Here is a 57,671-nt window from a genome sequence, read left to right on the forward strand (position 1 = left end):
TTGAAGCTAGGTGTTGTCAAAGAGCGCAATGGGAAATCAGAGAAATGGCTACACTAATGCTTGTTGAAGCGAAAAAAGTGTGTCCACAAATTTTCAAAAAAGCAGGGCCAGGTTGTGTTAAAGGAAGTTGTCCAGAAGGAAAGATGACTTGTGGAAAAATAAAAGAAGTTAGAGAATATTTTAATAGCCTTGACTAGTTAGGAGATATTATGGGAAAGATAGCAATTTTAACAGATTCAGGTAGTGAAATTACACCAAAAATAGCAGAAGAATACGGCATTGAATTGATGCCGCTTCAAATAAACTACTCAGATGTATCCTACGATGATTATACTGTTGATCCTAAATATATATATGAAAATATAGATAGAGAAGTTCCAAAAACATCCATCCCATCTCTTGGAGATATCGTTAATAAATTAAATGAAATAAAAAACAAGGGGTTTGACAAGATAATATGCATTTCCATTTCTTCAAAACTAAGTGGAATGTACAATGCATTTATGCTTGCGAAAGATCAAGTGGAAGATGTGCAAGTAGAAGTATTTGACTCAAAAAATATTTCAATTGGTACGGGATTTTTTGCAATATTTGCGAGAAAATTAATCGACGAAGGGTTATCTTTTGAATCTGTAATTGAAAAAATGAAACAAAAAATCAAAGATTCAGTACCAGTTATAACTTTGGATACTTTAAAATATTTGTCTTTAGGTGGTAGAATAGGTAAAATTACTGGGATCGTTGGTAATTTATTAAATTTGAAGCTTATAATATCTTGTAATGAAGACGGAGAATATTATACAGTAGAAAAAAATCGTGGTACAGTGAAAAACATCAACCACGCTATTGAAATAGTGAAAAAAGAGTTATCAGGTATCAAAGACTATTATTTGGTTTTATTAAACGGTGATAATCAAAGCGCAATGGAAAAGGCCAAGGAAAGTATGAATGATTTAATTGAAGGAGCAAAGTTCTATTATGAAGGACAAATTGCACCTACATTGAGTATTCACACTGGACCAGGATTATTTGGAATAGGTTATTTTAAATTATAAATTAATAGGGGGGCGAGTAAATGGGAAACAAAAAAAGCAATATAGAATTTATTACTAATGGAAATATTACTGATGTGATTTTTAAATTAAGTATCCCATTGATGATTAGTAATCTAATAAAAACCCTTTATGGTATAACTGATGGAATATATGTAGCTCGAATTAGCTCGGAAGACTATGCTGCGACATCTTTTACTTGGCCTGTGCTGTATTTGTTTATAGCAGTTGGACTTGGAGTGAGTGTGGCAGCTACTTCTTTAATGAGTCAAAGACTTGGAGCTAGAAAATTAAAAGACTGCTCAATATACGCTGTGCATACATTAATACTTACCACAGTACTTGGAGTTATCTTTAGCATTCTAGGTGTAATTACCGCACCATTTATTGTAAGATGGATGGGAGCAACAGGAAGCTTTGAATACAAATCATACATATTTCTTGCGATAAACTCTGTAGGGCTATTGTTTGATATGATATTTTTTGGATATCAATCGATACTCAATTCTCAAGGAAGAACGAAATCTATGACGATTATATCGACAATTTCATCTGTGACAAACGTCGTTATAGATCCATTCTTTATTTTTGATAATGTTCTGGGAATTCCAGGACTCAACATGGGTCTTGCAGGTGCTGCATGGGCTACAGTTTTATCCAAAGTATTGCTTGTAGTTTTTGCGATAATAGTTGTCAAAAAAGAATCTGAAATAGAAGTTAGTTTCAAAAACTTCAAACTTGATATGGGAATTATCAAACACATTTTCTCCATCGCTATCCCAGCTTCACTTGGATCGAGTGGGGAAGCTATTGGCTTTACTGTTCTTAATGGATTTATCCAATCATATGGTACAACTACACTTGCTGCATTTTCTATGGGCAACAGATTGTCCGATATATTCAATCAAGGAGCTATAGGAATTGGAATGGCGTTGACATCAATTACAGGACAAAATATTGGAGCAGGTAAAAAAGAAAGAAGCAAGGATATTTTCAAACGTGCAAATATTATAATAACTTTCTTTTCTTTGGCTTCTGCGATAATTATTTTGCTTTTCAAAGATCAATTGCTATCCATATTCATCAAAGATCGTTCAGATATAGAACTATGGAGACAAGCAAGTGAGTACATGTACTTCTCAGCGATAATTACATTTTTCATGGGATATTTCTCAGCGATTAATGGTTTCTTCCAAGGTGTTGGTAAAACAAAGCTTACAATGTATTTGTCACTTGCAAGGTTATGGGTTTTAAGACTTCCACTTATTATGATACTTAAGAGCTTGACAAATCTTGGATCTACAGGAATTTGGATATCGATGTTAGTGTCAAATGCTCTGACAGTTATTGTGGGATTTATTATTTACAAACGAGGTAGATGGGAAAGATAAGGCTGATGTTTAACATCGGTCTTTTTTTATTGAGAAAATCTATATATTACAAAAATTAAATAATATTTGTAAATTTCAATTTGAAATTAACTAAATAAAAAGTGTTGATATATTAACGATAACCGATATAAATTGTAAAATAATTTTAAAATCTTTATCAAACCATCATTTATATAAATTTTGAAAAAACACAATAAACCTCAGAATTTACAGGTAAAATTGATATATAGAATAATACAATAAATAAGACATGGTGAAAACGATAGTATCAATTAAATATCATTGTCTATTATAAGACAATATGATAAGATTAGTGTGACAAAAATATATAAAGGAGATGTTGAAATGATTAAAAGCTTAATCGCTTTAGGTGTAGCTTTTGCGTTATGCGTAGTTATCGATCGTTTGAAGAAAAAAGGTACTTCATTCATGATTAGAATTTTATTAGCTACAGCAATGGGTGCGATAGTAGGACTTATTTTCAAAGGAAGCACAGATTATGTAGCGATATTTGGTCGTGTGTTTGCAAGTTTATTACAAGCATTTGTAATTCCATTATTATTATTTTCAATTATTACTACAGTTGCATCTTTGGAAAGCTCAGAAAAATTAAGATCAATGGGTGGCAAAACAATTCTTATTTTAGCTTTACACAATGTTTTAGCTGCTATATTGTCTATAATTTTAGGTAAATTAGTAAACATAGGAATGAATGCCAACATTAAAATGGATGTTGCAGATAAGGTTAAGGAAGTTCCACCTTTTGCAGATGTATTTGTAAGTTTCTTCCCTAAGAATATCATCGACAGTATGAGTCACAACAAAATCGTTCCAATTGTAATTTTTGCAATTATTATCGGTATTGTTGTACTTAGATATACTAACAAAGAAGAAATTAAACCATTCATGGATTTTGTAGAAGCTGGTAACAAAGTAATGAACAAAGTAATTGGAGAAATCATCGAATTTACTCCTTATGCTGTTCTTTCATTATTAGCAAACCAAGTTGCTACATTGGATTTATCATTCGTTAAATCATTATTATTCTTATTATTAATGGTTTATGTAGCATGTTTGTTCCACACATTCATCACTACATCAGCTATGATGAGTTTGATTGCACACATCAATCCATTCAAGTTCCAACGTAAATTCTTCCCAGCATGGTTGATAGCATTTACTACACAAAGTTCAATTGGATCTTTGCCAGCAAACATTAAAGAACAAGAAGACATGGGTGTACCTACAGAAACTGCATCATTTGCAGCATCAATTGGTACAACATTTGGTATGCCAGGTTGTGCAGCAGTATGGCCAATTTTATTAGCTATGTTTACAATTAACGCGCTTAATATTCCATTCTCTGCTACTCAATATTTAATCATGGTTGGTTCATGCTTGTTCGCATCAATGGGAACAGTAGGAGTACCAGGAACAGGAACTATTCAAGCAACAGCTATTTTTGCTACAATGGGATTACCAGTTGAAATGATTTTAGTACTAAGCCCAATCCAAGGTGTTGCAGATATGGCGCGTACTTCAACTAACGTTCACGCAGGTGGATCTACTGGTGTTATGGTAGCAGCTATGCAACACGATTTAGATCTTGAAAAATTTAATGCATAATTGATAAAAATGGAAGCATTTTGTTAATTACAAAATAGCTTCTATTTTTTTGAGGAATTTTGCATCTCATTACGCAAAAAATAAATGATAGGCATTAGCCTATCATTTAATAATTCTCTTAAATTCTAATTTGTTTTCAAAATAATATGAGTATATTTCATTTTGGTCTGGTATATCATCAAAATCTATCAAATAAGTTTGAGTATTGGAATGCGTTCTAACAGCCATAGAAGCGGTCTGTGTGTCGAATGCACTTATATACCTAGTGAATGTATAGTAATCGTGTGAATCGTTCTTAAAAAAGCCTTCAGTGATTTTTAGGGGCTCTAAGATACTAAATGCTGATGAGTATGCTTCATTTATATTATTAGATTTCTTGTGAGTTGACAGGATGTATTTTGCTTTGATGAATCTACTCACAGGATCGTAGGCTCCTGTCAAATCTTTTATCTGATTAAACTTGGACAAATCACCGACAGATTTTTCATATCTTTTAACGTGTGAAGAATATTTTGGTGAATTAGTCATTACTTTAGGATTATCTCCACATGGGACTAATTTGTGATTTTTGTATTCTAAAATCGTTGAATCACCAGTTCTGTCGACAAACATAAAGTGGAAATCAGGGCATATCACAGAATTTCCGTCAACATCTTTGTTCGCTAGGTGAATATTGTCCAAATCATTTAACAATTCTTCAACTGTTTTGTAATTTCCAAGTGCAAAATTCATAAAATCTAGTGAATTTGTGTTTATTTTTCCTTCAATTGGATGATTGCTGAACAAATTATTTGCGATAAACATATTAGTACAACCGCACAGCCCGTGTTCATTTACACCATCTTTGATAGGGTACAGATTTCTAAAACACATTCCCATCATTTTATATTTTGAACGCAGAGGTTTGTGATACAAATCATCAGCATAATGAAATCCTCTTGGAATATAAATCATGTTGTATTCCAAAGGCACTTCGAAATCAAGCGTACGTGCCATCACAGAGCCTTGTGGATAATCTACAATAATTGTTGTACACATATTATTTTACAATCATCTTCGCAAGTACATCAGGGTTTCCACAACCAGTAGTCAATACCATGTCATTCTCAGAAACTTTAGAACGAAGATAATCACGAGCTTCTTCAAAAGTCTTGTAGTATTTTGCATTCACGCCATTTTTAACAAGTTTTTCGACCAAATCTGTAGAATGAATGCTGCTGTCGAATTTTTCCCTTGCAGCGTATATTTCAGTTACTATAACCTCATCACAATCGTAGAATGCATTGGCAAAATCATCCAATAACATCTTTGTTCTTGAGTAAGTGTGAGGTTGGAATACGCAGTAGAATTTACCCTTTTTGTGCTCATCTAATGCTTTCAACGTATTTTTGATTTCAGTAGGGTGATGGCCGTAATCGGTCTTTATTTCACAACCATTGTAAAATCCTACAGTTTCCATTCTTCTATGAAGATTTTGGTATTCTTTCATATTTTTTCTTATAGTATCGATATCGATGTGAAATTCGTAACATGCGATAATCGCAGCCACTGCATCGTATATGTTGTGACGTCCAATTATAGAAAGTGAGAATTCTTCGTCTTTGTCAAACTTTTTAGATGAAATTACAAATGTAGGATTGCCATTTTCATTAAAAGTTATATCGTGAACGTTGTAATTAGCTTTTTCATTTTCTATACCAAATGTTATGATTTCACCTTTAATATGAGATAATAGAGGTTCACAGTTTGGATCGTCTATGTTTATAATAGCTTTAGAATTTTCGTCCAAGTTTTTCATGTAGCCAATGAATGTTGCAACAATGTGGTTCAAATCCTTATAGTAATCTAAGTGGTCTTCATCAATATTCAAAATAATAGCCATTGAAGGATAGTAATTGAGAATATTTGCTTTGTATTCACAAGCTTCTGTAAGCATGTATTCACTATTTCCACAGTGAACATTGCCTTGGATTTCGTCAAGTTTTCCACCTAAAAGTATAGACGGATCAACTTTTGCATCAATTAATATTTTCGCAATCATTGAAGTTGTAGTTGATTTGCCATGAGATCCACTAACTCCTATGGAGTATTTGTAATTTCTCATTAGTGCTCCAAGGAAGACACCCCTGCTTACAACATCTACTCCAAGTTCTCTTGAAGCAACTAATTCTTCGTTGTCGTCTAAGATTGCATCAGTGTATACAATTAAGTCAGGATTTTTGATATTTTCTCTTTTTTGTCCGATAAATATTTCAATCCCTAGACTTTTTAGTCTATTAGTTTCGTCGGATTCTTCTCTATCACTTCCAGAAACTTTGTATCCGTAATGGTTCAACAATTCAGCGATACCACTCATTGATATTCCACCGATTCCTATAAAATGTATATATTTAAATTTGTGCTCTTCTATATTAAAATTGAACATAAGCCCCTCCTTATTTCCAACTGATATTATATCACAAAAAATTGAGAAATAATGAGCTTTTAAGAGCTTAAAAATCTACAAAAACATTAAGATTTATTTGATATACAAATGTAGTTTTAGTGTTATAATTAGATGGAGGAGAAAACATGAAAGATATATTACTAATCAACGATATGCCAGGATATGGGAGAGTCGCTCTTAGTTGTATGATTCCTGTGCTAAGTAACAAGGGTAAAAGCGTTTTTAATTTGCCAACAGCTGTTGTAAGTAACACTTTGGATTATGGCAAATTTGCGATATTAGATACGACAGAATACATGAAACAAGCTACAAAAGTATGGGAAGAATTGGATTTTAGTTTTGATTTAATAGCTACAGGATTTTTATATAGCTTAAAACAAGTAGACATAATTAAAGACTTCATAAAAAAACAAAAAAACTCACCAGATGTTATTGTTGATCCAATTATGGCAGATAATGGCAAACTTTATAATGGATTGGACGATGATAATATTGAAAATTTCAGAAAACTTATAGATATAGCTACAGTAATTATTCCAAACGAAACAGAAGCTAGAATGATCACTTGTAAGATGAATGAACCGATTAACGATGTGGCAGAAAAACTTATCCAAATGGGTGCAAAATACGCCGTTATTACAAGTGTAGAAGAAAATAATGAACATTTTGTTTTCTGTATGGATGAGAATTTTGTATCAGATAAAATATATTATGAATACATCGACACATCTTATGCGGGAACAGGGGATTTGTTCTCGGCATTATTCATAAGTCAATATTCAGAAAATAAATCAATATTTGAGTCAGCAAAGTATGCTAGTTTAAAAACAACTGAACTACTGAAACTTTCCTTGGATATTAAGGACAAGGCTCGTGGACTACCAATAGAAAGATTTATAGATATCTTGTAATTTGAAATATTAAAATATTTATTAGAAAGCAATGAATATATCGTTGTAAATTGTATATTCAATTGTTATAATATTATTGCATAAAAATACTAGGGGGATAATATGATTGATTTAGACGCTTTAGAAAAGAGAAATAAAAGAAAAAGCGTAATTATGATGGCAGTAGGCGTAATCCTTATTGCATTGGGAATTCATTTCTTCTTGGCACCAAATAAATTGTCATTAGGTGGGGCAGCTGGTATGGCAATTGTAATAGGTAATTTCGTTCCTATTTCAACGGGTCCAATTCTGATTATCATAAACACGGTTTTATTTATAGTAGGATTTATAATGCTTGGAAAGGCTTTTGGACTTAAAACTATAATTTGTTCTTTGGGACTTAGTTTATTGGTTTGGATTTTAGATATTGTATTTCCTATGGAAAAACCATTATTTGAAGGAAAAATGATTCAATTAATAGCAGCAGTAATGATTTACGGGACAGGTGTGGGGATTGTACTTAATAATTACGCATCAACAGGTGGCTCTGACATATTCGCTAAGATATTGAATAAATACTTGGGAATTGAGTTGGGTAAAGGATGTTTGATGGTGGATTTCCTTATCACTTTATCAGCATGGTATGCCTACGGAACAGAAATAGCTATATACTCACTTGTAGGTACTGTACTTAACGGTTTAATAATAGATTTTACAATTAATGGTATGAACACATCAAAACTTTGCACCATTACTACTTCAAAGCCTGATGAAGTAAGCAAATTCTTAGTAGACAATCTTACAAGATCTGCTAATATTTACACTGCAAAGGGTGCTTATTCTGGAATGGAAAAAGAAATCGTTCAAACAGTTGTAAGCAATAGAGATTTTATTATGTTAAAAAAATACATCCAAGAAATAGATCCATTAGCATTCGTTATTGTATGTAATGCAAGTGAAACATACGGTTGGAGATGGAGAAATATAATAGAATAATTTAATTAAAGATAACTTTAGATTACTAGTTTGATTAAACTTTTAGTCTGAGGTTTTTTTATTGGAAAAAAAGTAGGGGAAAAATAATTTGGGAAAAATTTAAAATAGCTCAAAAAAAAGATGTGTGAAAAATCACACATCTTTTTAAAAGCCTATAGAATTATTCTATATAACCATTTTGTTTTAGTATTTGTGATGCTTTATCTAAGTTTGCATCAGACACTTGAACGATTGGACCAGTACAGCCCATACCGCTTTCAGCGTATATATTTTCTTTCCATAAAGCTTGAACAGCATCTTCAATTTCAAGAATGTCAATTCCTGAGATTGTTGCAGATACAACTTCTTTGTCTGGCATTTTAACTTCTTCAGAAGATTCCTTTGGAGCTTCTTTCTTAGTTAAAGAATCTAAGATGCCTTTGAAGTCAGCCTTTTCAGCTTGTTTATAGATAGATTTTTTATTGTTATCAATTCCACCAGCTACTGTTTGGTAAGCATATTTTAAAGCATTTGCAACTACAGGAGCACCTGAAGCACGAGATACTATAAATATATTTCTTTCGTAGCCTTCACCGATACCAGGACCATATCCAAAACCAGTAGTTTCGTAGTTACCACCTGATGTGAATGAACCGAACATCTTCATTAATAAGTTACCTGTTAATGAATCAGTTACCATTACATCACAGCTTCCCATAAGAAGGTCATTACCTCTCATTACGATACCACCATCAGCTCTTTGGCTTTCAGCAAATTCGATATCGAATCCGTTGTCTTTGAAGTGTTTCAAAGCTTTTTCTACTTGTCTTGCACCATCGATGTTCAAAATACCAACTGTTGGTTTTGCGATACCACAAGATTTAGCTGCGATAACACCTGCAACTGCATTTCTTACCATAGCTTTTGTTCTTTCTGTATCACTAGTTCCTGTAGTAGTAGCTAAGAACATTTCTTTGCCAGTACCAGGAGTGATTACTCTACCAACTGTTGAAACACCGATAGGGAAGTTGTAGTGAAGAGTTACACAGGCTTGAATTTCGCCACTGTCAAGTAATTCTTCCATCTTTTTGTACATATCTTCATCGTTATCAACTTCATAAGTTTCATGTTCGTCATCAACTTTTTCACCGATAACAACTACTTCAAAAAGATCAGAATCAGCTAATTCAATAGCTTTTTTCATGTTTTCAACACCGTGTTCACTACCTAAAGTAGTAAGACCGATTTTTACTTTCTTACCAAATTTTCCGCTTTCGATAGCTTCAGATATTTCAAGAAATACTTCGGAAATTTTTTTATTATCCATGTCTACACCTCTATTCTGCTAAAAGATTTTCAGCTAGTTTTCTCATGGATTCTGCGATTACTTTCTTAATTTGATCCTTTTCTGATTCAGATGAAACTGATGATTCATCTTCCATTTTACCATCATTTCTTTCCATAACGATAGATACACCATCAAATAAGTTAGTCATTCTACCTAGGAACAAACTACCTTTACCAACGAACATTACTCTGTTGTAATCTCCTTCAGTTAAGTCTTTAATAGCATGTCCTGCATAAGGAATACCTGATGGGATGTGTCCTTGTGTTGGAGCCCAACCTACTAAGCCTTTTTCTTTAATGAAATTAGCTAATTCTTTTCTGTCTAAGTCTCCTTGTTTAACAGCAAGGGCAGCGATCATCTTATAGTTAGCTTCAGGAACATTTCCAGCTCCGGCAGGTTTAGTGATATCTGGGTTTTGCATTTCTACAGAGTATTTATCTACATCAGTAATCTTTAATCCATTTTCTTCTAATGAATGAGATACTAAGCTTGAGATAACTGCTTGTGGTGAAGAACCAGTCTTAACTGTGTGACGTCCTACGATGTCAGTTCTTAATACTGGGTGAACACCATCATTTTCTGAGATTAAAATTGCAAATCCACCAACTACGTCTTCAAGAACTGGGAAGCCCTTCTTAACGTGGTCTTTAGCGTTCATACCTAATTTAGCAGTTGAACCACCTGCTACTACCATAACATTCTTATAAACACCAGATTTAACTAAAGCACTTGCTTCGATTAATGAGTGAATAGGAGCTGCACAGAATCCTCTTGTATCAGAGCCTGTTGCATTTTGTAATCCTACGATTTCAGCGATAGATTTAGCGAAGTTACCGCCACCTCTTTGGTTAACGTCTCCGCAGGCTTCTTCTGAACATTCGATTACATAATCTATATCATCTCTGTCAATGTCGTTCTTAGTAACTAATTCAACAGCTGCAAGAACACCTGAAGCTTTTACTACTAAGTTTTCGAACATTGTGTGAGCGCTTAAGTTTACGTCGATATCATGAGCGGCTTTAATATAACCACAAACTTTTCCGTCATGGTATAAAGCTTCTGCCATGTGAGTGTCGAATAATTCTTGAGCATTTGAAATATCAGATCCTTTTAGGTGACCGAAATATGGTTCTAAAATAGGATATTCTTCTTCGATAACTGGTTTAATTTCGTTTACGAATTCTTCAGAAAGTTTTACTAAGTCGAATGCATCACTCATTTGTAATAGGGCAATGAATACGTCTTGTTTTACGATTTTACCCATTTTACCATCAGCCTTACCTTCTTCGTAAGAGTGATCAGTAAATGGCATTTCGTAATTTTCAAGTTCTTGAGGAGAAACATTTCCTATATAAACTTGGTTAGGAAGATATTTTACTACCTCATCAAAACTTCTAATGTGTTTTCCAACTTCTTTTAAGAATTCAGAATCTGGGTTTACTACTCTTTCAGTTTGACATGTTGATCCGTTTTGGATAATCATATCAGGAGTGTTGACTAATACATAGCCAGCTCCCTTTAATACTGGAAAATTCATCTGTTAACTATTCTCCTTTATTATTTATTTATATTTGAATTAGTCTTCAAAAACTGTTTGATCTTCTACCTCTGTAGTTAAAGCGTTTAATGCTTTCATAACAATCTTTTTACGAAGACTATATTCTTCTTCTTTAGTTAATGCTGGGTTTCCTAATGGGTGAGGAATAGCAATAGCTGGGACAATTCTGTTAGCACCTACTGTTAATGAGATAGGAGTAACTGTACAAATATGAACAACAGGAAGTCCTGTACGTTCAATTGCTTTTACCATCGTTGCACCGCAACGTGTACAAGTACCTCAGGTACTAGTAAGAACAACTGCGTCTACGTTGTCAGCTAATAATTTTTCACCAATTTCAGTACCGAAAGCATCAGCATTAGCAACGGCAGTACCATTACCTACAGTTGAATACCAAGTTTCGTGTAATGAACCAATAACGCCTTCTCTTTCGAATTCTCTCATAACATCGATAGGAGTAACTCTGTCTCCATCTTCGTTAGCGTATACTGGGTCGTATCCACCGTGAGCTGTTTCAGAGTTTTCAGCTGTTAAATCATCGATTCCGTGGAAATCATAAGAACCGTATTTAGTTGCTGAAGATGATTCGATGTGATCTGGGTTTCCTTTTGGAACTGTACCACCAGAAGTTACAAGAGCGATTCTTGCTTTTGATAAATCTTTGATAGCTTTACCAGGTTCAACTCTGTCGAATGCAGGCATTGGATATTCTGTTTCGAATTCTTCGCCATTAATTTTCTTAATAAGCATTTCAACAGCTCTTTGAGAACCGATTTTGTCTGAGAAGAAGTTAACACGAACTCCTCTTTCAATATATCCTTCTTCTTTAGGAGCGCCAATTTCTTCTCCCTTAGCAACCTTAGGACCTAATTTACCGATTTTCTTCATAGCGTCTCTCATACCAGCGGCACTATTTTTAGTTTCTACGATATAAACGTCCTTTTTGTACATATCTGCACCTGGGTTTTCAGGATACATACCTGTTAATACAGGAATATTTAATTCATCTTTAACTGCTTTAGCCATTGTACCAGCAGCAACACCGTATCTACCAGCGTTGAATGCAGGACCAGTTACTACGAAGTCTGGGTTAGCTTCTTTGATCATTCCCAATACTTCTTTTTGAGCAGATTCCATATTTTCACCGAAATATGAGTCACCACATACTACAGTTCTAACTACTTCAAAATCTTCTCCCAATGCTTTTTGCAATTGAGCAGAGATAGGAGGTAATTGTTCTGCTATAAATGGTTTTGTATCAGCTTTTTCTTCTCCACCAATACCAGCGAAGAATTGGTTTATATAATGAACAACTTTAATTTTATCCATTAAGCTTACTTCCTTTCTTTATAAAAATTTACAATAATCGCTTCTGATATCGTTCATTTCTTCAGCGATTTCATCAACGTCAAGAACCATTTCCATCATACCAACTTGTTCATCATAAACGTCAGCATCGAATTGTTCTTTACATTCTTCTTCAACAACATGGTAAACTAACAATCCAAGTTCAACGCCTGCTAATGGGCCTGCGAATGTTGGGTCACCTGCTGTTACTGTTTCAGCTGCAAGACCTGCAGCTTCAGCTTCTGCGGCACCTAGAAGAACCACTACGTTTTCAGCTCCGTATTGTTCAGCGAAGTCTTTAACTCTCTTTTGGTTTTCTAAGTCCATAGCTCCTGCACTAGTTCAGACGAAACATTCTGTAGATGAGAAAATTACTTCTGTGTTAGGAACTGTGTTTACACATGTTTCAATTGCAAGACCTGGAATTCCATCACGGTCTCCAATTATGATAACTTTTTTATTTTCTAAAAATCCCATAATTATCCTTTCTTAAATTTATATTTTATTTAGTTTTGAATAAATCTTCTTTAATACTAATAAGTTTTTGCTGTTAATCTGTTGAATCCAGTTTCGTTAGTAGCACCAGTAATTGCTTGGATTTCTACTTCGATAGTACCGTCATCTTTTAATGCTCCATCAGATCCACCTGCGATAGTGTCAACGAATTGGATATGACCAATTACTTTGTCCATCTTTGGTAAAGTGATGAATTGGTTAGCATTACCACCAGTTACTACTGCGTTTGCAGCTGGGTCAGCATCTGCTAATGATTGAGAAGCACCGTCACGTCCTGCATATTCATCAGTGATGATAACAGTTTGGATTCCTTTGCCTTCAATCTTCTTACAGTTCATGATTAAGTCAGTATCTGGGTTACCGAAACCTTCTTGTGATACGATAGCAGCGTCAGCTCCTAAGAATTCACAAAGTTTTGCAGTCATGTCAGAGTGTCTGATCTTATCCATCAAGTATACATTTTCGTTAGTAATTACAACTCCTAAGAAGTTGATTGATTTACCGTGTTCTTTGTATAATTCTCTGATTACACCATTGTTTAAGTGAACGTAAGTTGGGTTTTTGTCACAAGCACTTACACAGTTACCTGAACAAATTGCTCCGTCCATGATTTCAGTTGGGTATAAGAAAGTTGGAATAATTTTCTTAGCGTCAACTCCATAAACATAAGTGTCGTGTAATAAACCTTGAGTTTGTAACATGTAAACATATACAACTTTTGGTAATTCTGGATATTGTTTAACTTGTTCTAAGATTGGAAGAGTTTCGAATGTTTCCCATTCATCTGCTTCTAAATCTTTTGCTAATCTACCGATGAAATCAGTGATTCTTAAACCTGCCATTCTAACGCCAGCTTCGTGATTGTGTTGTTTAACACCTTCAACTGGTTCGATAGTTACTACTAAGTTAACTGTCTTAGAGAATGGAGTATATTCAGCACCTAAACCTGACATATCGATGATACCTTCTTGGAATCCTACGATTTTACCTGTTGTAACAACAGCCATGTCTTTAAGAGCGATAGTTTTACCTGAACCAACAGGATCAACTTTGTTTAATATTCCTGGGAATATTTCTCCACCTTCAACTTTAACTCTTGGTTCGTTAACATCCTTAACTGGTGTTATACGAGTGCTTTCGCCTGGATGAGCGATGTCAAAATCAATTGATTCTAAGTGTTCATCATCAGCTACACCTGATACATCTGCTAATTCTTTCTTATTAAGATACAAAATGTGGTCTTCGATTCTTGACTCACCTTCATCAAAGATGATGTCTTTAATAAAAATCTTACCTAATTCAAGACGCATATCTTAACCTCCTATAATAATTTTTTATTTAAACTCAATAGGGGAGTGACCCCTAATGAGTTTTTAACTAATTTACTTCTACTTTAATCTAGCTTTAGATTAGTTGTAGTGTTTTTGGATCATTGCTTCTATGTTTTCCAAATTAGCGTCATCTTTATTGATTTCATCAATTTTTTGACCGTCTTTGTACATTAACATAGTTGGTAATCCTAATACTTGTTGTTTGATAGCAACTCTTCTAGCTGAAGTAATGTTTAGTGAACAGAATTTAATTTTGTCACCGTATTTTTCAGCTAATTCATGAACGCCTGGCATAAGTGCCTTACATGGTTCACATCCGTCACTCCAGAAGTCTACGAATACTAATCCTTCAGCTTCTAATACTTCTGGTTCAAAAGTTTTCTTGTCTAATTCTAACATTTCAAATGCCTCCTAAAATTTTTATATTAATATTCTATCCAAAGTCTGACTAATGATGTCGAAATCGACAACTCTGAAATCATCTAAGATTTCAGCTGGCCAACGCTTTGGTTTAGAAATATTCATAAACTTAGTTGCAGTGTTGATAGATTCTTCAATCATCATCAAAGAATCAGTATCAAATTTGTCACCCTTTTCCAAAATAACAGACCTAAAAACAGTTTCGTTTGGTTTTACTGATCCATAAAGTGGGTGAGTGACTAGGCGATAATTTTGATGAATTAAATCGCGAGATTTTTTCAAAATTCCGATGTAGTCGATATCAATGTATTCAACTGTTACATCATTCCTTTTGATAGCATCTTTAAAAAATTCATTGTTTGTGATTAATAACATCTTTTACCCTACCTGTCTTTTGATTCGTTATAAGCTATTTTCTAGCTCAATATTATTATATAACAAAATCACTCAAATGTAATCATATATAGGAAATCATAATAACCGCTCATAAAAAATCACAAATTACTTTATCAAATGAAATTTAATTTGTTAAAACCAAAACATTAAAACGTAAATAAAAAATTCGAATTCTATTCTGATTTAAAAAGCGATTACGATCTTCCAATCGCTATATGATAGACAATTCTCTGCTCTTATATTATAATTTACTCATAAGTTAATGTCAAATACGTATATAATATATAGAAGAAAATGGAGGACAAAAAAATGGGAGCTAATTTACAAGAAATGTTCAAGAAACTTCCTCAAGTTTCAGAAATTTTAGAATCGGAAGAAATTTTAAAGGCTTATGAAGAATATCCTGAAAGTTTAATTAAAGATTCTGTGAGAGAATCCATAGAATTTTTTAGAAATAGAATATTAAATAAAGAAGAGTTTGATTTTTATAACAAAGATGTTATTGATAAGGCATTTGAACTGATGGACAAAAATTTTTCTCCATCATTGAAACCAGTAATAAATGCTACAGGAGTTATTTTACATACAAATCTTGGTAGATCATTATTAAATGAAAAAGTAGTTGATAATTTGTGTAAAATCGCTGGGAATTATTCTAACTTGGAGTACGACTTAGATGAAGGCAAAAGAGGATCTAGATATGTTCACGCTGTAGAACTTTTAAAAAGAATCACAAAAGCAGAGGATGCTGTAGTTGTAAATAATAATGCGGCGGCTGTTTTTCTTGCCTTAAATACTTTAGCTCAAAATAAACAAGCTATTATAAGTAGAGGAGAACTAGTTGAAGTCGGAGGATCTTTTAGAATATCTTCAATTATGGAAAAATCTGGTGCAAAATTAGTAGAAGTTGGTTCAACTAACAAAACACATTTATACGATTATGAAGATAATATTAATGAAGAAACTGCTCTTATAATGAAAGTTCATACTTCCAATTATTCTGTAGTAGGATTTAGCGAAAGTGTAAGTGGAGATGAATTGAGAGATTTGTGTGATGAGAAAGGCATACATTTAATAGAAGATTTGGGTTCAGGTTCGTTGATAGATTTGTCAAAGTTTGGGCTTAGTTATGAAAGAACTGTGAAGGATTGTATTAATGAAGGAATTGATTTGGTATCATTCTCTGGCGACAAGATTTTAGGTGGACCTCAAGCAGGAATTATTGTTGGAAAGAAAGAATTGATATCTAAAATTAAGAAAAATCAATTATTAAGAGCGTTCAGAGTTGATAAGTTTACACTAGGTGCTTTGGAAGAAACTCTAAAATTCTACTTAGATGATGAAAAGGCAATTGCAAATATCCCGACATTGAAGATGATATCCATGCCAAAAGAAGAAATTCTCAAAAAAGCAGAAAAACTTAAATCTATGATAGAAAAAGAAGTAGATTTGAATATGGAAATTGTGGAATCTCAAAGCGAAGTTGGAGGTGGGGCATACCCATTAGACAAACTAAATTCGTATTCTATTGCCATTAGACCAAAAATGAAAGTATCAGAATTTGAACGTAGACTTAGACTATCTGATGAACATATTATTGGAACTGTTCATGATGATACATTCTTCATGGATTTAAGGTGTGTTTTTGAAAAAGATTTTGAAAGAATTGTAAATGTAATAAAATCTAATTTATCGTAGAGAACTCTGAGGAAAATCCCGGATTTTTAATTCGGGATTTTTGACTATTTGAACAAAAAATTTAGAAAAAATGTAGGAAAATATTTACAAAGTTAGAATTAATATGTTATAATGACTAAAAAGGATTTGATCCTTGTTTTTTTATTGTTTATTGTTTTAATGTAAAATTTTTAAGTTAATAATATTTAACTCTTTGCATTTTTTGGAAAACGATACACATTAAATAATGTCAATCAGAAGAAAAATCAATAGGAGGTAAATTATGAAAAAAAAGTATAACATAGGTCAGGTAATCACCTATGCTGGAGCGTTTATCGCATTACTTATAGGATCTGGATTTGCAACGGGCCAAGAAATTTTACAATTCTTTTCTTCATATAGACTATATGGACTTATAGGAATTATGATTTGTTTTGGTTTGTTTACGTTTGCAGGATTATCATTCTTAAACGACGGTTATTATTCAAAATTTGAAAAACCAAACCAAATTTACAAATTAATGTGTGGAAATAAGATAGGAACTATCGTAGATTACTACGCGGTATTTTTTATTTTTTTATCTTATACAGTAATGATTGCCGGTGCACAAGCGACAGCTGTTCAACACTTTAATGCACCGAAATATGTAGGTGGAGCTATTATGGCTGCGGTTGTTATTTTAGTCGTAATGCTTGGACTAGGTAAGATTGTAGATGTTATTGGTAAGATTGGACCAGTTATTGCGATAATGGCAATAGTAATAGGGTTAATTTCTATATTCATGAATATGGGTAATTTACAATCAAGTCTTGATCTTATAGAAAAATTAGTTAACAGTGGAGAAATTAAAGTAGCTAGTAAGAACTTCTTCCTAGCAGCTGGATCATATGTAGGGTTCAATATGATATGGCTAGTTGCGTTCTTGGCAGAAGTTGGAAACACTGCAAAAAGCTTAAAAGATGCTGAAGCTGGTGTTTTCATAGGTTCTACTGGATTTTCAGTTGCAATATTCATAATGAGTATAGCAATCATATTATCAATTCCTGATTTGTACGATTCACAAATTCCGGTATTGGTTTTAGCCGGTAAAATTCATCCAGTTCTTGCAACAATATTCTCTATATTTATAATGTTGGGTATATTTACAACATCTGTTCCTTTGTTATGGACTGTAACAGGAAGATTCTTTGATGAAGGAACTAAGAAATACAAATTATTTACTTTAATAGCTGGTATTGTTGGGGCAATCATTGGATTGACTTTGAAGTTTGACTCATTAGTAAACATCGTTTACGTTGTTAATGGATATATAGGAATGGTTCTATTAGCATGGATGATAATTAGAAGTGCAACTGGAAAAGCTAAAAAACAAAGAATGGAAGCAGCACAAAGAAATAATATTGAATTTGAAGATTAAATTAGTCGGCGATTTGTATCGCTGACTTTTTAATGAGTTTATTTATAAAAATTTACTATTAATCAGATAAATTAATAACAAAATAATTTATTGTAAAAATCGAATATCTAACAAAAAAACAGCCTAATTAAAGGCTGTTTTCTTTTTAAATAATAATAAGAAGAATATTCACTTTAAGTGAAATGTTAGATTTTATAAAAATTTACAATAATCGCTTCTGATATCGTTCATTTCTTCAGCGATTTCATCAACGTCAAGAACCATTTCCATCATACCAACTTGTTCATCATAAACGTCAGCATCGAATTGTTCTTTACATTCTTCTTCAACAACATGGTAAACTAACAATCCAAGTTCAACGCCTGCTAATGGGCCTGCGAATGTTGGGTCACCTGCTGTTACTGTTTCAGCTGCAAGACCTGCAGCTTCAGCTTCTGCGGCACCTAGAAGAACCACTACGTTTTCAGCTCCGTATTGTTCAGCGAAGTCTTTAACTCTCTTTTGGTTTTCTAAGTCCATAGCTCCTGCGCTAGTTCAGACAAAGCATTCAGTACTTGAGAAAATTACTTCTGTATTTTCTACTGTGTTTACACATGTTTCAATTGCAAGACCTGGAATTCCATCACGGTCTCCAATGATTATAACTTTTTTATTTTCTAAAAAACCCATAATACATCCTTTCTGTATTTTAAAATATATTTTTCATTCTAATAAGAATGAAATTACCACAATCGAACGCCTATCGTTCGTTGACATCATTATAATATCATAATAAAAAAAAATTGCAAATTTCACAGCGGAAATCTGCAATTCTTTTATAGAAAATCTCAATAAATGAAATTTAGAATTTATCTACATATTTTTCAGCTTGAGTAGCAGCGATAGCGCCGTCTGCAGCAGCTGTAACTACTTGACGTAGAGTTTTTTGTCTAACATCACCAGCTACATAAACGCCTTCAACGTTAGTGTGCATTTCTTCGTCAGCTAAAACATATCCGTAATCATCTAATTCGATTTTACCTTTGAATACATCAGAGTAAGGGATTGTACCTACGAATACGAAAACACCCATAGTTCCGTCATCTTCGTCACAGTGGTATTCTTCTTCGTTACCTGATTCTTTGTCAACCATAACGATTGATTCCAAGATTCCTTCACCTTTGATTTCTTTAATAGAAGTGTTAAATCTCATAGATAAGTTATCACAAGCTTTTGCTTCGTCTTCAGCAGTTTTATCACATTTCAAGTGATCGCCTCTAACTAATAAAGTAACTTTTCTAGCAAATTTTGTTAAGTAAGTAGCTTCTTCAACTGCAGAGTTACCACTACCAACAACGAATACTTCTAGGTCGGTAAAGAAATCTGCATCACAAGTTGCACAGTAAGATACACCTTTACCAGTGAATTCTTTTTCACCAGGGCATCCTAATTTTCTTGGAGCAGCACCAGTAGCTATAATAACTGATTTAGCTTCTAATACATCTCCATTTTTTAATGTAAGTTTTTTTACTTTGTCAGAAAAATCAACGTCAACAACATCTGCTCTTCTAATTTCAAGACCGAAGTTGTCGATTTGGTCAGCCATTTTTTTGATTAAGCTTGGGCCAGATTCTCCAACAATTCCACCTGGATAGTTTTCAATAGAATCAGTAGTAGTGATTTGTCCACCAGTTTTTTCCTTTTCAACTATCAATGTGTTCATTTTTGCACGTGCAGCGTATAAACCAGCTGATAAACCAGCAGGACCTGCACCAATAATAATTAAATCATACATGTAAATTCACTCCTTAAAATTCTTTAGAGTAAGAACTCTATAAATAATAATATCACAAACACTAAAAAAAATCACTATTAGGCTCTTATTTAAGAGAGGGAAATAATTATAACAAAAATGTAACAATTAAGCTGTTAGCGTAATATAGCAGTTAGTTTACAATAAAACAATAAATATTTGTAAAATAATAAAAATTTTAGTAAAGTTATTGCATTTTACTAAAAACATAGTATAATAATAGTAAGAGATATGAAAAGATTTTCATAAGTGATTTGGTTAGACTTACTTATTCAAGCAAAAGCATTAATTTATTTATTAATCCAGGGTAAAAGCGATAAATTGCTTGAAATAATCAAATTTGAGAGAAAATTTGTTGTATCATAGTATAATCACAATAAAGGTTTTCAAGTATCTCAAAAAAATTTAAGGAGGAAATATTATGGATCAAAAAGTATTAAACGATACCATAGTGGCCATCAATAGTTTTCTAAGTAACAACATATTATTGATTGCACTTTTAGGTTGTGGTATATTCTACACAATTTATTCAAAAGGCGTTCAATTTAGAAAATTAGGTGCAGCATTTAAACAAACTTTTGGGGGAGTCTTCTCAAAAGATAAGAAATCTGAAGATGAAGGAGTATCTTCATTCCAAGCTTTAGCAGTAGCAATCGCAGCTCAAGTAGGTACTGGAAACGTTGCAGGGGTTGCAACAGCAATCATGGCAGGTGGTCCAGGAGCGATATTCTGGATGTGGCTTGCAGCTATACTAGGTATGGGAACAATCTATGCCGAAGCTACTTTAGCACAAAAATTTAGAGAAAAAGATGACGAAGGTAACTACGTCGGAGGTCCTGCTTTCTATATTAAAAACGGTATTGGACCAACTCATCCTGGATTAGCAAAAGTAATGTCAACAGCATTTGCAATTTTAATCGTAATAGCATTAGGATTTGTAGGAAACATAGTTCAATCAAACTCAATCGCAACAAGTGTTGTAGCCGCTACTGGTGGTAAACTTAATCCTATTATTGTAGGTATTGTAGTTGCAGTATTAGCTGGTGGAGTTTTCATTGGTGGTATCAAGAGAATTGCAAACTTTGCTCAATTAGTAGTTCCTATCATGGCTTTGATTTATATAATTGCAGCAATAATTATGATGGTTAAGTTCCATGATCAAATTGGACCAGCATTTAAACTTATATTCCAAGCAGCATTTAACCCAGAAGCAGCTCTTGGTGGTGCATTAGGTATCACAATTAAAACCGCAGCAGCTAAGGGTGTTGGTAGAGGATTATTCTCTAACGAAGCTGGTATGGGTTCTACACCACACGCTCACGCTACAGCTCATGTAGCTCACCCTGTATTACAAGGTTATACAGCTATGGTAGGTGTATTCATCGATACTATAGTTATTTGTACAGTAACAGCTTTAATGATTTTAGTAACAGGTGCATGGACAGATAAAAGTCTTAATGGAGCATTAGTTACTCAAGAAGCTTTCACTAGAGCTTTTGGACCAACTGGTACAGTTTTATTAGCAGTAGCGTTAGGATTCTTTGCATTCACTACAATAGTTGGATGGTATTACTTCGGTGAAACAAATATCAGATTTTTATTCGGTCATAAAGGTTTGTGGCCATACAGAATTTTAGTATTGTTATGTATCATCGCAGGTTCTTTACAAGAAGTAGACTTAGTATGGAACACAGCAGACTTAACAAACTCACTAATGGTAATCCCTAACATTATTGCCCTCATTATGCTTCATAAACACGTAAAAAATATGAGCTTGCATTATGAAACAAATGGTAAAGAAGGTTCATTATAAAATAAGTCAAGATTTATTTATAAGAGATAGAAAACATCACGAAAGTGGTGTTTTTTATTTTCCTAAAATTCTATTGAAGAATAAATGTAGTTTGTTTTATGTAAAATGATGAGAATTTGATCTGTAATATGAGAAAATAAATGGGAAATAAATAGAAAGAATTGAAAATTTGAAAATTAAACAAAAAAATTAAAAAGTTAATTGTATTAAAAAATGCAAAAAAATTACCAGATAAAATCTGGTAAATATGTAAGCACACCCGAGTCTGTTAGAAAAAGCGGAGGCGATTCCTAATAGTTAGCTCAAAATAGGCACCCTCACATCACACAGAAATGACTGCTTATGGCTGCTACCTTCCGATCCTGACCAGGTTCACAGGTTTCTGTTGCGTGAGACCCACTTCTCAACACCACTTTTTAAGTTCATACCAACACTTTTAATCCCGCGCTCGGGAATTCGATCCTGCTGTAGCGATTGCAGGTTACAGGGCATCGCTAATTCCCCATCTAGTGCATGGCGGAGAGTAAGGGATTTGAACCCTTGAAACACGTTAATGTTTACATGATTTCCAATCATGCTCCTTCGGCCAACTCGGACAACTCTCCAGATATCGTATTGTTAAATTATAATATGATAATTAACATTTGTCAAATTTTTACATAGTTAACAATGATACAAGAATTTTCAAATATCAAGCAGATAATTATAATAATTACCGTATTAAAGGAAACAAAAAAAGTAGTATGCCTTAGTTGACATACTACATAAAATTCAATTTATTTTCTCTTTTTAATAGCATTAATAATAGATAATAATATTACTGAACCTAAAATTGCAACTAGGATGCTGTAAATATTAAATCCATTTACTCCGCTTTTTCCGATAATACTCATTATCCAGCCACCGATTGTAGCTCCGACAATTCCGCAAAGAATGTTAGCACCTGCTCCCATGTTTGCATCATTACCAGTTATTTTAGATCCTATCCATCCTGCTAATGCTCCTACTATAATCCATGATAAAATTCCCATATATAATACCTCCTTATTGGTCATAATCTATTACAGTGTTATTTATACCCTCGATTTTGCAATTTTAAACATAGATTGTAAAAATTATTATATAATATGTAAAATTAACGTAAACAATTTGATAATTTATTGTAAAACACTTAGAAAAACAGATAATATATAGTAAAATTAAGTAAAGAGGTGTTATTAATGATTTATGCAGTCATAGATATAGGTTCAAATACAATAAGATTATCAGTATATAAAGTGATTAAAGATTCTGTCAAAAATCTTTTTAATGAAAAGTCTACAGCATCGTTGGCTTCATTCATTGAAAAAGGAGTTATGAATGAGCACGGCATTCAAAAACTAATCAATACTTTAAATGAATTCAAGAATTTAATATCAAATTTCGAAGATATTTCAAAAACCTTTGCAATTGCTACGGCGTCAATTAGAAATTCTTCTAATAGACGAGAGATAATTGAGAGGGTACGAACAGAAGTTGGGATGAATATTGAGCTAATAAGTGGAGAAGAAGAAGCGAAGTTGTCTTTTTTAGGTGCGGGAATTGATTCAAAAAGTGGAATTCTTACTGATATAGGAGGAGGAAGTAGCGAAATAGTAGTTTTCGAACAAGGAAAAGTTGTTAGAACTTCAAGTTTAAATATTGGTTCGCTTGTAGCATTCGATAATTTTTCAGAAAATTTGTTTATGATAAATGATGAGAAAAAATTGTTAGAAGATGATATCAAATTAATGCTTGCTTCTAATAATCTTAACAGAGTACAACACGATATCGTGTGTGCAGTCGGAGGAACTGCTCGTGCTTGTTTGAAATTATACAATGAAATTTATGACAAAGAGTCTGGTAATGTGATTATTACTTTGGATGGACTAAAAAAATTGATTAATACACTCATGAGTATGCCTGATAGAGAAAAAATGAAACTTATTTTAAAAGTTAAGGCGGATAGGGTTCACACATTAATTCCAGGAATGATTATTTTATATAGAATTTCTAAATATTTTTATGCAGATATTATTAGAATTAGCATGACTGGAGTAAGGGAAGGTTTTGTTTATCATAAAATTTTAGGAAGGGGATAAAATGTACGATATTTCGTTTACGCAAAATAGGGAACTATCGTGGTTGAAATTTAACGAAAGAGTTCTTGAGGAAGCATCAGAAAAGAATGTGGAATTATTTGAAAGGTTGAAGTTTTTTTCAATATTTGATACTAATTTTGAAGAATTTTTTATGGTTAGAGTGGGTAGTATTACTGATATCAACGATATGAAAAAAAAGGTTATAGACAATAAGTCCTTGATGAATGCACAAGAGCAATTAGATTGTATCATGGATGAATCTAAAAGGTTGTATGAGAAAAAAGATTCTGTTTATGAGGATTTAAAACAAGATTTACTTGAAGAAAATGTAAATATTTGTAAAGTAGCTGATTTGGATGATAAAGAAAAAAGGCTTGTGTATTATTACTTCAACTCTACGATTGCTCCTATTCTTAGCTTTCAAATAGTAGACAGGGTTCATCCATTCCCTCAAATTCCTAATTTGGCAATTGTAGTTTTGTTTCAACTGACTTCTCAATCTAAGAACAAAAAACAATTTATGGGATTGATTCAAGTTCCAGATAAAATTAAAAGATATGTAAAATTATCGGACACTAGAGTTGTACTTATTGAAGATGTAATCAGAGAATTTGGTCAAGAAATATTTGATAATTACGAATGTGAGGCAAAATATATTATTTCTGTGACTAGAAATGCAGACATCGAATACGATGACGAAGATTTGGAAATTGATGATGATTACAGATCATATATGAAAAAGATGATTAAGCTTAGAAAAAGATTGAGACCTGTAAGACTTGAAATTAACGAATTTCCAAATGATGAAACTAAAGAGTTCTTGTTGAAGAATTTGAATTTGACAGAACATCGTATGTTTGTGACAAAAAGTCCAATGAGATGTGGATTTTTGTTTGATTTGGTATACGATATGCCAAAGGATGTAATTCAAAAATATACTTATGAAGAATTTTCTCCACAAGATTCTTCGATGATATCAAAAGAAAAATCGGTTATAGAGCAAGTTTACGATAAAGATTTGTTCCTTTCGTTTCCTTATGAGTCCATCGATCCATTTATAAGACTTTTGAACGAGGCTGCTGAAGATGAGTCTGTAGTTTCAATTAAGATTACAATTTACAGATTGGCAAAGAATTCTGAAATCACTAGAGCTCTTATAAAAGCTGCTGAAAATGGCAAAGAAGTTGTGGTTCTTATGGAATTGAGAGCGAGATTTGACGAAGAAAATAATATTTTATGGTCATCTAGATTAGAAAATGCAGGTTGTAGAATTATCTATGGATTTGATCATTACAAGTGTCATTCTAAGGTTTGTTTGATTACTAAAGTTAAAGATGACAAGATTTCTTACATCACACAAATTGGTACAGGAAATTATAACGAAAAAACAGCGAAACTCTACACAGATTTTTCTTATATGACAACTAGACATGAAATTGGTGAAGATGCAAAGGCGCTTTTCGATAATTTCTTGTTAGGAAATTTGAATGGTGAGTACAAACATTTGATGGTAAGCCCTCATTCTATGCAGGTTGGACTTGATAAATTAATCGATGAACAAATTGAAAAAGCTAAGTTTTCAGATGATGGTTATATAAGACTAAAAATGAATTCAATTTCAGACAGAAAATTAATAGACAAACTTTCCAAGGCTTCTTGCAAAGGAGTAAAGATTGATTTGATGGTGAGAGGAATTTGCTGTTTGGTTCCAGGTATAAAAGATAAAACTGAGAATATCAATGTTTATCAAGTTGTAGGAAGATTTTTGGAACATCATAGAATATATCAATTCGGTAAGGCTGAAAACTGCAAATTATACATTTCGTCTGCAGACTTCATGACTAGAAATATCAGAAAAAGAGTGGAAGTTGCAGTTCCAATTTACGATGATTTTATTAAGCACAGAATATTGAATTTTATGGATATAATGTTTGATGATGATACTAAAATCAGAAAATTAAATCCGGACAAATCATACTCAAGAGTTGAAAATACTGAGAATAAGAATGCACAAGAAGTATTGATAAAAATTGCAAAAGAAAATGTTGAAAAACAAAATTCAGAAGTTAACGATGATGATAACAGAGTTATTAGCTCAAAATCCAATAATAATATAAATCAAGATAATAATGATAATAACAGAATGAATTTGTTCGATAAAATTAAGAATTTCTTCAAAAACTTGACACATTAATAAATTATGTGAGAATATTTAGGTATAATTTTTAATGGGGTGAAATTATGACAGAAAGAAAAGTTCCTAATTTTTTGATCGAATCAAATACAGGAAGTAATATAAAAAACATCGTTGGAATAGTAAGTGGTAAAGGTGGAGTAGGAAAAAGCCTTGTCACTTGTTTATTGGCAAACGAGATGGCAAAAAAAGGATATAAAGTTGGTATTATGGATGGCGATATTACAGGCCCATCTATTCCAAAATATTTTGGATTAACTGAAAAAACGACAGCTGACTCTGAAGGTCACATCAACCCAGTTACAACATCTAATGGAATTAAAGTTATCTCTATGAATTTGATGCTTCCAAAAGATGATGATGCAGTAATTTGGAGAGGACCTGTAATTGCTGGTGTTGTTAAACAATTTTATCAAGATGTAAATTGGGGAGATTTAGATTATTTGTTTGTGGATATGCCACCAGGAACTGGTGATGTTCCATTGACAGTATTTCAATCAATTCCAATTAAGGGAATTGTTGTAGCGATGTCTCCATCAGGACTTGTTGAAATAATTGTCAAAAAAGCATTGCACATGGCGAAAATGATGGGCAAAAAAGTCATAGGATTAGTTGAAAATATGAGCTACTTGGAATGCCCTGATTGTGGGAAACACATCGAAGTTTTCGGAACAAGCACTGTGGATAAAATTGCCAAAGAAGAAAATATCGATACTGTTTGCAAACTTCCAATTAATCCAGAGATTTCAAAATTAACTGAAACTGGAAAGATAAGTGAAGTTGAAACAAATTATTTGGAAAATATTACAGAAAAAATAGAAACTTTATAAAACTTATAAAACTAGCTCGTTAGGGGCTAGTTTTTTTCATAAATGTCGGAAATATCGTAAATGCAACCGACAGTTGCGTAATTTCAAATCAAAGTTTGTAGTAATCAACTGCAAGATTTTATAAAATTAAATTAACAAAAATTCAAGGAGGTTTGAAATGATATTAAGTGACAAGATAATTCTTCTTAGAAAAAAGAATAACCTAACTCAAGAAGAATTGGCAGAAAAATTAGGTGTTAGCAGACAATCTGTATCGAAATGGGAAATGGGAAACTCAATTCCAGATATCAATAAGATTATTCAATTGAGTGATGTTTTTGGAGTAAAAACAGACTACTTATTAAAGGATGAGATTGATGATATTGAATATTCTGATGATACTGTCGAAGAGTTGGAGGCTAAGAAGACAATTAGTGTAGAAGATGCTAATGATTTTATGAGTGCATATGAAGAATATTCAAATGACGTTGCTGATAGCATAAGCTTATTCATAATGTCTCCTATAGCAGTTTTGATATCTCAAATAATAGCCTTGACAACTAATGTTAAGAGTGAAGATTCCTTCGTAATAGGAGGAATTGTTGTATTATTTCTTATAATTGCTTTTGGCGTATACAAATTGATAGTGAAGGCGAATTTAATTGAAAAATATGACTTTATTTCAAAAGAATCATTTAACTTATCATACGGCGTAAAAGGAATAGTAGAAAAGAAAAAGGAAGAAAGAGAACAAAAAGATAATAAAGCAATTGCTAGCGCGATAATAATGTATATATTATGTGTGATTCCTATCATACTTGTATCTATATCAGAGAACGAAGTATTACAATTATCAGCTATAATATTGTTGTTAATAATTGTATCAGCAGCTACTAATATTTTAATCAAAAAGCTTTCTGTGATATCAAGTTATAACATGTTACTTCAAGTAGAAGATTACACTCTGAAAAATAAAAAATTGAGAGAAAAGATGAGTGGATATATTACAGCTTTCTGGCTAATAATCACAGCTATATATCTTGCAGTTAGTTTGTATACGAATAGATGGGAAATCACTTGGGTGATTTTTGCAGCAGGAGCGATTTTGTTTGCGGCATTTTATTTCATCTTAAAATCTCATTTCAACAATAAAATGAAATAATAAATCAAAAAAACATTCTCTAATATTGAGTAAAACTCAAAATAGAGAATGTTTTTGTTTTTATAAATCGCTAACTGTAGTATCGTCTACTTCTTCTTTTTTCACTGTGTTTTCATCTATTTCAGGTTTCTTTTCATCTTCAAGGTTAAGAATTTCCATGAATTCTTCTCCAGTGATAGTTTCTTTTTCTAGTAAGAATTTTGAAATTTCATGAAGTTTATCGATATTTTCAGTTAAAATATTTCTAGCTTTTTCGTGAGCAGCTTTTATTATAGATTCTACTTTATTATCTATTTGACCTGCTTTATGATCGCTTGCAGCTAAAGTATTGCCACCGCCAAGATATTTTGAGTTTGTAGTTTCCAAACTCATCATGTCGAATTCGTCAGTCATACCGTACTGAGTGACCATCGCACGAGCAATTTTTGTAGCTTTTTCTATATCATTTGAAGCTCCAGTAGTTCTTGTGTTAAACACAACTTCTTCTGCACTTCTTCCTCCTGTAAGTGTAACTATCATATTAAATAGTTCTTCTTTATTCATGAGGAATTTTTCTTCTTGATCTACTTGCATTGTGTAGCCCAACGCACCGCTTGTTCTAGGAATAATTGTAATCTTAGTAACTGGAGCGGAATGTGATTGCATTGCAGCAACTAATGCGTGTCCAACTTCGTGATAAGCTATAAGTTCTTTTTCTTTTGGAGTTATAACTGTGCCTTTTCTTTGTTGACCAGCTATTACAACTTCAACAGATTCTATCAAATCTTCTTGTGTTACGATATTTCTTCCCATTCTAACAGCTCTTAGTGCAGCTTCATTGACTATATTTGCCAATTGTGCACCACTTGTACCGGCTGTCATCAAAGCAACAGCTTTGTAATCCAAATCTTTTTCGATTTTGATTTTACGTGCGTGAACTTTAAGAATATCGATACGTCCTTGTAAATCTGGAAGCTCAACTGGAATTTGTCTGTCAAATCTGCCAGGTCTAGTAAGTGCTGGGTCTAAAATTTCGGGTCTATTAGTAGCCGCGAGTATAACAACTCCTGAATTTCCGCTGAAACCGTCCATTTCATTTAATAATTGGTTAAGAGTTTGTTCTCTTTCGTCGTTACCAGAAATTCCTGCAGTATCACGTCTCTTACCGATAGCATCGATTTCGTCGATGAATACAATACAAGGAGCTTTTTCTGCTGCTTGTTTGAACAAATCACGAACTTTACTAGCTCCTAATCCGACAAACATTTCAACGAATTCTGAACCACTCATTGAAAAGAATGGAACTTTTGCCTCACCAGCAACAGCTTGTGCAAGCAAAGTCTTACCAGTTCCAGGAGGGCCCACTAATAAAACACCCTTTGGCAAAACAGCGCCGATTTCGTTGTATCTTTTTGGATCGTGTAAGAAGTCGACAACTTCCAACAAAGCATCCTTAGCTTCTTCTTGACCAGCCACATCTGTAAATTTCTTGCCAGTTTGACTTTCAACGTAAATTTTTGCATTGCTCTTACCAAATTGTAATGCGTTGCCTCCCATTTTTTTAGTAGCTTGGCTCATTGCTAATTGCAAGAAACCAAATATTATTATAAATGGCAAGACAAATTGCAAGAAAATTGATAAAAGTGGTGCATATTTACTAGGAATGTCGCTTGAAAATTGGACTTTGCTTTCCAATAAACGATCAACTAATTTTTCATCTCTAATCAATCCTGCTTTGTAAATTACGTTGTTTTTATCTTTTGATTTGAAATTGATATGAGTGTCTAATATTTTTACCTCTTTAACTTCTCCTTTATCGAGCATTTCGATAAATTTATTGTAAGGTACTTCTTCTTCTTTTGTTTTTGAAAAAGTAGGGAAAAGCAAGCCGGCAACCACAGCATAAAGAACTATAGCTATAAGATAATAAATTATTATCTTCTTCTTATTTTGCTTGTTTTCTTTCATATTGTGCCACTACATTAATTCAACATTTAATTTTTCGTTTAATAAATTCAAACTTTTGATAATACTATTGTATTCTTCGTTAGTTAATTTAATTTGCTTTTTGTATTTTTCAGAAATTTCTTCAACTATATTGTTGATGATTTTCTTACCTTTTTCTGTCAAGCGAACCGTAACAATTCTTTCGTCTTTTTCAGATCTTTTTCTTGAAACATATCCTTCTTTTTCTAATGCTTTACACAAGTTAGAGATGTTTCCACCAGCCATACCAACTAAAACTCCGATATCACCGATAGTCAAATCATCATTTTTGCCTAATTCAAATAAAGTTTTAACTTTCATAATAGTTAATCCGTATTTATCTGGAATTGGTGCCAATAAAGCGTCTGTTTTACGATAAGTTTCTCTCAACAATTGAGATAATTCTGTGTTAATTAAATTGTAATCCATATTTTCCTCCATTTAATTTTTAAAATATTATGTGTTTTGATATAATAAAATACACATAAGTGGTTATCCACTGATTACAGTATATATGTTAATTATATAGAAATTATGGAGATAAATGTAAAATATGGAAAATTTTAATAAAAAAGACTATAAAAAATTGTGGGTGAATTTTGAATCTAGTACACAAGCTATGGATTTACTCGTAATTTTGAATAATATAGAAATTTTTGAAATATCTTTAATCACAATAGAATCTGATGTAAATAATAACGTTCTAGATTTGATGGATAATTTGGATTGGGATGTAGAAGTTGTATTTTTGAAAGATTTTATGAGTGAAAATGATGTCGTATTATCAAGATTTTTAGGTGATTTTAAAAATATTGATTTGCTTAATTTCTCTAACATGAAATATTTGTCAGAATTTTTTACGGAAAACACTGAGACTCTTGAATCATTAGATGATATTTTCATGTACGATAAATACGTAAAATCAGACAACAGCGATTTGAATGTATTAAATGGTAAAAGTGTGTTTATGATTACAAATGACACATTTAACAAGAATGATTATACTGATATTTTGAATGAAATGTTTGATGAATCATCAGAAAAACTAATTGAAGATTTGTTCTTGTTGTACGCATACTCCAAAAAAGATCATTTTATTTATGCACAAACAAATTTAAAAATTGATGAAGAAAATAATTTGATTGAAGGAGAGGGAATTGAAACGTACATTTCAGTTACATATAATATCGATAGATTTAGAGAATTTTTAGAAAGCGTGATTATTTAATGAAAAAAAAGTTTAAAATAGGCTCTTCTATGTCGCTTTTCTTAGCAAGTTTATCCATCGGAGTATTTTCAGGTGGACTGGCTGTCTTTTACAGATATTTGTTAAGTAAATTAGAAGTGGTTAGAAATGCCATTTATTCTAACAACAGCTTTCCAAGAGCTATTTTAATTATCGCAGTATCATTTGTCCTAGGAATTGTGGTTAGCAAATTACTTAAATGGGCCCCACTTTCAGGTGGTAGTGGTATTCCTCAAGTTCAAGGAGAACTTATCGGAGCTTTTAATCAAAATAGTTTTAGAGTTACTGTTTCCAAAATTGTAGGAGGAGCAATTGCCTCATTAGTGGGACTTTCTTTGGGAAGAGAAGGCCCTTCAATTCAATTGGGAGCTAGTAGTGCTAAGTGGCTATCAGAAAAATTTGGAAAAAGCAAAACGGATGAGAAATTGTATTTAACTGCAGGAGCTGCTGCAGGTCTTTCAGCTGCTTTTTCAGCACCGATTTCAGGGCTTGTTTTCATATTGGAAGAGCTTCACAAATCTTTTTCAAAAAAAGTGGTTGCAATAAGTTTTGCTGCAGCAGTGGTAGCCGATGTTATCGCTGTTGGAATATTCAAAATCAAACCAGTGTTTTCGTTTGGAATGACCTATGCACTGCCAACAAAATATTATTTATTGATTATTCCGATGATTATACTTTGCTGCGCCGTTGGGAAACTATTTAATTATTCAATCACGTTTTTCCAAGATGTATTTGCGAAGATTAAGCTTGAACAAGATTTGAAGATAGCAATATTTTTTGCGTTTGTATCTGTAGTTGGATTATTCTACAAAGATATTTTAGGTGGAGGCCATTCATTTATAGAAAACATGGCATCACACAATTACAATTCATTTTTGGTTTTAATAATACTTTTGTTATTCAAAATGTTTATGACATCGACATCTTATGCGACTGGAACTCAAGGTGGTATTTTCTTGCCGGTTTTGGTTCTAGGTGGAATTACAGGATTATTTTATTTTAATTTAATGAGTGCTTTCGGCGTTGTGCAAGATGTTTATTTGTCAAATTTTGTTGTGCTTTCTATGGTTTGTGTTTTAACAGCTGTTGTTAGAAGTCCTCTTTTGAGTGTTGTGTTGGTACTGGAATTAAATGGAAATATGACTCATTTATTGGGGTTGGCATTTTGTTCAATCATGGCATATTTTATATGCATGGATTTAAATTTCGAACCAATTTACGATATTTTATTAAAGAGAATGTTGAACAAAAGAGTTGTTGGAAAAGGTGTTAATGATAAATTCACAATGTTTGATATAAAACTTGGATATGAAAATTGTGTTTCCAATAAGAAAATCAAAGATATTGATTTTCCAAAAGACGCATTGATTGCAGAAGTGGATTCAAATGGAGAAAAATACGTTCCAAATGGAGAGAGCGTATTAAAAACAGGAGATATTGTCACTGTTTTAGTAAAAGATGAACAACTTTATGATACTAGAATGAAAGTTCTTGAAGTTTTTGGAGAAAATAATGGATAAAATAAAAGAAAACTTGAACTATATATTACTTGCAGTTGTCGCTATTCTTGTATGCGTCTTGGCGGTGATGATGTTTTCTAAGAAAAATGTATACAATATTAACACTGGAAATAGCACCGTATTGAAGAAGAATTACGTAGTAACTCACTACGATAACAAGATTTTCATGTACAAAAATGAAAACTTAATTCTAAAACAGGATTACGACGACAAAAAGCCTTATTATTTTGATGGCAAATTTCTTTATTTGATTGATAAAAAGGATTTGTTGCAATATAATACAAAAGGAAAGATGAATTCAAAGCTATCTTTTAAATCTGATATTTCCTATATTTTTGCAAACAAAGACCATATTATTGTCGATACACAAAATGAATTTTCAATTGTTAATAATATGAAAATTTTGGAAAGCTTTGATATGAAAGACGAAGTATCTAGTTTGATAGCGTCGGATAAATCAAATTATGCTTTTAGCACGATAGGAAAGCGTGACGGAAGAATTTTTTCTAAGATTTACATGTATGATGAAAAGGGACTTTTCTACAAAAATATTTTCATCGATAAGCCGATTTTTAGAATGAAATATGTCGATGACAAATTAATCATAGTGTTTGATGGATATATCAAAGTTTTTGACAAAGCTAAAATTACAAAATCGAAATCATTCGACGGGACAAAAGATGTTGGGATTTCAGATAAAAACGTATATGTAATTACAAAAACAGGAGAACTTTTAATATACGATAAGGATTTGAAATTGGTGAGCCAATCTAAAATAGATGATTCACTTAAAATATATTCAAATGACAAAAACTGCATATTATATAACCAAAATGGGTATTTTATGTTTGAGGATTCCAAACTAGTGGAATATAAAGCATCGGATCTTAAATCAATAACAGGAGAAGATGATTTTTATTTAGTATTTAATAACAGAATAGAAAGGATTAGGTAATTATGGAAATTGTAGATGCAAGAGGACAAGTTTGTCCAAGACCAATTATTATGACAAAAAATGTATTTGATGAATTAGAAGAAGGTACAGTTAAGACACAAGTTGACGACATGTACTGTGTTGAAAATTTACAAAAATACGCAAATGGTCAAGGTTTCGAATTCAGTTATGTAGAAACAGATTATGGCTTTGAAACTACTATTGTAAAAGAAAAAGGAGCACAAAAGAAGGTTGAAGAAACTAACGGTAATTTAGTTTTAGCATTCTCAAGCGATAAAATGGGTGATGGAGATGAAAAATTAGGCAAATCACTTATTAAATCATACATTTATTCTGTAGCAGAAGCTGACGAAGTACCAAGTACACTTTTATTCTTCAACTACGGAATACATTTGACAACTGAAGGATCAGAAGTTATCGACGATTTAAAGAAAATCGAAGAAAAGGGTGCAAAGATTATGACTTGTGGCGCTTGCTTGGACTTCTACGATAGAAAAGAAAAACTTTTGATAGGCGAAGTTACTAACATGTATGTAATTTACGATACTTTATCAAAATCTGACAGAAATGTAATTATTAGATAATGGAAAAGATATTACTAACTTTTACATCAGTTAATTTTACAATGATGACAGAAAGTAAACTTGTGAGTATGGGATACGATATTAAAACTATCCCTACTCCAAGGGAAATTTCTGAAAGTTGTGGATTATCTATTATGTTGGATCCTGATAAAAAAGATGAGATGATTGCGTTGAAAAAAGAACTTCCAATCGCTAAGATATGGTCGTATCTTAAAGTAGATGGAGTAATTTTTGTAAATGAGGTAAAAGAATAATTCATGTTATTTAATATTGAAAAGTTCAATCAAATATTTTATAATTCTGCTGGTCAACTAAATTTGTTGGCCAAGATTTTATTATCCCTGTTAATCATCGTATTTACGAAAATAGTTGTAAGCATTTTAACTAAAAGTTTCGATAAGTTATTAATGAAAAAGGGAAAATCTGTTGAAGGCAGACAAATCACAGTTACTAAATTGTTGAACAATACCATCAAATATATAATTTATTTTTTCTGTGTAGTCCATGTACTAGATTTGTTTGGAGTAAAAACAGATAAGATATTGGCTACTGCTGGTATTGGTGGGGTTGCTATTGGTTTTGGTGCACAATTTATAATAAGAGATGTAATCAGTGGACTTGCGTTGATTCTTGAAAATCAATTCAAAGTCACAGACCATGTGATTATAAATGGAATTGAAGGTAACGTTCAAGAATTGGGACTTAGAGTTACAAAAATAAGAGGATTTGACGGAGCTATTCATATGATAAGTAATGGTCAAATCAACACGGTGACTAATTTATCCAAAGAAAACCAAAGAATTGAAGTTAAAATGGAAGTTCCAATCAAATACAGTTTGGGTCAATATACTGAAATCATAGATGAAATTTCTAATGAATTGGTAGATGAGTATTCAGATATTGTAAAAAAACCAGAGCTAATAGGCGTTACAAAAATGGATAAAAACTCCATGACTATTACGATTTGGGGTAGTTGTAAACCAGAATCTCAATACTTGTATCAAAGAGAAATTATCAAAAAATTCATAGAAAAAGCCAAATCAAAATCAATGGATTTGAATTGTTATTTTGTAGCAGGTGATGAAGATGAAATATAAAGTAAATGATATTGTAACACTAAAAAAAGGTCACCCATGTGGTGAAAACAAATGGGAGATTTTAAGAACTGGAGCAGATATTAAATTAAAATGCTTGGGTTGCGATAAAATAGTGTGGCTTACAAGGTTAGAATTTAACAAAAGAATCAGGAAAATTCAAGATAAAAACGGCAAATTTGTATCCATAGTTCATTACGAACCAGAAGATGACGAATAAAAAACGATAGGAGAATTATGAATTACGTTGTAATACCAGCGTACAAACCAGATGAAAAACTCACAAAATTGGTGGAAAATTTAAACAACAACCACATCAATATAATTGTGGTTAAAGACGGTCCGTGCGAATATGATTTTTCAAAACTTAATAATATAGTTCTTCTTGAGCATCAAACTAATATGGGAAAAGGAGCTGCACTTAAAACTGCATTCAAATATTTGAAAGCACAACAAGCGTCAGGGACTGTGGTTACAAGCGATGCAGATGGACAACACTTGGTCAAGGATATTTTGAAATTGATAGAATATTCTGAACAAAATCAGGATAAATTAATACTTGGAGTGAGAGATTTGAAAAGAGGAATCCCTCTTAAATCTCTGCTTGGTAATACTATAACTAGAATGGTATTTTATTCTAGTTCATCGAAATACATCAAGGACACGCAAACGGGACTCAGAGCTTTTAATACGTCTAATCTTGATAAAATGATAAGAATCGAAGGAGAAAGATACGAATACGAAATGAATATGCTTTACGAATTCGATTCTGAAAGCATAATGCAAGTTCCTATCGAAACTATTTATATAGAAAATAATGAAACAAGTCATTTTAATGCACTAAAAGATTCAGTCAAAATCTACAAAAGCATACTGAAATTTTCTGCGTCAAGTTATTTGAGTTTTTTGGTGGATTATTTTACTTTTTTATTGTTAGTTTACAAATTAGACGTACAAAGTTTGGTGCTGTCCAATATAATAGCAAGGGCAGTGTCAAGCACGTTTAACTTTTATGTGAATAACAAATACGTATTCAAAAATAAAGATAAAATCCTAAAAAAATACATCAAATACGTGACATTAGTAGTGTTCATACTAGCTTTGAATACTATTGTGTTGAAAATTTTGTCAAGTTTAGGAATTAAAGTTTTTGTGGCAAAAATCATAACTGAAGCTTTGATGTTCATAGTAAGCTACAACATTCAAAAAAGAATAATATTCAAATAGCACTTTTAATAGAAAAAATTATAGAGTTTTTAATAGAAGTGCTTTTTTAGTGCAAATCTTTAAAATTTTGTAGATTTTTGTGCATTAGGTTTGTTGTATAATAATTTTGAAAGGAGATTATTATGAAAAAAATTGGATATTTGTTATTTGCGATTATCATTTCATTATTAATGGTAAGTTGTGCGCAAAGTGACAAATCAAGAGTGTCTGATGAACTTAACTTAAAATTAGTTAAAGCAAATCAAATCATGGAATACGATGATCATGGAGCAATGGGAGATGGGACAAGATTTATAACATTTGAATTTGACAGCAACGATACATTGAATCAGATAAAATCGGATAGTAACTGGAAGAAATTTCCATTGGATAAAACAACGAAAACTTTAATGTATGGAGATGAAAAAACATCATCTTATGTGACGGATCATAATTCCAGATCGCTTTTTCCAGAAATTTCTGAAGGTTATTATAAGTTAATCGACAGACAAGAAGACAAGAGTCAAAATATTTTAAAACGTTCATCTTTGAATTTTACACTTGCAGTTTATGATACAAAAACTAATACTTTGTTTTTTGCAGAAATTGATACTTAAAATTGAGCATATAATAAAAAATAGCAAACCTACTTAGGACTACTATAAGAGAGGGATAAAATTGGTTTTACAAATAGGAATTGACAGGATTGATGAGATAGTGGAATTTGAAAATTTGTGTTTTTCATCTGAAGCTTGGTCAAGAGAACAAATAATTGATGTTTTAAATGACAAAAGAACGATTTACCTTTGTTATGAAGAAAGTGGAAAAATAATTGGATTAATATGCCTTTACAATTGGTGTTCTGAGAAAGATTTTCTTAAAATATTTAGCATTGCAACTCATCCTGAACACAGAAATCAAGGAATAGCACATGAATTGTTAAAAGAATCAATTAAAATAGCTTCAAGCAATGAGCTCAAAAGAATAAAAGCTGAGACTAGAAAATCTAATTTTAAAATGCAAAAAGTTTTTGATGATATGAACTTTAAAAAAACGGATATGGTTGAAAATTATTACGAAGAACCTGACGAAGATGCTTTAATTTATGAATGTCATTTATAAAGAATAAAAGATTTACATCTTTACGTGTAACTAAAAAATAGCAAACCAACTTAAGGACAATCCTCATACAAATGGTTTGCTATTTTTTTTATTTCAGTAGTTTTTCGAATGCTATTCTCTCGTCTGTTTTTCTTATATAAACTATCCCACATTTTTGAAATCCGTTTTTCTCAATAAATCTTAGCATGGATTTGTTGTCTTTGTGAGTGTCCACTCTAATTGAATCGTAGTTTAGTTCTTTTAATTTATTTTCAAAAAAATCCAACAGATTTTTGGCTACATTTTGCGATTTGTAATCTGGGTTTACTGCGATTCTATGAATTACTCCGTATTTTCCATCAGATAGCCATTTTCCATCAATGTTTTTATAATCCGCATCTCCATCCAAAACCAACACAGCCATTCCTACAACTTTTCCTTTAATCTCTGCTACGTATAATCTATTTTCTTTCAAATCAGCCAAGAACACATCTTCATTGGGATAATTTTCGCTCCATTGATTTATTTTGTTTTCTTTCATATATATTTTGGCATTTTCAACAATTTCCATTATTTCTGCTATATCATTTTCTTTTGCAATTCTTTTTATCATTTTTCACCTCATTTTATATAAAATTTTAACATATTTCAAAAAATATTTTAATATTAAAAAAATTTCGATATTTTTGTGTTAAATTTTCTCACAAATGTGTTATAATTTTATGTGGAAATCAGTTAAGGAGGCAACATATTGAAACCAAATATTTACTCTGAGATTGATAAGTTAAAATCTGTAATAGTTCACAGACCGGGAGAAGAATTAAACAATTTGACTCCTGATTTTATGGAAGAGTTATTGTTTGACGAACTTCCTTACTTGGAAAATGCTATCAGAGAACATGATTTTTTCTGTGAAACTATGCGTAATGAAGGTATTGAAGTATTATACCTAGAAGATTTGGCTGCAGAATCTATTAAACAAGATGACGTTAGAAAACAATTTATCGAAGATTTCCTAGAAGAATCGGGAAATAAATCCGCAGATGAAATCAATTTACTAAGAGATTTACTTACAAATATTTCAGATGAGAAAGAATTGATACTTAAAACTATGGCAGGAGTTAGATTGGATGAAATCGGTATTAACGACGAAAGCGGAAGACTTTTAGCTGTTAATCCAATGCCTAACTTGTATTTCACAAGAGATCCATTTTCTTTTGTAGGAAATTGTGTAAGTATCAACAGAATGTGGTCAGAAACTAGAAATAGGGAAACGCTTTATGCAAAATATATTTTCACTTATAATTCTAGATTCAACGATATTGAAAAGATTTACGATAGAACAGAAGACACTTCTATCGAAGGCGGAGATATTTTAATTTTGAACAGCGAATGTGTAGCTGTTGGTATTTCTCAAAGAACACAAAAAGAAAGTGTGGACAAATTCGCTAAGAATTTATTAGAAAAATCAGATTTCAAATTTGTTTTGTCTTTCAAAATTCCTAACAAAAGAGAATTTATGCACTTGGACACTGTGTTTACAATGATTGATAAGGGAATTTTTACGGTTCATCCACTAATCGAAGGACCTTTGTATGTTGAAAAGTTGTATCTTGAAGATAATACTTTACAAAGAGAAGTTCAAAAAGGTTCATTAGAAGATATTTTATCAACAAATTTACACGTTGATAATGTCAAAATTATAAGATGTGGTGGAACAAACCCAATCGATCAAATGCGTGAACAATGGAATGACGGTTCAAATACTTTGGCGATTGCACCAAATACTGTTATTGTTTACGACAGAAACAATGTTACAAACAGCTTGCTACAAGAAGCTGATGTAAATATAAGAACTATTAAATCAGGCGAATTATCTAGAGGACGTGGGGGTCCAAGATGTATGAGTATGCCATTTGAAAGGGAGATGTAATTATGTTAAAAGGAAGAGATTTTTTAACTTTAAAAGATTTCACTAAAGAAGAAATCGAACATTTACTAAATGTAAGTGCTGCATTAAAAGAAAAGAAAAGAATGGGTATTGTAGGAGAAACTTTAAAAGGCAAAAACATTGTTTTGTTATTTGAAAAAACTTCTACTAGAACAAGATGTTCATTTGAAACTGCTTGTTATGATGAAGGCGGTAATGTAACATTCTTAGGTATGAATGATAGCCAATTTGGTAAGAAAGAATCTGTAAGAGACTCTGCTTTAGTATTATCAAGATTCTACGATGGTATCGAATTTAGAGGATTTGACCATGCAACTGTAGAAGAATTAGCAAAATATTCTTCAGTTCCAGTTTGGAATGGTTTAACTGATATTTATCATCCAACACAAATCTTAGCAGACTTTTTAACTGTAAAAGAAAACATCCACAAAAATTTAGACCAAGTTAAATTCGTTTATGTTGGTGATGGTAGAAACAACATGGCAAACTCTTTAATGATTGGAGCTGCTAAATTAGGTATGGAATTTGTAAATCTTGCACCAAAAGAATTACATCCATCAAACGAAATGATGAACTCTATCCAAGAAATTGCCAAAGAATCTGGTGCTAAAATCACAGTTACAGATGATTTCAATAGCCTAAAAGGTGCAGATGTAATCTACACTGACGTTTGGGTATCAATGGGTGAAGAAGATCAATTCGAAGAAAGAATCAACTTACTTAAAGATTACCAAGTAGATATGAAGAAAATCGAAATGACTGAAAATCCTAACGTAATCTTCTTACACTGCTTACCATCTTTCCACAACTTAGAAACTAAAGTTGGTCGTGAAATCCACGAAAAATTTGGATTGTCAGAAATGGAAGTAACTGATGAAGTATTCTACAGCAAATATTCAAAAGTATTTGATGAAGCTGAAAACAGAATGCACACTATCAAAGCAGTTATGGTAGAAACAATCGGCAATAAATAAATTTTAGATTTTTGAGAGATAGCTTTTGGTTATCTCTCATTTTTTATTGTAAATATTGCAAAATTCTCAAATTTTTGATAAAATATCTTGTCATCGTCAATAGTTACGATTTGTCAAAAAACGTATATTATAACGGATTTTTGATATTATATAAGTAATGATACGAATGAGAGGTGAAATATGAAAAGTTTTTACAATAGAATATTAGATTACACTACAGATCAAAAATTTATTCTTTTGACTGCTATTGCAATGTTTATGCCGTTTTATATCGGAATTGGCGTTTTGATAGTGGATATGTTTTATTTTGTATATCAAAATAAATTCAAGGAAATTTTTGACAAGACTAATCTGTCTGTGTTTGGATTGATCTTCGCTGTTTATTCGTTAGTAGTGAGCATTGTGTTCAACAATACTTATGGAATACTTGCGACAGTCGGAATGTTTGTGCTTTTCGTATTTGTGCTCTTTATCAGGAAAAATATGACAGAACAATTTATGGAAGACTGTATGATAATTATAATGTTGTTTGCATCGTTTTGTTTTTTGATAACATTGACTCAGTATTCGATAATTTTGAAGAACAATTCATTCAACTACGCTCAATTTATGAAATACATCAGTGAGAATAGAACTACTGTTGGAACATTCTTTTTCAATGCAAATTATTATGCTATGGTTTGTTCTTTGGTTGGGATAATCAGTGCGTATAAATATTTTTCGACAGAATCATTTGAAAGATTCTTTTCTTTTGTGGTTGGGATTTTAAGCGTTTTAACTTTATTAATCACAGATTCAAGAGGAGCGATGTTTGCTAGTTTCATAGCGGTGTTTGCTCTTACAATTATGATGAAAAAAAGAAAATATACTATTGCGATTATTTCTTTATTTGCATTGGGTTTTGTTGGAATTGTTGCCGCTGGAAGAATGGATTTGATTCCAAGAATTGACAAAATTGGTTTTGATATGGGACTTAGAAAATCTATTTGGATTAGTGCTATTGAAGCTTTCAAGAAGAATTTTGTAGTAGGAGTTGGGCCACTAGGAATACACAATATTTACGCTACAATAAGAAATCGTGCAATTGTCCACTCACACAATTTGTATTTGGATATTTTGGTTAATTTTGGATTGATAGGAGCAGGATTGTTGGTTCCAATTATCTGTCAATTGTTCAAAGAAATCAAAAGCCTGTATTCAAAAAAATACACCAAAATGATTATAGCAATGATAATTATGGTTATGATTCACAGTATGGTGGATGTTACAATATTTTGGACACAAACTTCGTTCATATTTTTAACATTTGTGGTAGGAGTTGGTGAATTATCAACCGTTCCAGTTACAGAATTAAGCTTGTTTAAGAATAAGAAATCTTTTAATACAAAAAATATTTACGAAAAATAAAACAAAATTTCAAGATAGTTGGTAAAATTTACCAACTATCTTTTTTACTTTAAAAAAAACTCAATATCAATTATAATAGTAAATAAGGAGGATTTTGAATGAGTTTTAAATTTTGTTCGTTATCTAGCGGTTCAAGTGGAAATAGCGAATATATAGAGACAGAACACTCCAAAATATTAATCGATGCAGGTTTTAGTGGTAAAACTATTGAAAACCTACTTAAATATATAAACGTAGACCCAAGTAAATTAGATGCTATCTTTGTGACTCATGAACACGCAGACCACATTAAAGGAATTGGCGTGTTGAGTAGAAGATACGATTTGCCAATTATCGCAAATACTGAAACTTGGTATGCAATGGATAGCAAGATTGGAAAGATAAATGATAAAAATATTTATATCTTCGAAAATAATAGACATATTAATTTCAAAGATTTGGATATTTTACCGATTAAAACTAGTCACGATAGCGCAAATAGTTGTGGTTATGTGATTAGCAAGGACGACAAGAAAATTTCTTTAGTTACTGATACTGGAATTATCGAAGATAGCGTGTATGAAGAAATTAAAGATTCGAATCTTTTTTTTATTGAAGCAAATCATGATGTTGATATGCTAAAGTACGGGAGTTATCCTCCAGCATTAAAACAAAGAATATTGTCGGATCACGGACATTTGTCCAATGATTCGTGTGCGTACTTATTGGGAGATATTCTAAGAGGAAATCATGAAGTTATTCAATTAGCGCATTTGAGTAAGGAGAATAATACTCCAAGAAAAGCGCTAAGTACTGTTGAAGATTATTTGAGGAGTTTGGGACTTGATGTTGGAGAGGCTGCGATAGTAGAAGTAGCTGAAAGATACAGTCCTAGTAACATAGTAGATTTAGAAAAAATGGAGATATATGCAAAGAACTGTACAAGAAGTTGAAAGAGCAATTATAAAAAAATATAGAAAACACATTTGGTCGAAGTTTATAAAGGCCATAAAACAATATGATTTGATTCAAGATGGAGATAAAATAGCCGTGTGTATGAGTGGTGGCAAGGATAGTTTGCTTCTTGCGAAATTATTTCAAGAACTTCAAAAACATGGAATGAATAATTTTGACCTTGAATTTATAGCGATGAATCCAGGTTATAGCGAAGAAAATACTAGACTTGAAAAAGAAAATTTTGAGAAACTTAACATTCCTTATCACATGTATGATACTGATGTATTTAGTGTTAGCGAGAAGATTTCATCGAACAATCCATGTTATATGTGTGCGAGAATGAGAAGAGGGGCACTTTACTCCAAAGCAAAAGAGCTTGGTTGCAATAAAATGGCGTTGGGACATCATTTTGATGATGTGATTGAAACAATTTTATTGAATGTTTTGTGTTCTGGAAATTATAAAACTATGATGCCAAAGCTTCACTCTAATAACTTTGAAGGGATTGAACTTATCAGACCAATGTATTTAATTAGAGAAGAATCTGTAAAAAGTTGGTTGAATTATTCAGGATTAAAAGCATTAGATTGTGCTTGTTCTGTAACTAAAAAAACAGAAGGATCCATGAGAAAGCAAATCAAACTATTAATTGCAGAACTTTCAGATAGAGGATTTACGAATGTAGAAAATTCGATTTTTAAATCTAGTGAAAATGTTGATATATCAAGAATTCTTGGGTATGAATATAATGGAGAAAAGTATAACTTTTTGGATACTTATGGTGAAAATGATTTATAATCGTTAATTTATAGGAGGAAATATGGGAACAGAACCAATTAAAATCCAAGAAAATTTATATTACTTGGGTGTAAATGACAGACAAACAGAATATTTTGAAAACATGTGGCCATTACCTTATGGAGTAGCTTACAATTCTTACTTACTTACAGGCGAAAAAACTTGCCTGATGGACACTGTAAAAATTAACAAAAGTGATGAATTTGTAGATAATGTTAAGGCGATATTAAAAGATAGAAAATTAGATTATTTGGTAATTCATCACATAGAACCAGATCATTCAGGATCAATTCCACAAATTTTAGACCTTTATCCAGATTTAAAAATCGTAGGAAACAAGAAAACAAGATCAATGTTGAATGATTATTATGAAATTGATTCTGACCATTTTATCGAAGTTGGAGAAGGTGACGAATTAGATTTAGGAGATAGAAAACTTACATTCTATTTAACAGCAATGGTTCACTGGCCAGAATCAATGGTTAGTTACGATGCTGAAAATAAAATTTTATTCTCCCAAGATATTTTCGGTGGATTTGGAACTAATGACGGAGCAATATTTGATGACGAATTAGATTATGATTTAAGAAGAACAGAATTCAGAAGATATTATACAAATATCGTTGGAAAATATTCTCAAATGGCTGTACGTGCTATTAACAAATTATCTTCTTTGGAAATCGAAACAATATGTCCTGTTCATGGTTGTATTTGGAGAAAACAACCTTCAAGAATTGTAGAAGATTACACTAAATGGGCAACTTATGAAGTAAATGAAGGAGTTGTAATAGCTTATGCATCAATGTATGGAAATACAGAATTGATGGCAGACCAATTAGCTAGATATTTAGCAGACGAAGGTGTTAGAAACATCGAAGTATTTGATGTAAGTAAAACTCATGAATCGTATATACTTTCAAATTGCTGGGAAAAGAAATCATTAGTATTAGGATCTTGCACATATAACAACACTGTATATCCAGTAATGAATAATTTATTGAACATTTTGAAAATGCAAAAATTAAAAAATCATGTGGTTTCTGTTTTTGGATCATTCGGATGGAGCGGTGGCGCTGTCAAAAATCTAAAACAATTTGTTGAAGAAGGAAAATTCGAAACAACAGAAACTGTTGTAGAAGCTAAAGGTCGTATGAAAGATGAAGACGATCAAGGTCTAAGACAAATGGCAAAAGAAATTGCAGCGAAAATTAAATAATAAACTTCAGAGCCAATCATTAATTTGATTGGTTCTATTTTTTATTTGAAAAATGTGTTAAATTAATAATAATTATCAAAAAAATTTAAAAAAGCGTTTTTTAGTGTTATTATTGAATAAAGTTGGGTATAAATAGCTTAGTGGTTATTAGGATAATAGCTAATAAATAAATTTGGAGGTAATGATTATGGCTACAGATGTAGAAATTGCTCAAAAAGCGAAATTAGAAAAAATCAGTGTTATCGCTGAAAAAATGGGATTAACAGAAGAAGATTACGAACAATATGGTAGATATAAGGCAAAATTAGATTTAAATCTTTTTGAAAAAAACAAAGACAAAAAAGATGGTAAATTAATTTTGATGACAAGTATTAACCCAACTCCAACAGGAGAAGGTAAAACAACTATGAATGTTGGTTTGGCAATGGGACTTAATAAAATTGGCAAAAATGCTATCTCAGTTTTAAGAGAACCATCTTTAGGACCAAACTTTGGTATGAAAGGTGGAGCAGCTGGTGGTGGATATGCACAAGTAGTTCCAATGGATGAAATCAACATGCACTTCACAGGTGACTTCCACGCAATCACTACTGCAAACAACTTAATTTGCGCAATGATGGATAACCACATTCACCAAGGTAATGCGTTAAACATCGATCCAAAACAAATCTTAATTAAGAGATGTATGGATATGAACGAACGTGAATTAAGAGATATAATCATAGGTGTTGGAACTAAGGGTAACGGAGTTATGCGTCAAGATGGTTTCGAAATAACTGTTGCAAGTGAAATCATGGCTATTTTATGTCTTGCAAAAGATTTGAAAGACTTAAAAGAAAGAGTTGGAAACATTCTTATAGCTTTTGATAAAGAAGGTAAACCAGTTTACGCAAAAGACGTTAAAGCTGATGGTGCTGTAGCATTAATCATGAAAGAAGCTATCAAGCCAAACTTAGTTCAAACATTAGAACATACTCCAGCTATTATTCATGGTGGACCATTCGCTAACATTGCGCACGGATGTAACTCTGTAATAGCTACAAAATTAGGATTGAAGCTTGGAGATTATGTTGTTACGGAAGCAGGTTTCGGTGCTGACTTAGGAGCAGAAAAATTCTTCGACATTAAATGTAGAAATGATTTACACCCTAACATGGTTTGTATCGTAGCTACAATCAAAGCATTAAAACATCACGGGGAAGCTGAAGACTACAAAGTTGAAAATGTAGAAGCTTTGGAAAAAGGATATGCTAACCTTAAACGTCATATCGAAAACATGAAGAAATACAAAGTTCCAGTAGTAGTAGCAATCAACAGATTCGCAAATGATACTGATGCTGAAATTAAGAAATTAACTGAATTAGTTGAAGCAGACGGAACAAGAGCTATTTTCTGTGATGTATGGGCTGAAGGTGGAGAAGGCGCTAAAGAATTAGCAGAATACGTTGTTGAAAATACAAAAGAAGAAAACGAATTTGAATTCTTATATGACCTTGAATTACCAATCAAAGAAAAGATTGAAAAAATTGCAAAAGAAATCTACAGAGCTGATGGCGTTGAATTTAGTGCTAAGGCTAAGAAGAAATTAAAACAAATCAAAGAATTAGGATTAGACAATTATCCAGTATGTATGGCTAAGACTCAATACTCATTCTCTGATAATAAAAAGTTAATCGGAGCTCCAACTGGATTTACAATCACAGTAAGTGATTTCAAAATCTCAAGAGGCGCTGGATTTGTTGTTGCACTATTAGGTTCTGTAATGACAATGCCAGGTTTACCAAAAGTACCTTCAGCAGAAAACTGTGATGTTTTAGATGATGGTACAGTTGTAGGATTATTCTAGAAGAAAATTTAAAGCCTGAATTTGTGTAAATTTATTATGATTTATAAAAATTTTCTATAAATTCAGGCTTATTTATTATCAGAATTAATAAATTTTGTTACAAATACTAATAACTTTTATGGTACAATAGTTATGAAAAGGATTATAAGTAAAAGGAGATGCTTATGAGTACAAAAAAAACTCCTCTATATGAGGAACACAAAAAATTAGGTGGAAAAGTTGTTGACTTCGCTGGTTTTTATTTACCAGTTGATTATGAAGGATTACAACAAGAACACGAAGCAGTAAGAAACAATGTTGGTTTATTTGATGTAAGCCACATGGGTGAATTTACTGTAAAAGGCAAAGACGCTTTAAAATTCATCAACTATGTTTGCACTAATGATTACACTAAATGTGCTGATGGTCAAATCCAATATTCTTTATTATTACATGAAGATGGTGGAATGGTTGATGACTTATTAGTTTACAAAAACAACGATGAAGACTTTTTAATGGTTCCTAACGCAGCCAACACTGAAAAGGACTTCAAACATATCTCTAAATATGTAGATAAGTTCGATGTTGAACTTAAAAACATCAGCGACTCTGTTGCAGAAATCGCTATTCAAGGTCCTAAGGCTGAAGAATTATTACAAAGATTAGTTGAATTTGATCTTTCAAAAATTGAATACTATCATTTTGTAAAAGACATTAAATACAAAGAATATGATGTATTAATTTCTAGAACTGGTTATACTGGTGAAGATGGATTCGAAGTTTATGCAACTGCAGAAGCAATTGTAGACTTATGGAATGAATTATTAGAAAAAGGAAAAGACTTAGGTGTTAAACCATGCGGTCTTGGATGTAGAGATACATTGAGATTCGAAGCAGCAATGCCTCTATATGGAAATGAACTTGCAGATGAAGTATCTCCATTAGAAGTTGGCTTGAAGTTTGCAGTTAAAATGGACAAAGACGACTTCGTTGGTAAAGCTAAAACTCAAGAAAAAGTTGATGCAGGAATCGACAAAAAACTTATTGGTATCGAAATGCAAAGCAAACGTATTGCAAGACAAGGTGCTGAAGTTCAAAAAGATGGTAAAACTATCGGTAAAGTAACTACAGGATACCTTTCACCAACATTTGGCGTATGTTTAGCAAACGCATTTGTAGATAAATCAGCTGTAGCATTAGGTGATGAAGTTGATGTTATAATCAGAAACAAACCAACTAAAGCAACAGTTGTTAAAAGAAAATTTTTGGATAGAAAATAGGGGGAAAAGAAAATGGCAGAAGTAGCAAAAGATTTATTGTACACAAAAGATCATGAATGGATTAAAGTAGACGGAGACGTTTATGAAATTGGTCTTGCAGATTATGCACAAGACAGTTTAGGAGACATCGTATACGTTGAATTACCAGATGTTGATGATGAAATTGATGCAGAAGAATCTGTAGCAAGTGTTGAATCTGTAAAAGCAGCATCAGAAGTTTATACTCCATTTGCTTGTACAATTGTAGAAGCTAATGAAGAATTAGATGATGAACCAGGTAACATCAATAAAGCTCCATACGAAAGCTGGATTGCTAAGGTTAAATTCGAAGACTTCGATGAATCTAAATTAATGACTGCTGATGAATACGAAAAATTCTTAGGAGAATTATAATGTATCCATACATCTCAATTACTGATCAAGAAATTGAGGAAATGCTAAAAACAATTGGCATTTCCTCTACTGATGAACTATATTCAGATATTCCTGAAAATGTTCAATTCAAAGGAGAACTTAACATACCAAAAGCAAAAAGTGAAGTTGAAGTTAGGAGATATTTCGACGAAATTTTTGCTAAGAACACATCTACTGATGATAAGGTTTGTTTCTTAGGTGGTGGAGCTTATGATAGATACGTTCCTTCTGTTATTCCAGCAATGGCAAGCAGAAGTGAATTCTACACTTCATATACACCATACCAACCAGAAATAAGCCAAGGTACTCTTTCCTATATTTTTGAATATCAAACAATGATGGCTAACCTTACTGGTATGCCAATATCAAACGCTTCTTTATACGATGGCGGAACAGCTATCACAGAAGCAGCTTTGATGACTATCCAAAAGTCCAAAAAATCGAAAATTCTATGTGCTGACACTGTTAGCCCTTCAGCAAAAGAAATATTGTTGACTTATTGTCACGATAGAAAAGTTGAAGTAGAATTTATCCCAATGAAAGATTTACTAACAGATATGGACGAATTGGAAAAAATGATGACTGACGAAGTAGGTACAGTTATCGTTCAATCTCCAAACTATTACGGATATATCGAAGATGTTAAAAAATATGAAGAATTAACTCACTCTATCAAGAAAAACTACTTGATAATGTCAGCAGATCCTATGAGTTTAGGTTTGTTGAAGAAACCATCTGAATATAATGTTGACGTTGTTGTAGGTGAAGCTCAACAATTCGGAGTAAACTTACAATATGGTGGACCTTATTTAGGATATATGTGCTTTACTGATGAATTTGTTAGAAAATTCCCTGGCCGTGTTGTAGGACAAACTACTGATGAAGACGGTAAGAGATCATTTGTTTTAACACTTTCGGCAAGAGAACAACACATTAAACGTGATAGAGCAACTTCAAATATCTGTTCAAACCAAGGTGTTAACTTACTTGCAGCAAGTATTTATTTATCACTTTTAGGTAAAGCTGGTATTAAAGAAGTAGCAACTCAATCATTACAAAAAGCTCACTATCTATTTGAAGAATTGAAGAAAATAGACAAAGTTAAAGTTCTTAGTGAAAAACCATTCTTTGATGAATTCACTATCGGTTTTGACAAAGACACTGAAGAAGTTAAGAAAGCATTATTTGATAAAGGATTCTTAGCTGGAATTAGCATTAAAGAAGCTACAGATGGATGTGGCAATGGTTTAATTATTGCTGTAACAGAAAAGAGAACAAAAGAAGAAATGGACAATTTTGTAGCAGCAGTTAAGGAGGTATTATAATATGGCTTATAACAAGTTAATATTTGAATTATCACAACCAGGTAGAACTGGATATAAACTTCCTGAATTAGACGTAGAAGAAAAAGATAACTTAATTCCTGAAGAATTTTTATCAAATGAAGAATTAGATTTACCAGAAGTTAGTGAAGTTGACGTAGTTCGTCACTATACTAATCTTTCAACTCTAAACTTCGGCGTAGATACAGGTATGTATCCATTAGGATCTTGTACAATGAAGTACAACCCTAAAATAAATGAAGAAATCATAGCAAACCCAAAACTTGCTCGTCTTCACCCAAAACAAGATGACTATCAAGTTCAAGGTGCATTGGAAGCGATGTATACTTTACAAAAATCACTATGCGAAATCTCTGCAATGGATTATATGACATTACAACCAGCAGCAGGTGCTCATGGTGAAATCACTGCTATTACAATCTTCAAAAAATATCACGAAGTTAATGGTAATTCTGAAAAGAATGAAATCATAGTTCCAGACTCAGCTCACGGTACTAACCCAGCAACAGCTGCAATGGCAGGATACAAAGTAGTAGAAGTTAAATCAAACGAAAATGGTGTAGTAGACGTTGAAGACTTAAGAAAAGTTGTAAACGAAAAAACAGCTGGTTTGATGTTAACTAACCCTAACACTTTAGGTTTATTTGAAACTAAAATCAAAGAAATTGCTGAAATAGTTCACGAAGCTGGCGGATTACTATACTATGATGGAGCAAATGCTAACGCTATTTTAGGACACGCTAGACCAGGGGACATGGGATTCGATGCAATCCACTTCAATGTTCACAAAACATTCTCTACACCACACGGTGGTGGAGGTCCAGGTGCAGGTCCTGTAGGTGTTAAGAAATTCTTAAGAGATTATTTACCAAAACCAATCGTTGAAAAAGACGGAGATAAATATTTCTTAGATTACAGCATGGAACATTCTATCGGTAGAATGAAAGACTTCCAAGGTCACTTCGGAATTTTAATGAGAGCATTGACTTATATCCTAACTATGGGCAGTGACGGATTGAAGTGTGCATCTACTACAGCAGTATTAAATGCAAACTATCTACAAGCTCAATTAAAAGACGATTACAACTTACCACACGACTTCATCTGTAAACACGAATTCGTATTAGGCGGATTAAAGGATGATTGCGATGGTCAAGTTAAGACATTGGATGTAGCTAAGAGACTGTTAGATATGGGATTCCATCCACCAACAGTATACTTCCCATTAATCGTTCACGAAGCATTAATGGTAGAACCTACTGAAACTGAACCAAAACAAACTCTTGACGAATTCGTAGCTGCAATGAAACAAATTGCACAAGAAGCAAGAGAAAATAAAGATATATTATTAGAAGCTCCTATTACAACTGTTGTTAGAAGACCTGATGAAACAGAAGCTGCTAAGAAGTTAATATTGACTTACAAAAAAGGAGAATAATGACTAAAGATATCATTATTATCGGCGCTGGACCTGGTGGCTATGAAACAGCCATCAGGGCATGCCAGCTCGGTTTAAATGTAACTTTAATCGAAAAAGCTGAAGTAGGTGGTACATGCTTGAATAGAGGATGTATACCTACTAAAACTTTATGGAAAATTGCTGATTTGTACAAAGAAATTAAAGAATCAGAAACTTTTGGAATTGAAGTTAATGACCATAAATTATTAGCCGATAAAATTAAACAAAGGAAAACGGAAATTATCGAAAGACTTAGAAGTGGTGTTGAATACCTTTTCAAAACTTACGATAATTTAACTTTTATTAGAGGAGAAGCTAGCTTTAAAGATAATAAAACAGTTGTTGTGAAGACTTTGGAAGGAGAAACCAAAGAACTTACAGCTGATAAAATTATCATAGCTACTGGATCCAAAGACTATAAGCCAACAAATATTGAAGGTATTGACCATCCTAAAGTTTTGACATCAACTGGACTTTTGGAATTAGAAGAAATTCCAAAATCAATGGTTGTTATTGGAACTGGCGTAATAGGAATGGAATTTGCATCAATCTATTCACAATTTGGAACAGAAGTTACTGTGGTTGGTAACAAACTGTTGAAAACTGAAGATGGCGAGATCCAAAAACGTCTAAAATCTATTCTAAAAAGCGATACTTTGAAGTTTGTTACTGGAGTATATGCTAAGAAAATAGTTGAAGAAGACGGAAGACTTAAAATCATTAGTCAAAAAGTTGGCAAAGATAAATTCCAAGAAACTTTTGCAGATTACGTTCTTGTAGCAAGTGGAAGAAGCAGCAATATAGATAATCTAGGAATTGAAAACACAGATATTAAAACTGAAAAGAATGCTATAATTGTCGATGAAAACTTACAAACTAATGTTGAAGGAATATATTCCATAGGTGATTGTGTGTATAAGAACACTCAATTAGCACACGTTGCAAGTAATCAAGGTAAAAACCTTGTAAGAGAATTTTCAGGTAAGGAAAAAAACATCAACATGGATATAGTTCCAGCTGTTGTGTTTACAGTTCCTGAAATTGCTTCTGTAGGTTTAACTGAAGAAAAAGCAAAAGAACAAAACATAGATTATGTAACAAGCAAATTCATGTATCAAGCTAACGGTAAGGCATTGAGTTTGAATGCTACAGAAGGCTTTGTAAAGATAGTTGCTACAAAAGACTTATCTAAGATTTTAGGTTGCCACATAATTGGTCACGATGCATCAACACTAATTCACTTCGCAGCAATTGCTATGAATAATAACGTTGGAGTTGAAGGTTTATCAGCAATGATTTACGCTCACCCAACTATTAGTGAAGTGTTTATGGATTCTGTTGAACAATTAGAAGGTTTATCTATCAATACGCCGAACCCTAACAAATAAATTGAATCCTCGTATTTAATTTCCGAGAGAAATTAATACGGGGATTTTTTTAATGGTTACAGAAAGTCAAATATAAAGTTTGATTTTTCGTAAACTTTTACGCTGTTTTACTCACAGTTAAAACACATTTGCTTGATAAAGTATAAGTATCAAATATGGAGGTGTAGATATGGACAGAGACCCATACTCTGAATACAACGATTACATTAAAAAAAGAAGGGACGGCTTGAGCGAAAGAAAAGTCGAAAATATGATAAAAGAAGAAATAGCTAAGAATAAACCTAAAATCGGTTGGTTAAAAGCTCTCACAATATTTTTACTAATATATTCTTTGGTTATGAGCTATTTCGTAGCAAAAAATATGACTGGTATTACTGAGACTATTAACAAAAATGGTCAAGTTGAAAGTAGTACTATTTCTATAAAAAACAATAGTGTGTCTACCGAAAATGCCGTAGCGAAGAAATCTTTGGATTCTGTAGTTGGTATAACAACTGTAGGTGTTCAAGAAAATATGTTTTTCCAAGGCAGAGTTGTAGAAGGTGTTGGAAGCGGTGTTGTTGTTAGCAAAGATGGATATATTTTAACTAACGCACATGTTGTACAAGACGGTAAAGCAGAAAAAATCGAAGTCTTGCTTACAAATGGCAAGAAATCATCTGCAAAATTATTGTGGTATGACACAACTTTGGACCTTGCAGTAATAAAGACTGACTTAACAGGGTTAAAACCAGTTGAAATGGGAGATAGCGACAAGGTTCAAATTGGAGACAAGGCGATTGCTATTGGTAATCCGTTGGGATTGGATTTGCAATCAACATTGACTAGTGGATATATTTCAGGAAAAGATAGAACAATCACTTTGCAAAATGGCCTACAAATGGATGGTTTGATGCAAACAGACGCTGCTATAAACTCAGGAAATAGTGGTGGTGGACTTTTCGACCAAGAAGGAAAACTAATTGGTATAAACACTGCAAAAGCTTCAGCAGAAGGAATCGGATTTACTATTCCTATTAACGTAGCCAAAACTATAGTAGACAATATAGTTTCTGGGGGCTCTTTTGAAGGAGTTAAGTTGGGAATTAGTGGAGTTGATGTAAAAACATTTCAACAAGCTACTGGTCAAAAATTATCTATAGACAAGGGAATTTATGTAGTGGAAGTTGTCAGAGAATCTTCTGCACAAAAAGCTGGAGTAACTAGAGGAGATATAATTACAAAAGTTAACGGTAAAGAAATCAATACGATGAGTTCTTTGAAGAAGGCATTGCTTGAAGTTAGACCACAACAAAAAGGCAAGATAACTGTCTATAGAGATGGCAATACGAAAGATTTGGATATTGAGTTTAGTACTTTACAACAAAAATAAGGTATCACGTTTTTTCCTTCCTTAATTTGCGTGAGATTTGAAATATATAAATTTGAAAGCGATAGTGAGAACTATCGCTTTTAAATTAGCAAAAACAAATAAATTCTTAAAAAACGCCTAAAAAATCTAAATTTTTCGCTGTAGCTATTTACACAATGAATTAATTAGTATAAAATATGGGAGTGTTGAGGAGGAGAAAGATTTGAAGCAAATTTATTCTGTAAAAATGATTTTGAAATACAAGACAGATGTGTCTATATATGAAGAAGATATTGTTCTTATAGAAATGGAAAGCATTGATGAATTAAAAGACAAATGTTTGGAATATGTAGATTTAATTCAAGAGGATTTGAACGATCATGAATTCGTAGAATTACATGAGATTGTGAATTGGAATTTAGCAAGCGAAAAGTTCGATAGTTCTATGAATTTCAAGGAAGTTTATTCGGAATTTATAGACGAAGACGAAATTGCGTAGTAAAATAGTAGGTTTTTGTTTGAAGGCTTAACTATTTTGCTTTTTTCGTGTATAATATAGTAGGACATAAGGATCTCTTATATATATATTTATTACATAACTGTAAGGAGGTTATTATGTCAAAAAATTTATTAACTATTAAAGACTTATCCGCAAGGGTAGGAGATAAAGAAATATTAAAAAACATAAATTTAAATATAAACTATGGTGAAGTTCACGTTATTATGGGACCAAATGGTTCTGGTAAATCAACTTTAGCCAATGTTATTTTGAACAATCCACAATATGAAACTACTTCAGGTGATATTTTACTTGATGGTGAAAGTATTATGGATTTATCAACAGATAAAAGAGCCAAAAAAGGTATTTTTATGTCTTTCCAAAATCCAATGGAAGTTTCAGGCATTAGTGTAGAAAACTTCATCAGATCTGCCAAAATAGCAAAAACTGATGAAAATATAGGATTCTTAGAATTCAGAGAAGAACTGGAAGATAATATGGATATACTTGAGTTTGATCATGGATATTCTTCCAGATATTTGAATGTCGGTTTTTCCGGTGGTGAAAAAAAGAAGAACGAAATTCTACAAATGTTAATGCTACAACCAAAACTAGCAATCCTTGATGAAACAGATTCTGGTCTTGATGTTGATGCTGTTAGAACTGTATCAAAAGGTGTAAAGGAATTCTTACATGACAATAATTCAGTTATTGTAATCACACATCACAAGGAAATCTTAAAAGAAATTAAGCCAGATTTCGTTCATGTAATCATGGATGGCACTATTGTAAAAGAAGGTTCTAGCGAACTTTTAGATCAAATTGAAGAAAAAGGATTCAATTGGATTAGAGAAGAGGTGAAATAATGGCACCTAAAAAGAAGACTCAAGTCGATGAAATGGATAGAGGTATCTATGACATCAAGAATAAATTTACTTTTAGAAGAAAAACTGAAGAGGGCTTGACTCCTGAAATTGTAAGACAGATTTCAGAAGAAAAAAATGAACCTCAATGGATGCTCGAAAAAAGATTGGAAGCTCTTGAAATATTTTACAATTCAGAAGATCCTGAATGGGGGCCGGATTTGAGTGTCGTTGATATGAATAAGGTCACAACATACATTAGACCTGATGCAGACAGATCAAGCGACTGGAACGAAGTTCCTGATGAAATCAGAGATACTTTTGATAAGTTAGGTATCCAAGAAGCTGAAAAAGAAATGATGCTTAGCGGTGTTGGTGCACAATACGATAGTGAGGTTGTGTATCACAACATTCAACAATCTTTGGTAGACCAAGGGGTTATTTATACAGATTTTGATACGGCTCTTAGAGAACATGAAGATATTGTTAAACAATATTTTGCAAAATCAATCACACCAAGATTACACAAATACGCAGCACTTCACTATGCAGTGTGGTCAGGTGGATCATTTGTTTATGTTCCAAAAGGAGTAGATGTTAAAATCCCACTTCAAAGTTATTTTAGATTGAATGCTCCAGGAGCAGGTCAATTCGAACATACAATGATTATCGTAGAAGATGACAGTTATTGTCACTTCATTGAAGGTTGCTCAGCTCCAAAATATAACGCACTAAATGTACACGCTGGTGCAGTTGAAATCTTTGTTGGAGAAAATGCTACTCTTAGATTTTCAACAATCGAAAACTGGTCACGAAATATGTACAACTTAAACTCAAAAAGAGCAATCATTCAAAAAAATGGTAAGGTTGAATGGGTTTCTGGTTCATTTGGATCAGCGGTATCTATGCTTTACCCATCAAGTGTCTTAAAGGGAGAAGGTGCAAGCAGTGAGTACACTGGTATTTCATTTGCAGGACGTGACCAAAACTTAGACACAGGTGCTGTTATGATTCACGCAGCCCCTCACACAACAAGCTATGTAAACAGTAAGTCTATCTCTAAATCAGGTGGAATCAGTGTTTACAGAGGTTTAGTAGATATAAAAGAAAATGCTTACGATTCAAAATCATCAGTAAGTTGTGAATCGTTAATGTTAGATAATGAAAGTAGATCAGATACAATTCCAGTTGTTAAAATAGGAAATAAACATGTCGATTTGGGACATGAAGCATCTATCGGTAGAATAGATGATCAAGTTATTTTCTATTTGATGACAAGAGGTATTCCAGAAGAAGAAGCAAAATCAATGGTAGTTCGTGGATTTGCGGAACCAATAGCTAAGGAATTACCTATGGAATATGCGGTTGAGATGAATAATTTAATTAATCTTGAATTAGAAGGAAGCATAGGATAGGAGTTGTATATGGAACAAATTAAAGGCAATAAACTGGGATTTAAAACTTTCAAATATTTGAAGGTTAACGATACAGAAATCAATCTTCCAGATATAGATATAAAAGAATACAGAATAGACTCTGATCCAGTAGAATCATTAGACAACAAAGATTTTGGCGTGTGTCAAGAAGCTTTGAATATGAACGAAAAATCAGGTAATCTATTCAAAAAATATAAGACAGAAGAAAATCAAGTAAAAGATTTCGGAATTATCGATTTGGTAACTGACAGAGAATATGATATTTTGTTGGATACTCACAAAATTGTAGCCGAAAAGAACTCAAGCTTAAGAGTTGTACTTGATTACAGAGACAATGACGACAATAAGAAATTCAGAAGTTCAGTAATAGAAATCAATGCCAAAGAAAACAGCAATGTGGAAGTTTTTGTTATTCAAACAGAAAAAAACACCACAGCATTGGAATCAGTAATATTAAACTTAGATGAAGAAAGTAACGTCATCCTAAGCCAATACGAATTAGGAAGCAAGGACAATTATGTCAATACTAAAGCTAATTTGAATGGCAAACATTCTAACTTGGATATCAACAGTATTTACT

General features: G+C 32.3%; 55 protein-coding genes, 1 tRNA gene and 1 other RNA gene (2 of these 57 running past the window's edge). 40 read left to right on the forward strand and 17 right to left on the reverse strand.

Annotation, left to right across the window (positions count from 1 at the left end; genetic code table 11):
* From thyX to GKG00_RS04505, 4 genes are all read left to right on the forward strand, one after another.
* A protein-coding gene (gene thyX, locus GKG00_RS04490; protein WP_094205377.1) for an FAD-dependent thymidylate synthase crosses the window boundary here: on the forward strand, positions 1 to 197 show its end. It extends 565 nt beyond the left edge of the window; only the last 197 of its 762 coding nucleotides appear in the window; its start codon lies off the left edge, out of view; it ends in the stop codon at positions 195 to 197.
* A gap of 12 nt (positions 198 to 209) precedes the next feature.
* Positions 210 to 1,055, forward strand: coding sequence for a DegV family protein (locus GKG00_RS04495; RefSeq protein ID WP_154254462.1), 846 nt, complete (start codon positions 210 to 212; stop codon positions 1,053 to 1,055).
* 20 nt (positions 1,056 to 1,075) lie between these two features.
* A complete protein-coding gene (locus GKG00_RS04500; RefSeq protein WP_154254464.1) occupies positions 1,076 to 2,443 on the forward strand; it encodes an MATE family efflux transporter in 1,368 nt (455 codons plus the stop codon).
* Between the two features lie 345 nt (positions 2,444 to 2,788).
* Positions 2,789 to 4,069, forward strand: coding sequence for a dicarboxylate/amino acid:cation symporter (locus GKG00_RS04505; protein WP_154254465.1), 1,281 nt, complete (start codon positions 2,789 to 2,791; stop codon positions 4,067 to 4,069).
* Positions 4,070 to 4,171: 102 nt separating this feature from the next.
* Here GKG00_RS04505 and GKG00_RS04510 read toward each other — a convergent pair whose 3' ends face one another.
* Positions 4,172 to 5,107, reverse strand: a complete 936-nt coding sequence (locus GKG00_RS04510) for a linear amide C-N hydrolase (RefSeq protein WP_154254467.1) — start codon at positions 5,105 to 5,107, stop codon at positions 4,172 to 4,174.
* A gap of 1 nt (position 5,108) precedes the next feature.
* Positions 5,109 to 6,494, reverse strand: coding sequence for a UDP-N-acetylmuramate--L-alanine ligase (gene murC, locus GKG00_RS04515; protein WP_154254468.1), 1,386 nt, complete (start codon positions 6,492 to 6,494; stop codon positions 5,109 to 5,111).
* Positions 6,495 to 6,640: 146 nt separating this feature from the next.
* Between murC and GKG00_RS04520 the strand changes: the two genes are divergently transcribed.
* Complete coding sequence (locus GKG00_RS04520; protein ID WP_154254469.1) at positions 6,641 to 7,426, forward strand: PfkB family carbohydrate kinase; 786 nt, start codon at positions 6,641 to 6,643, stop codon at positions 7,424 to 7,426.
* A gap of 102 nt (positions 7,427 to 7,528) precedes the next feature.
* A complete protein-coding gene (locus tag GKG00_RS04525) occupies positions 7,529 to 8,401 on the forward strand; it encodes a YitT family protein (RefSeq protein WP_094205383.1) in 873 nt (290 codons plus the stop codon).
* Between the two features lie 160 nt (positions 8,402 to 8,561).
* Here GKG00_RS04525 and grdD read toward each other — a convergent pair whose 3' ends face one another.
* The 7 genes from grdD to GKG00_RS04560 all read right to left on the reverse strand — a co-directional run bounded on the left by grdD (position 8,562) and on the right by GKG00_RS04560 (position 15,275).
* Positions 8,562 to 9,707, reverse strand: a complete 1,146-nt coding sequence (grdD, locus tag GKG00_RS04530) for a glycine/sarcosine/betaine reductase complex component C subunit alpha (protein ID WP_002835450.1) — start codon at positions 9,705 to 9,707, stop codon at positions 8,562 to 8,564.
* Positions 9,708 to 9,717: 10 nt separating this feature from the next.
* The gene (gene grdC / locus GKG00_RS04535; protein ID WP_154254470.1) at positions 9,718 to 11,265 is read right to left on the reverse strand and encodes a glycine/sarcosine/betaine reductase complex component C subunit beta; all 1,548 of its coding nucleotides are present in this window, start codon (positions 11,263 to 11,265) and stop codon (positions 9,718 to 9,720) included.
* Between the two features lie 39 nt (positions 11,266 to 11,304).
* Entirely contained in the window at positions 11,305 to 12,615 is a 1,311-nt protein-coding gene (gene grdB, locus GKG00_RS04540; RefSeq protein WP_154254471.1) for a glycine reductase complex selenoprotein B, read from the reverse strand.
* Positions 12,616 to 12,633: 18 nt separating this feature from the next.
* Positions 12,634 to 13,110, reverse strand: coding sequence for a glycine/sarcosine/betaine reductase complex selenoprotein A (gene grdA, locus GKG00_RS04545; RefSeq protein ID WP_080545251.1), 477 nt, complete (start codon positions 13,108 to 13,110; stop codon positions 12,634 to 12,636).
* Positions 13,111 to 13,166: 56 nt separating this feature from the next.
* The gene (locus tag GKG00_RS04550) at positions 13,167 to 14,459 is read right to left on the reverse strand and encodes a glycine/sarcosine/betaine reductase component B subunit (protein ID WP_094203371.1); all 1,293 of its coding nucleotides are present in this window, start codon (positions 14,457 to 14,459) and stop codon (positions 13,167 to 13,169) included.
* A 99-nt stretch (positions 14,460 to 14,558) separates the two neighbouring features.
* Positions 14,559 to 14,879, reverse strand: a complete 321-nt coding sequence (locus GKG00_RS04555) for a thioredoxin family protein (RefSeq protein WP_002835444.1) — start codon at positions 14,877 to 14,879, stop codon at positions 14,559 to 14,561.
* A gap of 21 nt (positions 14,880 to 14,900) precedes the next feature.
* Positions 14,901 to 15,275 carry a GrdX family protein gene (locus tag GKG00_RS04560; RefSeq protein ID WP_154254472.1) on the reverse strand — a complete coding sequence of 125 codons (375 nt, stop codon included), beginning with the start codon at positions 15,273 to 15,275 and terminating at the stop codon, positions 14,901 to 14,903.
* Positions 15,276 to 15,605: 330 nt separating this feature from the next.
* Here GKG00_RS04560 and selA point away from each other — a divergent pair, with 330 nt between their 5' ends.
* On the forward strand, positions 15,606 to 16,994 hold the full coding sequence (gene selA / locus GKG00_RS04565) for an L-seryl-tRNA(Sec) selenium transferase (protein WP_154254473.1): 1,389 nt from the start codon (positions 15,606 to 15,608) through the stop codon (positions 16,992 to 16,994).
* 262 nt (positions 16,995 to 17,256) lie between these two features.
* The gene (locus tag GKG00_RS04570) at positions 17,257 to 18,390 is read left to right on the forward strand and encodes a hypothetical protein (protein WP_094206888.1); all 1,134 of its coding nucleotides are present in this window, start codon (positions 17,257 to 17,259) and stop codon (positions 18,388 to 18,390) included.
* A gap of 192 nt (positions 18,391 to 18,582) precedes the next feature.
* Here GKG00_RS04570 and grdA (GKG00_RS04575) read toward each other — a convergent pair whose 3' ends face one another.
* The gene (gene grdA / locus GKG00_RS04575) at positions 18,583 to 19,059 is read right to left on the reverse strand and encodes a glycine/sarcosine/betaine reductase complex selenoprotein A (protein ID WP_080545250.1); all 477 of its coding nucleotides are present in this window, start codon (positions 19,057 to 19,059) and stop codon (positions 18,583 to 18,585) included.
* Positions 19,060 to 19,231: 172 nt separating this feature from the next.
* Positions 19,232 to 20,164, reverse strand: a complete 933-nt coding sequence (gene trxB, locus GKG00_RS04580) for a thioredoxin-disulfide reductase (RefSeq protein WP_094206891.1) — start codon at positions 20,162 to 20,164, stop codon at positions 19,232 to 19,234.
* A 439-nt stretch (positions 20,165 to 20,603) separates the two neighbouring features.
* Here trxB and GKG00_RS04585 point away from each other — a divergent pair, with 439 nt between their 5' ends.
* Positions 20,604 to 21,995, forward strand: coding sequence for a sodium:alanine symporter family protein (locus tag GKG00_RS04585; protein WP_094205392.1), 1,392 nt, complete (start codon positions 20,604 to 20,606; stop codon positions 21,993 to 21,995).
* A gap of 251 nt (positions 21,996 to 22,246) precedes the next feature.
* On the opposite strand, the gene ffs is transcribed toward GKG00_RS04585, so the two are convergent.
* The 3 genes from ffs to GKG00_RS04600 all read right to left on the reverse strand — a co-directional run bounded on the left by ffs (position 22,247) and on the right by GKG00_RS04600 (position 23,026).
* Positions 22,247 to 22,510: signal recognition particle sRNA large type (ffs, locus tag GKG00_RS04590), an RNA gene on the reverse strand.
* Positions 22,510 to 22,600 (reverse strand) — tRNA-Ser (locus tag GKG00_RS04595). Before GKG00_RS04595 ends, ffs begins: the two co-directional genes overlap by 1 nt.
* Positions 22,601 to 22,771: 171 nt before the next feature.
* Positions 22,772 to 23,026, reverse strand: a complete 255-nt coding sequence (locus tag GKG00_RS04600; RefSeq protein ID WP_094205393.1) for a GlsB/YeaQ/YmgE family stress response membrane protein — start codon at positions 23,024 to 23,026, stop codon at positions 22,772 to 22,774.
* Positions 23,027 to 23,215: 189 nt separating this feature from the next.
* Here GKG00_RS04600 and GKG00_RS04605 point away from each other — a divergent pair, with 189 nt between their 5' ends.
* The 4 genes from GKG00_RS04605 to GKG00_RS04620 all read left to right on the forward strand — a co-directional run bounded on the left by GKG00_RS04605 (position 23,216) and on the right by GKG00_RS04620 (position 28,280).
* Positions 23,216 to 24,115, forward strand: coding sequence for an ethanolamine ammonia-lyase reactivating factor EutA (locus tag GKG00_RS04605; protein WP_154254475.1), 900 nt, complete (start codon positions 23,216 to 23,218; stop codon positions 24,113 to 24,115).
* 1 nt (position 24,116) lies between these two features.
* Complete coding sequence (locus GKG00_RS04610) at positions 24,117 to 26,309, forward strand: RNA degradosome polyphosphate kinase (RefSeq protein WP_154254476.1); 2,193 nt, start codon at positions 24,117 to 24,119, stop codon at positions 26,307 to 26,309.
* 47 nt (positions 26,310 to 26,356) lie between these two features.
* On the forward strand, positions 26,357 to 27,139 hold the full coding sequence (locus GKG00_RS04615) for an Mrp/NBP35 family ATP-binding protein (RefSeq protein ID WP_154254478.1): 783 nt from the start codon (positions 26,357 to 26,359) through the stop codon (positions 27,137 to 27,139).
* Between the two features lie 157 nt (positions 27,140 to 27,296).
* Complete coding sequence (locus tag GKG00_RS04620; protein WP_154254479.1) at positions 27,297 to 28,280, forward strand: helix-turn-helix transcriptional regulator; 984 nt, start codon at positions 27,297 to 27,299, stop codon at positions 28,278 to 28,280.
* Positions 28,281 to 28,340: 60 nt separating this feature from the next.
* Here the strand turns inward: GKG00_RS04620 and ftsH are convergent, their stop codons facing one another.
* Positions 28,341 to 30,227: an ATP-dependent zinc metalloprotease FtsH gene (gene ftsH / locus GKG00_RS04625; RefSeq protein ID WP_154254481.1), complete on the reverse strand. Its 1,887-nt coding sequence runs from the start codon at positions 30,225 to 30,227 to the stop codon at positions 28,341 to 28,343.
* A 9-nt stretch (positions 30,228 to 30,236) separates the two neighbouring features.
* A complete protein-coding gene (locus GKG00_RS04630) occupies positions 30,237 to 30,674 on the reverse strand; it encodes a MarR family transcriptional regulator (protein ID WP_154254482.1) in 438 nt (145 codons plus the stop codon).
* A 124-nt stretch (positions 30,675 to 30,798) separates the two neighbouring features.
* Here GKG00_RS04630 and GKG00_RS04635 point away from each other — a divergent pair, with 124 nt between their 5' ends.
* The 10 genes from GKG00_RS04635 to GKG00_RS04680 all read left to right on the forward strand — a co-directional run bounded on the left by GKG00_RS04635 (position 30,799) and on the right by GKG00_RS04680 (position 37,972).
* On the forward strand, positions 30,799 to 31,473 hold the full coding sequence (locus tag GKG00_RS04635) for a hypothetical protein (protein ID WP_154254484.1): 675 nt from the start codon (positions 30,799 to 30,801) through the stop codon (positions 31,471 to 31,473).
* Positions 31,473 to 33,011, forward strand: a complete 1,539-nt coding sequence (locus GKG00_RS04640; protein WP_241673654.1) for a chloride channel protein — start codon at positions 31,473 to 31,475, stop codon at positions 33,009 to 33,011. The genes GKG00_RS04635 and GKG00_RS04640 overlap by 1 nt, the downstream gene beginning before the upstream one ends.
* Positions 33,004 to 33,966: a hypothetical protein gene (locus GKG00_RS04645; protein ID WP_154254485.1), complete on the forward strand. Its 963-nt coding sequence runs from the start codon at positions 33,004 to 33,006 to the stop codon at positions 33,964 to 33,966. Before GKG00_RS04640 ends, GKG00_RS04645 begins: the two co-directional genes overlap by 8 nt.
* A gap of 2 nt (positions 33,967 to 33,968) precedes the next feature.
* Positions 33,969 to 34,550, forward strand: a complete 582-nt coding sequence (gene yedF, locus GKG00_RS04650; RefSeq protein WP_094206901.1) for a sulfurtransferase-like selenium metabolism protein YedF — start codon at positions 33,969 to 33,971, stop codon at positions 34,548 to 34,550.
* A complete protein-coding gene (locus tag GKG00_RS04655) occupies positions 34,550 to 34,804 on the forward strand; it encodes a DUF3343 domain-containing protein (RefSeq protein WP_154254487.1) in 255 nt (84 codons plus the stop codon). The genes yedF and GKG00_RS04655 overlap by 1 nt, the downstream gene beginning before the upstream one ends.
* Before the next feature lie 3 nt (positions 34,805 to 34,807).
* On the forward strand, positions 34,808 to 35,647 hold the full coding sequence (locus GKG00_RS04660; protein ID WP_094206902.1) for a mechanosensitive ion channel domain-containing protein: 840 nt from the start codon (positions 34,808 to 34,810) through the stop codon (positions 35,645 to 35,647).
* Positions 35,631 to 35,864 (forward strand): DUF951 domain-containing protein, encoded by a 234-nt coding sequence (locus GKG00_RS04665; protein ID WP_002835420.1) that lies wholly within the window; start codon positions 35,631 to 35,633, stop codon positions 35,862 to 35,864. The genes GKG00_RS04660 and GKG00_RS04665 overlap by 17 nt, the downstream gene beginning before the upstream one ends.
* Before the next feature lie 17 nt (positions 35,865 to 35,881).
* Positions 35,882 to 36,871 carry a bifunctional glycosyltransferase family 2/GtrA family protein gene (locus GKG00_RS04670; RefSeq protein WP_154254488.1) on the forward strand — a complete coding sequence of 330 codons (990 nt, stop codon included), beginning with the start codon at positions 35,882 to 35,884 and terminating at the stop codon, positions 36,869 to 36,871.
* Between the two features lie 122 nt (positions 36,872 to 36,993).
* A complete protein-coding gene (locus GKG00_RS04675) occupies positions 36,994 to 37,467 on the forward strand; it encodes a hypothetical protein (protein ID WP_154254489.1) in 474 nt (157 codons plus the stop codon).
* A 61-nt stretch (positions 37,468 to 37,528) separates the two neighbouring features.
* On the forward strand, positions 37,529 to 37,972 hold the full coding sequence (locus GKG00_RS04680) for a GNAT family N-acetyltransferase (RefSeq protein WP_154254490.1): 444 nt from the start codon (positions 37,529 to 37,531) through the stop codon (positions 37,970 to 37,972).
* Positions 37,973 to 38,060: 88 nt separating this feature from the next.
* Here GKG00_RS04680 and GKG00_RS04685 read toward each other — a convergent pair whose 3' ends face one another.
* The gene (locus tag GKG00_RS04685; protein WP_154254491.1) at positions 38,061 to 38,564 is read right to left on the reverse strand and encodes a GNAT family N-acetyltransferase; all 504 of its coding nucleotides are present in this window, start codon (positions 38,562 to 38,564) and stop codon (positions 38,061 to 38,063) included.
* A 138-nt stretch (positions 38,565 to 38,702) separates the two neighbouring features.
* On the opposite strand from GKG00_RS04685, the gene GKG00_RS04690 reads away from it, so the two are divergent.
* The 17 genes from GKG00_RS04690 to GKG00_RS04770 form a co-directional block, all read left to right on the forward strand.
* Positions 38,703 to 39,884 carry an arginine deiminase gene (locus GKG00_RS04690; RefSeq protein WP_110058514.1) on the forward strand — a complete coding sequence of 394 codons (1,182 nt, stop codon included), beginning with the start codon at positions 38,703 to 38,705 and terminating at the stop codon, positions 39,882 to 39,884.
* Between the two features lie 2 nt (positions 39,885 to 39,886).
* Positions 39,887 to 40,876: an ornithine carbamoyltransferase gene (gene argF / locus GKG00_RS04695; RefSeq protein WP_094223285.1), complete on the forward strand. Its 990-nt coding sequence runs from the start codon at positions 39,887 to 39,889 to the stop codon at positions 40,874 to 40,876.
* Between the two features lie 180 nt (positions 40,877 to 41,056).
* A complete protein-coding gene (locus GKG00_RS04700; protein ID WP_154254492.1) occupies positions 41,057 to 42,283 on the forward strand; it encodes an O-antigen ligase family protein in 1,227 nt (408 codons plus the stop codon).
* Between the two features lie 98 nt (positions 42,284 to 42,381).
* The gene (locus GKG00_RS04705) at positions 42,382 to 43,215 is read left to right on the forward strand and encodes an MBL fold metallo-hydrolase (protein WP_154254493.1); all 834 of its coding nucleotides are present in this window, start codon (positions 42,382 to 42,384) and stop codon (positions 43,213 to 43,215) included.
* Entirely contained in the window at positions 43,190 to 44,017 is an 828-nt protein-coding gene (locus GKG00_RS04710) for an ATP-binding protein (RefSeq protein WP_154254494.1), read from the forward strand. The genes GKG00_RS04705 and GKG00_RS04710 overlap by 26 nt, the downstream gene beginning before the upstream one ends.
* Positions 44,018 to 44,039: 22 nt before the next feature.
* Positions 44,040 to 45,233 (forward strand): FprA family A-type flavoprotein, encoded by a 1,194-nt coding sequence (locus GKG00_RS04715; protein WP_154254496.1) that lies wholly within the window; start codon positions 44,040 to 44,042, stop codon positions 45,231 to 45,233.
* Positions 45,234 to 45,414: 181 nt separating this feature from the next.
* Positions 45,415 to 47,079, forward strand: a complete 1,665-nt coding sequence (locus GKG00_RS04720; protein WP_265334468.1) for a formate--tetrahydrofolate ligase — start codon at positions 45,415 to 45,417, stop codon at positions 47,077 to 47,079.
* A gap of 158 nt (positions 47,080 to 47,237) precedes the next feature.
* Complete coding sequence (gene gcvT / locus GKG00_RS04725) at positions 47,238 to 48,338, forward strand: glycine cleavage system aminomethyltransferase GcvT (RefSeq protein WP_094205414.1); 1,101 nt, start codon at positions 47,238 to 47,240, stop codon at positions 48,336 to 48,338.
* A 12-nt stretch (positions 48,339 to 48,350) separates the two neighbouring features.
* Positions 48,351 to 48,731 (forward strand): glycine cleavage system protein GcvH, encoded by a 381-nt coding sequence (gene gcvH, locus GKG00_RS04730; protein ID WP_002835405.1) that lies wholly within the window; start codon positions 48,351 to 48,353, stop codon positions 48,729 to 48,731.
* The gene (gcvPA, locus tag GKG00_RS04735; protein WP_094206915.1) at positions 48,731 to 50,077 is read left to right on the forward strand and encodes an aminomethyl-transferring glycine dehydrogenase subunit GcvPA; all 1,347 of its coding nucleotides are present in this window, start codon (positions 48,731 to 48,733) and stop codon (positions 50,075 to 50,077) included. The genes gcvH and gcvPA overlap by 1 nt, the downstream gene beginning before the upstream one ends.
* 1 nt (position 50,078) lies before the next feature.
* Complete coding sequence (gene gcvPB, locus GKG00_RS04740) at positions 50,079 to 51,533, forward strand: aminomethyl-transferring glycine dehydrogenase subunit GcvPB (protein ID WP_154254498.1); 1,455 nt, start codon at positions 50,079 to 50,081, stop codon at positions 51,531 to 51,533.
* The gene (gene lpdA / locus GKG00_RS04745; protein ID WP_154254500.1) at positions 51,533 to 52,942 is read left to right on the forward strand and encodes a dihydrolipoyl dehydrogenase; all 1,410 of its coding nucleotides are present in this window, start codon (positions 51,533 to 51,535) and stop codon (positions 52,940 to 52,942) included. Before gcvPB ends, lpdA begins: the two co-directional genes overlap by 1 nt.
* 169 nt (positions 52,943 to 53,111) lie before the next feature.
* Positions 53,112 to 54,314 carry a trypsin-like peptidase domain-containing protein gene (locus GKG00_RS04750; protein WP_154254501.1) on the forward strand — a complete coding sequence of 401 codons (1,203 nt, stop codon included), beginning with the start codon at positions 53,112 to 53,114 and terminating at the stop codon, positions 54,312 to 54,314.
* 202 nt (positions 54,315 to 54,516) lie between these two features.
* Positions 54,517 to 54,792, forward strand: coding sequence for a hypothetical protein (locus GKG00_RS04755; protein ID WP_002835400.1), 276 nt, complete (start codon positions 54,517 to 54,519; stop codon positions 54,790 to 54,792).
* 116 nt (positions 54,793 to 54,908) lie between these two features.
* Complete coding sequence (gene sufC / locus GKG00_RS04760) at positions 54,909 to 55,658, forward strand: Fe-S cluster assembly ATPase SufC (RefSeq protein ID WP_002835399.1); 750 nt, start codon at positions 54,909 to 54,911, stop codon at positions 55,656 to 55,658.
* On the forward strand, positions 55,658 to 57,070 hold the full coding sequence (gene sufB, locus GKG00_RS04765; protein WP_154254503.1) for a Fe-S cluster assembly protein SufB: 1,413 nt from the start codon (positions 55,658 to 55,660) through the stop codon (positions 57,068 to 57,070). Before sufC ends, sufB begins: the two co-directional genes overlap by 1 nt.
* A gap of 9 nt (positions 57,071 to 57,079) precedes the next feature.
* Positions 57,080 to 57,671: the 5' portion of a SufD family Fe-S cluster assembly protein gene (locus tag GKG00_RS04770; RefSeq protein ID WP_154254504.1), read on the forward strand. The gene runs 458 nt beyond the window's last position; only the first 592 of its 1,050 coding nucleotides appear in the window; its start codon is at positions 57,080 to 57,082; its stop codon lies beyond the right edge, outside the window.

The organism is Finegoldia sp. BIOML-A1 (assembly GCF_009678325.1).
Classification (GTDB): Bacteria; Bacillota; Clostridia; order Tissierellales; family Peptoniphilaceae; genus Finegoldia; species Finegoldia magna.

Bases quoted from the DNA above. Each gene is read 5' to 3' on its own strand.
- GKG00_RS04750 (WP_154254501.1), top strand. From the start codon at position 53,112: ATGGACAGAGACCCATACTCTGAATACAACGATTACATTAAAAAAAGA.
- GKG00_RS04670 (WP_154254488.1), top strand. From the start codon at position 35,882: ATGAATTACGTTGTAATACCAGCGTACAAACCAGATGAAAAACTCACA.
- GKG00_RS04720 (WP_265334468.1), top strand. From the start codon at position 45,415: ATGATTATGGCTACAGATGTAGAAATTGCTCAAAAAGCGAAATTAGAA.
- GKG00_RS04715 (WP_154254496.1), top strand. From the start codon at position 44,040: ATGGGAACAGAACCAATTAAAATCCAAGAAAATTTATATTACTTGGGT.
- GKG00_RS04605 (WP_154254475.1), top strand. From the start codon at position 23,216: ATGATTTATGCAGTCATAGATATAGGTTCAAATACAATAAGATTATCA.
- trxB (WP_094206891.1), bottom strand. From the start codon at position 20,164: ATGTATGATTTAATTATTATTGGTGCAGGTCCTGCTGGTTTATCAGCT.
- GKG00_RS04495 (WP_154254462.1), top strand. From the start codon at position 210: ATGGGAAAGATAGCAATTTTAACAGATTCAGGTAGTGAAATTACACCA.
- ftsH (WP_154254481.1), bottom strand. From the start codon at position 30,227: ATGAAAGAAAACAAGCAAAATAAGAAGAAGATAATAATTTATTATCTT.
- GKG00_RS04620 (WP_154254479.1), top strand. From the start codon at position 27,297: ATGATATTAAGTGACAAGATAATTCTTCTTAGAAAAAAGAATAACCTA.
- GKG00_RS04555 (WP_002835444.1), bottom strand. From the start codon at position 14,879: ATGTTAGAATTAGACAAGAAAACTTTTGAACCAGAAGTATTAGAAGCT.
- GKG00_RS04600 (WP_094205393.1), bottom strand. From the start codon at position 23,026: ATGGGAATTTTATCATGGATTATAGTAGGAGCATTAGCAGGATGGATA.
- GKG00_RS04640 (WP_241673654.1), top strand. From the start codon at position 31,473: ATGAAAAAAAAGTTTAAAATAGGCTCTTCTATGTCGCTTTTCTTAGCA.
- yedF (WP_094206901.1), top strand. From the start codon at position 33,969: ATGGAAATTGTAGATGCAAGAGGACAAGTTTGTCCAAGACCAATTATT.
- GKG00_RS04550 (WP_094203371.1), bottom strand. From the start codon at position 14,459: ATGCGTCTTGAATTAGGTAAGATTTTTATTAAAGACATCATCTTTGAT.
- GKG00_RS04685 (WP_154254491.1), bottom strand. From the start codon at position 38,564: ATGATAAAAAGAATTGCAAAAGAAAATGATATAGCAGAAATAATGGAA.
- murC (WP_154254468.1), bottom strand. From the start codon at position 6,494: ATGTTCAATTTTAATATAGAAGAGCACAAATTTAAATATATACATTTT.
- GKG00_RS04505 (WP_154254465.1), top strand. From the start codon at position 2,789: ATGATTAAAAGCTTAATCGCTTTAGGTGTAGCTTTTGCGTTATGCGTA.
- GKG00_RS04665 (WP_002835420.1), top strand. From the start codon at position 35,631: ATGAAGATGAAATATAAAGTAAATGATATTGTAACACTAAAAAAAGGT.
- gcvPA (WP_094206915.1), top strand. From the start codon at position 48,731: ATGTATCCATACATCTCAATTACTGATCAAGAAATTGAGGAAATGCTA.
- GKG00_RS04585 (WP_094205392.1), top strand. From the start codon at position 20,604: ATGGATCAAAAAGTATTAAACGATACCATAGTGGCCATCAATAGTTTT.
- selA (WP_154254473.1), top strand. From the start codon at position 15,606: ATGGGAGCTAATTTACAAGAAATGTTCAAGAAACTTCCTCAAGTTTCA.
- GKG00_RS04645 (WP_154254485.1), top strand. From the start codon at position 33,004: ATGGATAAAATAAAAGAAAACTTGAACTATATATTACTTGCAGTTGTC.
- lpdA (WP_154254500.1), top strand. From the start codon at position 51,533: ATGACTAAAGATATCATTATTATCGGCGCTGGACCTGGTGGCTATGAA.
- GKG00_RS04520 (WP_154254469.1), top strand. From the start codon at position 6,641: ATGAAAGATATATTACTAATCAACGATATGCCAGGATATGGGAGAGTC.
- grdD (WP_002835450.1), bottom strand. From the start codon at position 9,707: ATGGATAATAAAAAAATTTCCGAAGTATTTCTTGAAATATCTGAAGCT.
- sufB (WP_154254503.1), top strand. From the start codon at position 55,658: ATGGCACCTAAAAAGAAGACTCAAGTCGATGAAATGGATAGAGGTATC.
- GKG00_RS04660 (WP_094206902.1), top strand. From the start codon at position 34,808: ATGTTATTTAATATTGAAAAGTTCAATCAAATATTTTATAATTCTGCT.
- gcvPB (WP_154254498.1), top strand. From the start codon at position 50,079: ATGGCTTATAACAAGTTAATATTTGAATTATCACAACCAGGTAGAACT.
- argF (WP_094223285.1), top strand. From the start codon at position 39,887: ATGTTAAAAGGAAGAGATTTTTTAACTTTAAAAGATTTCACTAAAGAA.
- GKG00_RS04705 (WP_154254493.1), top strand. From the start codon at position 42,382: ATGAGTTTTAAATTTTGTTCGTTATCTAGCGGTTCAAGTGGAAATAGC.
- GKG00_RS04700 (WP_154254492.1), top strand. From the start codon at position 41,057: ATGAAAAGTTTTTACAATAGAATATTAGATTACACTACAGATCAAAAA.
- GKG00_RS04610 (WP_154254476.1), top strand. From the start codon at position 24,117: ATGTACGATATTTCGTTTACGCAAAATAGGGAACTATCGTGGTTGAAA.
- GKG00_RS04560 (WP_154254472.1), bottom strand. From the start codon at position 15,275: ATGTTATTAATCACAAACAATGAATTTTTTAAAGATGCTATCAAAAGG.
- GKG00_RS04655 (WP_154254487.1), top strand. From the start codon at position 34,550: ATGGAAAAGATATTACTAACTTTTACATCAGTTAATTTTACAATGATG.
- GKG00_RS04710 (WP_154254494.1), top strand. From the start codon at position 43,190: ATGCAAAGAACTGTACAAGAAGTTGAAAGAGCAATTATAAAAAAATAT.
- GKG00_RS04510 (WP_154254467.1), bottom strand. From the start codon at position 5,107: ATGTGTACAACAATTATTGTAGATTATCCACAAGGCTCTGTGATGGCA.
- grdC (WP_154254470.1), bottom strand. From the start codon at position 11,265: ATGAATTTTCCAGTATTAAAGGGAGCTGGCTATGTATTAGTCAACACT.
- sufC (WP_002835399.1), top strand. From the start codon at position 54,909: ATGTCAAAAAATTTATTAACTATTAAAGACTTATCCGCAAGGGTAGGA.
- GKG00_RS04570 (WP_094206888.1), top strand. From the start codon at position 17,257: ATGAAAAAAAAGTATAACATAGGTCAGGTAATCACCTATGCTGGAGCG.
- GKG00_RS04630 (WP_154254482.1), bottom strand. From the start codon at position 30,674: ATGGATTACAATTTAATTAACACAGAATTATCTCAATTGTTGAGAGAA.
- gcvT (WP_094205414.1), top strand. From the start codon at position 47,238: ATGCTTATGAGTACAAAAAAAACTCCTCTATATGAGGAACACAAAAAA.
- GKG00_RS04675 (WP_154254489.1), top strand. From the start codon at position 36,994: ATGAAAAAAATTGGATATTTGTTATTTGCGATTATCATTTCATTATTA.
- GKG00_RS04615 (WP_154254478.1), top strand. From the start codon at position 26,357: ATGACAGAAAGAAAAGTTCCTAATTTTTTGATCGAATCAAATACAGGA.
- GKG00_RS04525 (WP_094205383.1), top strand. From the start codon at position 7,529: ATGATTGATTTAGACGCTTTAGAAAAGAGAAATAAAAGAAAAAGCGTA.
- GKG00_RS04500 (WP_154254464.1), top strand. From the start codon at position 1,076: ATGGGAAACAAAAAAAGCAATATAGAATTTATTACTAATGGAAATATT.
- gcvH (WP_002835405.1), top strand. From the start codon at position 48,351: ATGGCAGAAGTAGCAAAAGATTTATTGTACACAAAAGATCATGAATGG.
- GKG00_RS04635 (WP_154254484.1), top strand. From the start codon at position 30,799: ATGGAAAATTTTAATAAAAAAGACTATAAAAAATTGTGGGTGAATTTT.